This window comes from Kitasatospora fiedleri (genome assembly GCF_948472415.1).
GTDB classification, from domain to species: domain Bacteria; phylum Actinomycetota; class Actinomycetes; order Streptomycetales; family Streptomycetaceae; genus Kitasatospora; species Kitasatospora fiedleri.
On record NZ_OX419519.1, the window covers coordinates 6,626,685 to 6,684,080 of the forward strand.

Annotated in this window: 47 protein-coding genes and 5 pseudogenes (2 of these 52 running past the window's edge); 27 read left to right on the top strand and 25 right to left on the bottom strand. The window is 74.6% G+C overall.

From position 1 onward, the window contains the following. Positions 1-132, bottom strand: the 5' portion of a protein-coding gene (locus QMQ26_RS29905) for a FluC/FEX family fluoride channel (RefSeq protein WP_282203395.1). The gene continues 375 nt to the left of window position 1, outside the view; only the first 132 of its 507 coding nucleotides appear in the window; it begins with the start codon at positions 130-132; the stop codon falls past the left edge of the window. A gap of 170 nt (positions 133-302) precedes the next feature. On the opposite strand from QMQ26_RS29905, the gene QMQ26_RS29910 reads away from it, so the two are divergent. The 10 genes and pseudogenes from QMQ26_RS29910 (at position 303) to helR (ending at position 11,178) form a co-directional block, all read left to right on the top strand. Beyond that, positions 303-1,271, top strand: coding sequence for an urea transporter (locus QMQ26_RS29910; protein ID WP_282203396.1), 969 nt, complete (start codon positions 303-305; stop codon positions 1,269-1,271). Positions 1,272-1,353: 82 nt separating this feature from the next. Further along, complete coding sequence (locus tag QMQ26_RS29915) at positions 1,354-1,659, top strand: urease subunit gamma (protein ID WP_100839511.1); 306 nt, start codon at positions 1,354-1,356, stop codon at positions 1,657-1,659. A 2-nt stretch (positions 1,660-1,661) separates the two neighbouring features. Continuing rightward, entirely contained in the window at positions 1,662-2,573 is a 912-nt protein-coding gene (locus QMQ26_RS29920; RefSeq protein WP_282203397.1) for a sirohydrochlorin chelatase, read from the top strand. Continuing rightward, the gene (gene ureB, locus QMQ26_RS29925; RefSeq protein WP_282203398.1) at positions 2,570-3,076 is read left to right on the top strand and encodes an urease subunit beta; all 507 of its coding nucleotides are present in this window, start codon (positions 2,570-2,572) and stop codon (positions 3,074-3,076) included. Before QMQ26_RS29920 ends, ureB begins: the two co-directional genes overlap by 4 nt. Then, positions 3,076-4,800, top strand: a complete 1,725-nt coding sequence (gene ureC, locus QMQ26_RS29930; protein WP_100839509.1) for an urease subunit alpha — start codon at positions 3,076-3,078, stop codon at positions 4,798-4,800. The genes ureB and ureC overlap by 1 nt, the downstream gene beginning before the upstream one ends. Positions 4,801-4,803: 3 nt before the next feature. Next, positions 4,804-5,601 carry an urease accessory protein UreF gene (locus tag QMQ26_RS29935; protein ID WP_282203399.1) on the top strand — a complete coding sequence of 266 codons (798 nt, stop codon included), beginning with the start codon at positions 4,804-4,806 and terminating at the stop codon, positions 5,599-5,601. Positions 5,602-5,707: 106 nt separating this feature from the next. Continuing rightward, positions 5,708-6,328, top strand: a complete 621-nt coding sequence (gene ureG / locus QMQ26_RS29940) for an urease accessory protein UreG (RefSeq protein WP_282203400.1) — start codon at positions 5,708-5,710, stop codon at positions 6,326-6,328. 2 nt (positions 6,329-6,330) lie between these two features. Next, a pseudogene (locus tag QMQ26_RS29945) lies at positions 6,331-7,301 on the top strand (urease accessory protein UreD). A gap of 99 nt (positions 7,302-7,400) precedes the next feature. After that, positions 7,401-8,753, top strand: coding sequence for an ammonium transporter (locus QMQ26_RS29950; protein ID WP_282203401.1), 1,353 nt, complete (start codon positions 7,401-7,403; stop codon positions 8,751-8,753). 265 nt (positions 8,754-9,018) lie between these two features. After that, positions 9,019-11,178, top strand: coding sequence for an RNA polymerase recycling motor ATPase HelR (gene helR, locus QMQ26_RS29955; RefSeq protein WP_282203402.1), 2,160 nt, complete (start codon positions 9,019-9,021; stop codon positions 11,176-11,178). A gap of 86 nt (positions 11,179-11,264) precedes the next feature. Here helR and QMQ26_RS29960 read toward each other — a convergent pair whose 3' ends face one another. Next, on the bottom strand, positions 11,265-12,836 hold the full coding sequence (locus QMQ26_RS29960; RefSeq protein WP_282203403.1) for a Na+/H+ antiporter: 1,572 nt from the start codon (positions 12,834-12,836) through the stop codon (positions 11,265-11,267). Positions 12,837-13,038: 202 nt separating this feature from the next. Here QMQ26_RS29960 and QMQ26_RS29965 point away from each other — a divergent pair, with 202 nt between their 5' ends. Both QMQ26_RS29965 and QMQ26_RS29970 read left to right on the top strand, forming a co-directional pair. Beyond that, positions 13,039-13,527 (top strand): GNAT family N-acetyltransferase, encoded by a 489-nt coding sequence (locus QMQ26_RS29965; protein WP_282203404.1) that lies wholly within the window; start codon positions 13,039-13,041, stop codon positions 13,525-13,527. A 140-nt stretch (positions 13,528-13,667) separates the two neighbouring features. Continuing rightward, positions 13,668-14,663 carry an alpha/beta hydrolase gene (locus QMQ26_RS29970; RefSeq protein ID WP_282203405.1) on the top strand — a complete coding sequence of 332 codons (996 nt, stop codon included), beginning with the start codon at positions 13,668-13,670 and terminating at the stop codon, positions 14,661-14,663. Here the strand turns inward: QMQ26_RS29970 and QMQ26_RS38450 are convergent. Beyond that, positions 14,656-14,955, bottom strand: coding sequence for a pyridoxine 5'-phosphate oxidase C-terminal domain-containing protein (locus QMQ26_RS38450; RefSeq protein ID WP_404814223.1), 300 nt, complete (start codon positions 14,953-14,955; stop codon positions 14,656-14,658). The genes QMQ26_RS29970 and QMQ26_RS38450 overlap by 8 nt on opposite strands. Next, positions 14,877-15,458: pseudogene (locus QMQ26_RS37570) on the bottom strand (hypothetical protein); the annotation flags it as partial. The pseudogene QMQ26_RS37570 and the gene QMQ26_RS38450, both read right to left, overlap by 79 nt. Positions 15,459-15,652: 194 nt before the next feature. Between QMQ26_RS37570 and QMQ26_RS29980 the strand changes: the two are divergent. From QMQ26_RS29980 to QMQ26_RS30010, 8 genes are all read left to right on the top strand, one after another. Further along, positions 15,653-16,546: a metal-dependent hydrolase gene (locus tag QMQ26_RS29980; protein WP_282203406.1), complete on the top strand. Its 894-nt coding sequence runs from the start codon at positions 15,653-15,655 to the stop codon at positions 16,544-16,546. 126 nt (positions 16,547-16,672) lie between these two features. Next, positions 16,673-17,752 carry a PDR/VanB family oxidoreductase gene (locus QMQ26_RS29985; protein ID WP_282203407.1) on the top strand — a complete coding sequence of 360 codons (1,080 nt, stop codon included), beginning with the start codon at positions 16,673-16,675 and terminating at the stop codon, positions 17,750-17,752. 3 nt (positions 17,753-17,755) lie between these two features. Further along, positions 17,756-18,598, top strand: coding sequence for a M24 family metallopeptidase (locus QMQ26_RS29990; protein WP_282203408.1), 843 nt, complete (start codon positions 17,756-17,758; stop codon positions 18,596-18,598). Continuing rightward, positions 18,595-20,328 (top strand): SDR family oxidoreductase, encoded by a 1,734-nt coding sequence (locus QMQ26_RS29995; protein ID WP_282203409.1) that lies wholly within the window; start codon positions 18,595-18,597, stop codon positions 20,326-20,328. The genes QMQ26_RS29990 and QMQ26_RS29995 overlap by 4 nt, the downstream gene beginning before the upstream one ends. Positions 20,329-20,524: 196 nt before the next feature. Next, positions 20,525-21,364 carry a DUF3626 domain-containing protein gene (locus tag QMQ26_RS30000; protein WP_282203410.1) on the top strand — a complete coding sequence of 280 codons (840 nt, stop codon included), beginning with the start codon at positions 20,525-20,527 and terminating at the stop codon, positions 21,362-21,364. Between the two features lie 11 nt (positions 21,365-21,375). Then, on the top strand, positions 21,376-21,930 hold the full coding sequence (locus tag QMQ26_RS30005) for a LysE family translocator (protein ID WP_318552084.1): 555 nt from the start codon (positions 21,376-21,378) through the stop codon (positions 21,928-21,930). Then, positions 21,897-22,049, top strand: coding sequence for a LysE family transporter (locus QMQ26_RS37575; RefSeq protein ID WP_318552085.1), 153 nt, complete (start codon positions 21,897-21,899; stop codon positions 22,047-22,049). The genes QMQ26_RS30005 and QMQ26_RS37575 overlap by 34 nt, the downstream gene beginning before the upstream one ends. A gap of 232 nt (positions 22,050-22,281) precedes the next feature. Then, a complete protein-coding gene (locus QMQ26_RS30010; protein WP_282203411.1) occupies positions 22,282-22,590 on the top strand; it encodes a hypothetical protein in 309 nt (102 codons plus the stop codon). A 25-nt stretch (positions 22,591-22,615) separates the two neighbouring features. Here the strand turns inward: QMQ26_RS30010 and QMQ26_RS30015 are convergent, their stop codons facing one another. From QMQ26_RS30015 to QMQ26_RS30040, 6 genes and pseudogenes are all read right to left on the bottom strand, one after another. Further along, on the bottom strand, positions 22,616-23,092 hold the full coding sequence (locus QMQ26_RS30015) for a GNAT family N-acetyltransferase (protein WP_282203412.1): 477 nt from the start codon (positions 23,090-23,092) through the stop codon (positions 22,616-22,618). A 10-nt stretch (positions 23,093-23,102) separates the two neighbouring features. Continuing rightward, a complete protein-coding gene (locus QMQ26_RS30020) occupies positions 23,103-24,266 on the bottom strand; it encodes an XdhC family protein (RefSeq protein ID WP_282203413.1) in 1,164 nt (387 codons plus the stop codon). A 112-nt stretch (positions 24,267-24,378) separates the two neighbouring features. Further along, on the bottom strand, positions 24,379-25,839 hold the full coding sequence (locus tag QMQ26_RS30025) for an NCS2 family permease (RefSeq protein ID WP_282203414.1): 1,461 nt from the start codon (positions 25,837-25,839) through the stop codon (positions 24,379-24,381). Positions 25,840-26,024: 185 nt separating this feature from the next. After that, positions 26,025-28,369: pseudogene (gene pucD, locus QMQ26_RS30030) on the bottom strand (xanthine dehydrogenase subunit D). Positions 28,370-28,415: 46 nt separating this feature from the next. Further along, positions 28,416-28,874, bottom strand: a pseudogene (locus tag QMQ26_RS30035) ((2Fe-2S)-binding protein); the annotation flags it as partial. Then, on the bottom strand, positions 28,871-29,758 hold the full coding sequence (locus tag QMQ26_RS30040; protein ID WP_282203415.1) for an FAD binding domain-containing protein: 888 nt from the start codon (positions 29,756-29,758) through the stop codon (positions 28,871-28,873). The gene QMQ26_RS30040 and the pseudogene QMQ26_RS30035, both read right to left, overlap by 4 nt. Positions 29,759-30,058: 300 nt before the next feature. On the opposite strand from QMQ26_RS30040, the gene QMQ26_RS30045 reads away from it, so the two are divergent. Continuing rightward, positions 30,059-31,651, top strand: coding sequence for a PucR family transcriptional regulator (locus QMQ26_RS30045; protein WP_282203416.1), 1,593 nt, complete (start codon positions 30,059-30,061; stop codon positions 31,649-31,651). Between the two features lie 52 nt (positions 31,652-31,703). Here QMQ26_RS30045 and QMQ26_RS30050 read toward each other — a convergent pair whose 3' ends face one another. Beyond that, on the bottom strand, positions 31,704-33,011 hold the full coding sequence (locus QMQ26_RS30050; RefSeq protein ID WP_282203417.1) for an acyltransferase family protein: 1,308 nt from the start codon (positions 33,009-33,011) through the stop codon (positions 31,704-31,706). A 1-nt stretch (position 33,012) separates the two neighbouring features. Further along, a complete protein-coding gene (locus tag QMQ26_RS30055) occupies positions 33,013-35,100 on the bottom strand; it encodes a bifunctional polysaccharide deacetylase/glycosyltransferase family 2 protein (protein WP_404814224.1) in 2,088 nt (695 codons plus the stop codon). Between the two features lie 1,024 nt (positions 35,101-36,124). Here QMQ26_RS30055 and QMQ26_RS30060 point away from each other — a divergent pair. Continuing rightward, positions 36,125-37,093 (top strand): glycoside hydrolase family 16 protein, encoded by a 969-nt coding sequence (locus tag QMQ26_RS30060; protein ID WP_282203418.1) that lies wholly within the window; start codon positions 36,125-36,127, stop codon positions 37,091-37,093. A 49-nt stretch (positions 37,094-37,142) separates the two neighbouring features. On the opposite strand, the gene QMQ26_RS30065 is transcribed toward QMQ26_RS30060, so the two are convergent. Beyond that, positions 37,143-38,264, bottom strand: coding sequence for an alpha/beta hydrolase (locus tag QMQ26_RS30065; protein WP_282203419.1), 1,122 nt, complete (start codon positions 38,262-38,264; stop codon positions 37,143-37,145). 237 nt (positions 38,265-38,501) lie between these two features. Between QMQ26_RS30065 and QMQ26_RS30070 the strand changes: the two genes are divergently transcribed. Further along, a complete protein-coding gene (locus QMQ26_RS30070; protein WP_404813987.1) occupies positions 38,502-39,596 on the top strand; it encodes an ROK family glucokinase in 1,095 nt (364 codons plus the stop codon). 30 nt (positions 39,597-39,626) lie between these two features. On the opposite strand, the gene QMQ26_RS30075 is transcribed toward QMQ26_RS30070, so the two are convergent. The 6 genes and pseudogenes from QMQ26_RS30075 to QMQ26_RS30100 all read right to left on the bottom strand — a co-directional run bounded on the left by QMQ26_RS30075 (position 39,627) and on the right by QMQ26_RS30100 (position 47,625). Continuing rightward, positions 39,627-41,987: a family 43 glycosylhydrolase gene (locus tag QMQ26_RS30075; protein WP_282203420.1), complete on the bottom strand. Its 2,361-nt coding sequence runs from the start codon at positions 41,985-41,987 to the stop codon at positions 39,627-39,629. Further along, positions 41,984-43,495 carry a sulfatase-like hydrolase/transferase gene (locus tag QMQ26_RS30080; protein ID WP_100839478.1) on the bottom strand — a complete coding sequence of 504 codons (1,512 nt, stop codon included), beginning with the start codon at positions 43,493-43,495 and terminating at the stop codon, positions 41,984-41,986. Before QMQ26_RS30080 ends, QMQ26_RS30075 begins: the two co-directional genes overlap by 4 nt. After that, positions 43,492-44,499: an aliphatic sulfonate ABC transporter substrate-binding protein gene (locus tag QMQ26_RS30085; RefSeq protein WP_282203421.1), complete on the bottom strand. Its 1,008-nt coding sequence runs from the start codon at positions 44,497-44,499 to the stop codon at positions 43,492-43,494. The genes QMQ26_RS30080 and QMQ26_RS30085 overlap by 4 nt, the downstream gene beginning before the upstream one ends. 34 nt (positions 44,500-44,533) lie before the next feature. Then, positions 44,534-45,381, bottom strand: a pseudogene (locus tag QMQ26_RS30090) (ABC transporter ATP-binding protein). Continuing rightward, complete coding sequence (locus QMQ26_RS30095) at positions 45,378-46,208, bottom strand: ABC transporter permease (protein WP_282203422.1); 831 nt, start codon at positions 46,206-46,208, stop codon at positions 45,378-45,380. Before QMQ26_RS30095 ends, QMQ26_RS30090 begins: the two are co-directional and overlap by 4 nt. Before the next feature lie 112 nt (positions 46,209-46,320). Then, entirely contained in the window at positions 46,321-47,625 is a 1,305-nt protein-coding gene (locus QMQ26_RS30100; protein ID WP_282203423.1) for an ROK family protein, read from the bottom strand. Positions 47,626-47,917: 292 nt separating this feature from the next. Between QMQ26_RS30100 and ggt the strand changes: the two genes are divergently transcribed. Both ggt and QMQ26_RS30110 read left to right on the top strand, forming a co-directional pair. Then, positions 47,918-49,723 carry a gamma-glutamyltransferase gene (gene ggt, locus QMQ26_RS30105; protein WP_282203424.1) on the top strand — a complete coding sequence of 602 codons (1,806 nt, stop codon included), beginning with the start codon at positions 47,918-47,920 and terminating at the stop codon, positions 49,721-49,723. Between the two features lie 119 nt (positions 49,724-49,842). Continuing rightward, complete coding sequence (locus QMQ26_RS30110) at positions 49,843-50,646, top strand: exodeoxyribonuclease III (RefSeq protein ID WP_100839472.1); 804 nt, start codon at positions 49,843-49,845, stop codon at positions 50,644-50,646. 7 nt (positions 50,647-50,653) lie between these two features. Here QMQ26_RS30110 and QMQ26_RS30115 read toward each other — a convergent pair whose 3' ends face one another. Further along, complete coding sequence (locus tag QMQ26_RS30115; protein ID WP_282203425.1) at positions 50,654-51,181, bottom strand: hypothetical protein; 528 nt, start codon at positions 51,179-51,181, stop codon at positions 50,654-50,656. Positions 51,182-51,553: 372 nt separating this feature from the next. On the opposite strand from QMQ26_RS30115, the gene QMQ26_RS30120 reads away from it, so the two are divergent. Further along, positions 51,554-52,144, top strand: coding sequence for a hypothetical protein (locus QMQ26_RS30120; RefSeq protein ID WP_100839470.1), 591 nt, complete (start codon positions 51,554-51,556; stop codon positions 52,142-52,144). A gap of 106 nt (positions 52,145-52,250) precedes the next feature. On the opposite strand, the gene QMQ26_RS30125 is transcribed toward QMQ26_RS30120, so the two are convergent. Further along, positions 52,251-52,913: a lysoplasmalogenase gene (locus QMQ26_RS30125; RefSeq protein ID WP_100839469.1), complete on the bottom strand. Its 663-nt coding sequence runs from the start codon at positions 52,911-52,913 to the stop codon at positions 52,251-52,253. Next, positions 52,910-53,791, bottom strand: a complete 882-nt coding sequence (locus QMQ26_RS30130; RefSeq protein ID WP_100839468.1) for a sterol desaturase family protein — start codon at positions 53,789-53,791, stop codon at positions 52,910-52,912. The genes QMQ26_RS30125 and QMQ26_RS30130 overlap by 4 nt, the downstream gene beginning before the upstream one ends. 89 nt (positions 53,792-53,880) lie before the next feature. Between QMQ26_RS30130 and QMQ26_RS30135 the strand changes: the two genes are divergently transcribed. Then, entirely contained in the window at positions 53,881-55,341 is a 1,461-nt protein-coding gene (locus QMQ26_RS30135; protein WP_282203426.1) for a DUF2398 family protein, read from the top strand. A gap of 79 nt (positions 55,342-55,420) precedes the next feature. On the opposite strand, the gene QMQ26_RS30140 is transcribed toward QMQ26_RS30135, so the two are convergent. The 3 genes from QMQ26_RS30140 to QMQ26_RS30150 form a co-directional block, all read right to left on the bottom strand. After that, on the bottom strand, positions 55,421-55,636 hold the full coding sequence (locus tag QMQ26_RS30140; RefSeq protein ID WP_100839466.1) for a cold-shock protein: 216 nt from the start codon (positions 55,634-55,636) through the stop codon (positions 55,421-55,423). Positions 55,637-55,705: 69 nt separating this feature from the next. Next, positions 55,706-55,891 carry a hypothetical protein gene (locus QMQ26_RS30145; protein WP_100839465.1) on the bottom strand — a complete coding sequence of 62 codons (186 nt, stop codon included), beginning with the start codon at positions 55,889-55,891 and terminating at the stop codon, positions 55,706-55,708. A 382-nt stretch (positions 55,892-56,273) separates the two neighbouring features. Then, a protein-coding gene (locus QMQ26_RS30150; protein WP_282203427.1) for a BCCT family transporter crosses the window boundary here: on the bottom strand, positions 56,274-57,396 show its 3' portion. 521 nt of this gene lie beyond the right edge of the window; 1,123 of the gene's 1,644 nt are visible here — the last part of the coding sequence; its start codon lies beyond the right edge, outside the window; the stop codon is at positions 56,274-56,276.

The following is a 57,396-nucleotide window of genomic DNA, read 5'->3' on the forward strand; positions in this document are numbered from 1 at the left end:
GAACGCCCCGCCCACCGCCACCGCGCCGACCACCGGCAGTTGCCGGCCCGGGGCGTGCTCGGAGTGGGCGTGGCCCGGGGGCCGGGCCGGACGGCCCGGGCGGTCCTTCAGGTCGAGGTACGGGTTGGTCATCGGGCTCCTCCGAGGGACGCCGTGGGCCGATCGGGCGAAAAGCGCGAACACGTGGATGACCCGTCCGGCCGGTCGGACGGAACGGGATAAGAAGTGACAAGCGGTCATGTTCGGTACGAAACAGCGTATTTGACGCAGACCGCCGGTCCGCGGACATTCGGGAGCGAGACGTGACGCACGGAGCCGAGGAGCGTTCCCGCAGCTTCCTGGAGCGCGAGCCGCCGGCCTACCTGGCCGCCTCGCTGCGCGGCGTCGGGCAGGTCGACCTGCAACCGCAGCTGCTCACCGGGGCGTTCATCCTCGCCGGGCTCTGGGCGGCCGGTTGGAAGGTCGGCCTGTTCGCCACCCTCGGCACGCTGGTCTCCACCGCCGCCGCCCACGCGTTCGGCGTCGACCGCGGCTCCATCGCGCTCGGCCTCCAGGGCTACTCGGGCTGCCTCACCGGCATCGCCCTGATCACCTCGCTCGGCAACCACCCCGCCACGTACGTCCTCGCCGCGGTCGGCTGCGTGCTGTGCACCGTCCTGACCGCCGCGCTCACCACCCTGCTGCGGCCCTACGGACTGACCGCGCTGACCGCCCCGTTCTGCGTCGTCTCCGGGGTGATGGTGCTCGGGGCCCCCTCCTTCGCCCGGATCTGGCACGGCGCGCCCGCCCCCGTCGCCGACCCCACCAGCGGCGACACCGGCATCACCTTCTCCGACCTGTGGCACGCCTTCTTCGCCAACGTCTCGCAGGTCTTCCTGGTGGACAGCTGGTACGTCGGCCTGATCATGCTGGTCGGCCTGGCCTGCGCGGGCGTCCGGGTGCTGCTGGCCGCCGCGCTCGGCTCGGTCGCCGGCATCGTCACGGCCTGGGCGCTCGGCGCGCCCACCGCGCAGGTCTCCGCCGGCATCTACGGCTACAACGCCGTCCTGGTCGGCATCGCGCTCGGCGCGGTCTTCCTGGCCGCCACCCCGTGGAACGCGGGCTACGCGCTGTTCGGCGCGGCCCTGTCCACCGGCCTGACCGCCGCCGTCACCTCGCTCTTCAAACCCTTCAACGGCCACACCTTCACCTGGCCGTTCATCCTCACCACCTGGGTGCTGCTGGCCGCCGTCCCGCAGCTGCCCAGGCTGCGGGCCGCCGCCAGCGGCTGAGCACCCCGCCGCACCCCGTCCCTGCCGCACCCCGGCCCTGCCCCGTCCCGTCCCCGTCCCCGTCCGAGGAAGGCACCCACCGATGAACCTCGCGCCCCGCGAGATCGACAAGCTGGTCGTCTACGTGGTCGCGGACCTGGCCCGCAAGCGCCAGGGCCGCGGCCTCAAGCTGAACTACAGCGAAGCCGTCGCGCTGATCACCGAAGCCATCCTGGAAGCCGCCCGGGACGGCAGGTCCGTCGCCGACTGCATGGAACTCGGCCGGCACGTGATCGGCGCCGACGCCTGCATGGACGGGGTGCGACAGATGCTGCCGCTGCTCCAGGTCGAAGCCTCCTTCGTGGACGGCACCAAGCTGGTCTCCGTGCACGACCCCATCGGGGGCTGAGGGTGTCCGGCACCCGGGTCCACGTCCTCGCGGTCTGCGGGCACGAAGCCGGGCACGGCACCGCCCTGCGGCAGCTCGCCGGGCCGGACACCACCGTGGTCACCAGCGGCCGGGAGCTCTACCGGGCGCTCGCCGCCCGCCCGGCCCGGCAGGACACCGCGGTCGTCCCGATGACGCTCGGCCGCGACCCCGGGCTGATCGCCGACGCCGCCCGCACCGTCCGCGCCCTGCCGCCCGACCTGCGCCGCACCGTCGCCGTCGCCGACCCGTTCGGCGCCCCCGAGCACCTGGTCGGCTGGCTGCGGGCCGCCGCCTCCGCCGTCCCCGCCGAGGCCGCGCTGCTGCTCACCGCCCCCGGCGGCGACCCCCACCAGGACGCCGAACTGGACCGGGTCGCCCACCTGGTGCGGCGGTACGGGCGGCACCGGCTGGTGCAGACCGCGCTGCTGGGCGGCGACCCCGACCCGGCCGAGGGCGTGCGCCGCTGCGTGCTGCTCGGGGCCCGGCAGGTCGCGGTGCTGCCCGCGTCCTTCCTGCCCGCCGCCCCGCCGCCGGCCCCCGCCAAGGTGACCGTCCTGGACGCCGGACCGCTGCTCGGCCCCGCCGCGCTGGCCGCGGTGCTCTCCGCCCGGGCCGCCGCCGCCGTCCACCGCCTGCACGACAGCGGCGAGGACGGCCTCGCGGCCGCCCTGGCCGCCGCCGACCGGCACGGTCCCGCCCACAGCCACAGCCACAGCCACAGCCACGGGCCGGACGGCGGCCACTCCCACGGGCCGGACGGCGGCCACTCCCACGACCACCATCCGCACCACGGGCCCGGGGCGGGCCACTCCCACGACCACGCCCCGCCGCCCCCGAAGGCGCAGCAGCACCTCCACTCGTCCCCGCTGACGGCTGCAAGGAGTCACCAGTGAGTTTCGGCACGTACCTGTACGGCGACGGCGACATCGAGATCAACGCGGGCCGGCGCACCGTCAAGGTCGAGGTGGTCAACACCGGCGACCGGGCGATCCAGATCGGTTCGCACTACCACTTCTTCGAGGTCAACTCGGCACTGCGGTTCGACCGCGACCGGACGCTCGGCATGCACCTGAACATCCCGGCCGGCACCTCGGTGCGGATCGAGCCCGGCGGCACCCGCGAGGTCGAGCTGTGCGAGTACGGCGGCACCGGCCGGCTGGTCGGGTTCAGCGGCCTGCTCAACGGCAGCACGGTCTCCTCCCGGGCCCGGTTCGAAGCCTTCCACCGGGCCCTGGAACTCGGCTTCGAGGGCGCCGCCGAGACGCCCGCCGACAAGCCGGAGGACAAGCCGGAGGACAAGCCGAAGCCCGGGGGCAGGCCCGCCGCCAAGCCCGCCGGGAAGTCCGCCGACAAGGGCGCGGGCAAGGGCTCCGCCAAGAAGAAGGGCGCCAACTGATGCCGATCATGACCCGCCGGCAGTACACCGACATGTTCGGTCCCACCGTCGGCGACCGCTTCCAACTCGCCGACACCAACCTGGTCGTGGAGGTGGAGAAGGACTACAGCGAGGGCCTGTACGGCGACGAGATCGTCTACGGCGGCGGCAAGAGCATGCGCGACGGCATGGGCGCCGACCCGCAGGCCACCGCCGCGCAGGGCGCGCTGGACACCGTGATCACCAACGTGGTGGTGATCGACCCGGTGATCGGCATCGTCAAGTGCGACATCGGGATCAAGGACGGGTTCATCGCGGGGATCGGCAAGTCCGGCAACCCGCAGACCCAGAACGACGTCCACCCGAGCCTGGTGATCGGCCCCGGCACCGAGGCGATCTCCGGCGAGCACCTGATCGCCACCGCCGGGGCGATCGACACCCACGTCCACCTGATCTCCCCACAGCAGGCCCAGCAGGCGCTGACCAACGGCATCACCACCCTGATCGGCGGCGGCACCGGCCCCTCCGACGGCTCCAACGGCACCACCTGCACCCCCGGCCCGTTCAACATCGCCCGCCTGCTGGAGGCGTGCGAGGACGTGCCGGTCAACATCGGCCTGATGGGCAAGGGCAACGGCAGCCTGCCCGGCGCGCTGGACGAGCAGATCGAGGCCGGTGCCTGCGCGCTGAAGGTGCACGAGGACTGGGGCGCCACCCCGGCGGTGATCGACGCCGCGCTGTCCGCCGCCGACCGGCACGACGTGCAGGTGGCGATCCACACCGACAGCCTCAACGAGTCCGGCTACTTCGAGAGCACCCGCTCGGCGTTCGACGGCCGCACCATCCACACCTTCCACTCCGAGGGCGCGGGCGGCGGCCACGCCCCCGACATCCTGCGGGTCACCGGCGAGCCCAACGTGCTGCCCTCGTCCACCAACCCGACGCTGCCGTACACCAAGAACTCGGTGGACGAGCTGCTCGACATGGTGATGGTCTGCCACCACCTGAACCACGACATCCCCGAGGACGTGTCCTTCGCCGACTCCCGGGTGCGGGCCGAGACCATCGCCGCCGAGTCGGTGCTGCACGACCTCGGCGTGATCAGCATGGTCTCCTCCGACTCGCAGGCGATGGGCCGGGTCGGCGAGTCCGTCACCCGCACCTTCCAGATCGCGCACCACTGCAAGGACCAGCGCGGCCCGCTGGAGGGCGACAGCGCCCGCAACGACAACCAGCGGGTGCTGCGCTACCTGGCCAAGGTCACCATCAACCCGGCCATCGCCACCGGCATCGCCGACCACGTCGGCTCGCTGGAGACCGGCAAGCTCGCCGACATCGTGCTCTGGCCGATCCACTCCTTCGCCGCCAAGCCCAAGATGATCATCAAGGGCGGGATCATCTCCTGGGCCCAGATGGGCGACCCGAACGCCTCGCTGCCCACCCCCCAACCGGTGCTCTACCGGCCGATGTTCGGCCAGTTCGGCCGGGCCCAGCAGTCCACCCACGTCACCTTCATGTCGCAGGCGGGCATCGCCGCAGGCGTCCCCGAGCGGCTCGGCCTGCGGCGCAAGGTGCTGCCGGTGCGCGGCACCCGGGTGATCGGCAAGCACAACATGGTGCGCAACAACGCGCTGCCGAAGGTCGAGGTCGACCCGGAGACCTTCAAGGTCACCCTGGACGGCGAGGTCGCCACCATCGAGCCCGCCCAGTCGCTGCCGCTCAACCAGCTGTACTTCGTGGTGTAGCGGATGTTCCTCAGCCCGGACGACCGCCCGGACCACCCGTCCCCCGAGCAGCTGTCCCCCGAGCAGCCGCAGCCGCAGCCACGGCCGCAGTCGCAGTCGCAGCCGCCGCTGCTCGGGGGGCTGTCCGCGCTGCTGGTCAGCCTCCAGCTCGCCGACTCCGCGTTCCCCAGCGGCTTCTACACCCTCTCGCACAGCCTGGAGGGCTACGCCCAGGCCGGGGCCGTCACCTCCGACACACTGCCCGCGCTGCTCGCCGACCTGCTGCGGCACGCCGTCGGCCCGGGCGACGCCACCGCCCTCGCGCTGGCCCACCGGGCCACCACCGCGGGGGAGCCGGACACCGTCGCCCGGGTCGACCGGCGGCTGTACGCGGGCAAGTTGAGCCGCGAGATGCGGCAGGCCGCCACCCGCACCGGGCGGCAGCTGCTCGACCTGGCCGCGGAGGTCTTCGACCGCCCCCCGATCGCCGCCTACCTGCGGCTGGTCGAGGAGCGCCGGGCCCCCGGCTGCCAGGCCGTCGCGGCCGGCGTGGTGCAGGCCGCCGCCGGGGTGCCGGTCGGACAGGCCGTGGCGAGCGACCTGTTCGCGTTCAGCGCCAGCTTCGCCGGGGCGGCGCTGCGGCTGCGGCTGACCGACCACCGCAGGGCCCAGGTGCTGCTGCGCGGCGCCGCCCCCGTCATCGAGGAGACCGTCCGCGCGGCCCTCGCCCGTCCGGAGGCCGACCTCGGGTCGACCGCCTTCGCCTCCGACATCATGTCCGGCCGCCACGAGCGCGCCGAGGCGCGCCTGTTCGCCAGCTGAGCCACCGGCGGCGACCGCCGGAGGAAACCAGCAGCAACCACCAGCAGCAACCAGCAGCAACCACCAGAGAAAACCACCAGCAGCAACCACCAGAGAAGGAGTGCCCGTGGACGACAACGTCCTGCGGATCGGGATCGGCGGGCCGGTCGGCTCCGGCAAGACCGCGCTGATCGAGGCGCTGGTGCCGGTGCTGATCGCCCGGGGCCACCGCCCCGCCGTGATCACCAACGACATCTACACCCAGGAGGACGCCCAGCACGTGCGCCGCACCCTGGCCGGGGTCCTGGACCCCGAGCTGGTGGTCGGCGTGGAGACCGGCGCCTGCCCGCACACCGCCGTCCGCGACGACCCGACCATGAACCTGGCCGCGGGCGCCGAACTCCTGGAGCGCTTCCCGGAGGTGGACACCCTGCTCTACGAGTCCGGCGGCGACAACCTGACACTGACGTTCAGCCCGGTGCTGGCCGACGTGTTCGTGTTCGTGCTGGACACCGCCGAGGGCGAGAAGATGCCCCGCAAGCGCGGCCCGGGCATCACCGAGTCCGACCTGCTGGTCATCAACAAGATCGACATCGCCCAGTACGTGCGCACCGACATCGAGGTGATGGAGGCCGACGCGCACCAGGTCCGCGACGGCAAGCCGGTCATCCTCACCAACTCGCTCGACGGCACCGGCGTGGAGGAGCTCGCCGAGTTCCTCGGCAGCCGCCGCAAGGCGCTGATCTGACCATGGCCACCGCCCCGCCCCGGCCGACGGCGGCGACCGCCGCCGACCGGCTCGACGCGGCGTACTGGTCCGCCGGCCGCCTCCCCGCGGAGGTGGCCGGCTGGGCCGCGCGCCCCGACACCCTCGCCCCCGGCTCGCCCGCCAAGGTCGGCATCCTCGACCTGGCCTTCGCCGTCCGCGCCGGCCGCACCGAACTCGTCGAGCGGTACCAGAAGACCCCGCTCCAGATCATGCGCCCGCTGTGGATCGACCCCGCCCGGCCCGACGCCGCCCACGTCTACCTGATGGCCACCGGCGGCGGCGTCACCCAGGCCGACCGCTACCGGATCGACGTCCGCTGCGGCCCCGGCACCCGGGTCCACCTCACCACCCAGGCCGCCACCAAGGTGTTCCGGATGGAACAGGACTACGCCAGCCAGCTGGTCCACCTCGAAGCGGCCCCGGGCGCCTACCTGGAGTACCTGCCCGACCCGCTGATCCCGTTCCGCGACTCCCGGTTCTACCAGCGCACCACCGTCACCGCCGCCCCCGGCTCCACCGTGGTGCTCGGCGAGACGATCACCGCCGGACGGCTCGCCCGCGACGAGCGGCACGACTACCGGGTGCTCGCCACCGACCTGGAGATCGTCCGCCCCGACGGCACCCCGCTCGCCGTCGACACCCTGCGGCTCACCCCGGCGGCGACCGGCGCACCGTCACCGGCCCCGCCGTGTTCGCCGGGCACGACCACCTCGCCACCCTGTTCGTGGTCAGCGACCTGCGCCCCGCCGCCGAGATCGCCGACACCCTGCACCGCGCCCTCGACGGCCGCGGCCTGCGGTACGGCGTCTCCACCCTGCCCGAGGACGCCGGCGCCTGGCTGCGCCTGCTGGAGGACAGCCCCGTCCGCACCGCCGCCGCGCTCGCCGACGCCTGGCGGGCCGTCCGGCTGCTGCTCACCGGTACCCCCGCGCCCGCCCTGCGCAAGACCTGACCCGCCCGCCCGCCCGGCCGTCTGCCCGCCCGGCCGTCTGCCCGCTCACCCGGCCGTCTGCCCGGCCGCCCGCTCGCCCGCCCCAGGAGGTAGAACCCCGTGCTCTCCGCGCCCCCGCCGATGCCGCCGGCCTACAACGCCGGCGACACGGCCTGGCTGCTGGCCTCCACCGCCATGGTCCTGCTGATGACGCCCGGCCTGGCGTTCTTCTACGGCGGCATGGTCCGGCTCAAGCACATCCTGATGATGCTGAAGATGAGCTTCGCCGCGCTCGCCTTCGGCACCCTGGTCTGGTGGGCGCTCGGCTACACCCTGGCCTTCGGGCCGGACGCCGGCGGGGCCGGGGTGATCGGCACCCTGGACCTGGCGTTCTTCCGCGGCATCGAGATCAACACGCTCAGCGGCACCATCCCCACCTACATCTTCGCCACCTTCCAGATGGGCTTCGCGGTGGTCACCGTCGCCCTGATCAGCGGCTCGGTCGCCGACCGGGCCCGGATGCGCGGCTGGCTGGTGTTCGTCCCGCTGTGGCTGCTGGTCGTCTACGCGCCCGCCGCGCACTGGGTGTTCGACTCCCAGGGCTGGGTCCACGACCGGCTCGGCGCGCTCGACTTCGCCGGCGGCCTGCCCGTCGAGCTCAACTCCGGCGCCGCCGGGCTCGCCGTCGCCGTCGCCCTGCGCGGCCCGCGCGACTGGGCCCGGCGCGCGGAGCGGCCCAACAACATCCCGCTGGTGGTGATCGGCGTCGGGCTGCTCTGGTTCGGCTGGTTCGGCTTCAACTCCGGCTCCGCGCTCAACGACCAGGGCACCGCCGCCGCGGCCTTCCTCAACACCCAGCTCGGCGGCGCCGCCGCGATGGTCACCTGGCCGCTGGTCGAGAAGTGGCGCACCGGGCGGGTCAGCACCACCGGCGTGGTCTCCGCGGGCGTGGCCGGCATGGTCGCCATCACCCCCGCCTGCGGCGAGATCGACCCGCTCGGCGCGGTGGTCACCGGCCTGGTCGCCGGGCTGGTCTGCGCCTGGGCGGTCACCCTCAAGTACCGCTTCGGCGTGGACGACACGCTCGACGTGGTCGGCGTGCACGGCGTCGGCGGCATCACCGGCCTGGTCATGGTCGGCCTGTTCGCCACCGCCCGGATCAGCGGCCAGAAGGGCCTGTTCCACGGCGGCGGCTGGAGCCTGCTGGGCAAGCAGGTGCTCGCCGTGCTGGCGGTGGCCGCGTTCTCCTTCACCCTGACCTGGCTGCTGGCCAGGCTCGTCGACGCCGTGGTCGGCTTCCGGGCCGCCGCCGCGTACCAGCACGTCCCCGGCGAGGCCGCCGAGACCGCCTACGACACCCTCACCGCCGAGCGCCTCGGCACCCTGGTGGACTCCGGCGCCGTCCGCAGCGACAGCGAACTCGTCCGGAAGATCGCCGAGTTGATCAGGACCCGGCGCGAGGACGGGAGCTGACGGGAGGCCCGCAGGCAGGCCCGCCGACAGGGCCGCCGGGGGGCGGCCCGCGCGACGCCCCGGACGCACGAGAGGCAGGGAGCGCGCGCTCTCCTGCCGATATCAAACTTATACCGCAAGGGGGGCCTTGCGGCAAGGCCCCCCCGATGCCGCACAATCGCTGGTCTGAACCGGGAAACCCGCGCAAACAGCACGAACGGGGCAGACCGCGAACAGCACGCGGACGGAGCGCGGCCGACCCGGCAGCGGATCGGAGTCACCACCCATGAACCAGCCGACGACCAGCGCCTTCGACCTGCCCGCGCGGCTCGCCGCCAAGGCGGACCCGGCCCTGATCGCCGCCGACGACCGGCACTTCGCCGAGGTCGCCGACACCCTGCGGCGGGACGTCGCGGAGCTGACCGCGCGCCTGGAGGAGGTGCGCCGCAGCCCCGGCGGGGCCGGCCAGGCCGCGATGGACCGCGACAACGAGGTGCACCGGCTCTCCGCCCGGCTGCGCACCCTGGGCCGCTTCGGCCACGACCTGTGCCTGGGCCGGATCGTTCGGGCCGACGACCCCGAGCCGATCTACATCGGCCGCCTCGGCCTCGCCGACGCCGACGGCCGCCGCCTGCTGGTCGACTGGCGCTCGCCCGCCGCCGAGCCGTTCTTCGCCGCCACCCACGCCAACCCGATGGGCCTGGCCAGCCGCCGCCGCTACCGCTGGCAGCGCGGCCGGGTCGGCGACTACTGGGACGAGGTGTTCACCGCCGACGGCCTGGAGGGCCACGCCGCGCTGGACGACCAGTCCGCGTTCATCGCCAGCCTCGGCAGCTCCCGCTCCGAGCGGATGCGCGACGTGCTGGCCACCATCCAGGCCGACCAGGACGCCATCATCCGGGCCGGCTCGCGCGGCTCCCTGGTGGTCGACGGCGGCCCCGGCACCGGCAAGACCGTGGTCGCCCTGCACCGCACCGCCCACCTGCTGTACTCCGACCCGCGGCTGGGCCACCGCAAGGGCCGGGTGCTGTTCGTCGGCCCGCACCAGCCCTACCTGGCGTACGTCGCCGACGTGCTGCCCAGCCTCGGCGAGGAGGGCGTGCTGACCTGCACCCTGCGCGACCTGCTGCCCGAGGGCACCGCCGTCGCGCCCGAACCCGACCCCGAGGTGGCCCGGCTCAAGGCCGCCGCCGGGATGGTGCACGCGATCGAGAAGGCCGTCGCCGTCTACGAGGAGCCGCCCGCCGAGGGACGCAAGCTCTCCACCGAGTGGTACGAGCTGTGGATCGACCCCGAGGACTGGACCGAGGCGTTCGCCGCCCCCGGCCCCGGCACCCCGCACAACGAGGCCCGCCAGCAGATCCTGGACGAGCTGATCACCATCCTGCTGGACAAGAACGCCGACTCCTTCGACGACGAGGACGGCATCTCGCCCGAGGTGCTCCGCCGCGAACTGCGCCGCGACCCCGAACTGCTCGGCGCGCTGCGCCGCGCCTGGCCGATCCTGGAGCCCACCGACCTGGTCGGCGACCTGTGGACCGTCCCCGCCTACCTGCGGCTGTGCGCGCCCTGGCTGAGCCGCGAGGAGATCCGCGCCCTCCAGCGCCCCGACCCGGCCGCCTGGACGCTCGCCGACCTACCGCTGCTGGACGCCGCCCGCCGCCGCCTCGGCGACACCGACGCCGACCGCCGCCAGCGCGCCCAGCGGGCCCGGCTGGCCACCGAGCGCGAGCTGATGGACGGCGTGGTCGACCACCTGCTGACCTCCGACGACGACGGCGAGGGCGCGGTCGCCATGCTGCGCGGCGCCGACCTGCGCGAGGCGCTGATCGACCACGACGACCCCGAGCCGGTCCACCCCGACCTGCTGGCCGGGCCGTTCGCCCACATCGTGGTGGACGAGGCGCAGGAACTCACCGACGCCGAGTGGCAGATGCTGATCGCCCGCTGCCCGCCCCGCTCCTTCACCATCGTCGGCGACCGGGCCCAGGCCCGGCACGGCTTCACCGAGTCCTGGACCGAACGCCTGGAGCGGGCCGGCCTGGAGCGGATCACCCTCACCTCGCTGACCGTCAACTACCGCACGCCGGAAGAGGTGATGGCCGAGGCCGAGCCGGTGATCCGGGCCGCGCTCCCCGACGCCAACGTCCCCACCTCGATCCGGCGCAGCGGCCTGCCCGTGCACCACGGCGCCCGGGCCGAACGGGACGGGCTGCTGGCGGCCTGGCTGGCCGACCACCCCGAGGGCACCGCCTGCGTGATCGGCGACCCGTTCTTCCCCGGCCTGCCCCGGGTCCGCTCGCTCAGCCCCGAGCTGGTCAAGGGCCTGGAGTTCGACCTGGTGGTGCTGGTCGACCCGGACGCGTTCGGCGACGGCGTCGAGGGCGCCGTCGACCGCTACGTCGCGATGACCCGGGCCACCGGGCAGCTCGCCGTGCTGCGCTGAGCCCGGGCGTCGGGCAGCTCGCCGTGCTGCGCCGGGCCCGGACGCCGGACGCCGGACGCCGGGGGCCGGGGGCCGGGGGCCGGGGCTCAGTCCACCGCCTCGGGGTGGGTGAGCCGCAGCTCCTCGATGTCCAGCCGGGTCTCCAGCGTGACCAGCACGGTGTCGTCGATCCGGTGCTCGGCGCGCAGCCGCACCAGCGCGGCCCGCTTGCGGGCCAGCAGGGCCAGGTGCAGCGCGGTGTCCCGGGGGTCGCGTGCGAAGGCGTCCGGGGCGTCGGAGGAGGTCAGGTCGGCCAGCGCGGCCTCCAGTTCGCGCCGGTAGCGCTCGACCAGCTCCCCGTCCGCGCCGACCTCGGCCGCCGCCTCCGGCAGCGCCGTCAGGGCGGTCCGCAGCACCGTCTCGTGGGCGAGCCGCTCCTCCGCGCCGTCCGCCGAGGGGTCCGGCAGCCGGGCCCAGCGCACCACGCCCGGCAGCACCAGGCCGGGCAGCAGGGTCAGCACGATCACGCCGAAGGTGACGAAGACGATCAGGTCCCGGTCCGGGAACGGCTCCCCGGAGTCCAGCGCGGCCGGGACGGCCAGCGCCGCCGCCAGCGACACCGCGCCGCGGAACCCGGCCAGCCCGCTGACGATCCGGGCCCGGCCGCTGACCCGCCGGGCCCGCTGCTGCGGCCGCCGGTCCACCGCCCGGATCAGGTACGCGGAGGCGAACAGGAAGGCGATCCGGGTGCCGGTGAGCACCGCCGCCACCACGACCACCAGGGCCAGCGCCCGCGCCAGCGTGGTGGCGGTCAGCCCGCGCACCGCGCTCTGCGCCTCGATGCCGACCAGCACGAACAGCGCGCCGTTCAGCAGGAACGTCCCCAGCGACCAGGAGGCGACGATCTGCCGGCGGGCCGCGGCGCTGCCGGTGGTCGGCGAGGTCTGACTGATGATCAGCCCGGCGGTGACCACCGCCAGCACGCCCGAGGACCCGATCGACTCCGCCAGCAGGTAGCTCCCGAACGGGACCAGCAGGAAGACCAGGTTCGCGCTCAGCGGGTCCGAGACCCGGCGCCGCACCAGCACCCCCAGCCAGGCCACCAGCCCGCCCGCCGCCGCCCCGCCCACGTACGAGAGCGCGAACAGCCAGGACACGTGCAGCACCCCGAGCCGCTCCTCGCCCACCGTGACGCCCACCGCCAGGCCGTAGACCACCAGCGCCGTACCGTCGTTGACCAGGCTCTCGGCCTTCAGCACCATCAGGTTGCGGCGCGGCAGCAGCCGGGCCACCACCCCCACCGCCGTCGCGTCCGTCGGCGCCACCGCCCCGCCCAGCACCCAGGCCGGGCCCCACGGCACCCCCGTCGCGTGCGCCGCCGCGGCCACCGCGCCCGCCGTCAGCACCACCAGCGCGGTGCTCGCCAGCACGATGCCGCGCAGGTTGCGCCGGATCTCCTGCAACGAGGAGGTCATCGCCTCCCAGTACAGCAGCGCCGGCAGGAACAGCAGCAGCACCGCCTCCGGCGGCAGCTCCACCTCGCGCAGCGCGGGCAGGAACCCCAGCAGCACGCCCGCGCCCAACTGCAGCACCGGCGCGGCGATCCCCAGCCGCACCGAGGCCGCCCGGCACGCCAGCAGCGCGACGCCCAGCAGCACGACCAGTTCCAGCCCGACCATCAGGGACCGCCGCCTCCCGCGCCGCCCGCACGGCCCTCCCGGACGGGGCCGCGCGCCCTCGGACGCTACTGCGGCCCGGCCGCGCCCGCCCGCATTGACCGAGCGGCCGATCGGGTGCTCCCGGCGGGCCGGGGGCGGCCCGGTGGCGGGGGCGGGGAAAACCAGGGGACCGGACGGGCGCGCGCTGCTACGGTCGGGCCCCATGAGCTGGCTCCCCGACGACTTCGTCCACCCCGTCCTGGTACCGCTGCCGGGCGGTGGCCACCACCTGCGGCCGATCCGGGAGGCGGACACCCCGCTCGACTACCCGGCCGTGATGGGTTCGCGCGAGCGGTTGTGGACCGTCTTCGGCCCGGCCTGGGGCTGGCCCGCGGCCACCATGACCTACGAGGCCGACCGGGCCGACCTGCTGCGGCACGAGCAGGAGATCGCCGCGCACGAGTCCTTCAACTACGCGCTGTTCGACGCGGCGGAGACGGCCCTGCTCGGCTGCGTCTACATCGACCCGCCGGAGAAGGCCGGTGCGGACGCCGACATCTCCTGGTGGGTGGTGGACGAGCTGGTGGGCGGCGAGGTCGAGCAGGCCCTCGACGCGCTGGTGCCGCAGTGGATCGCCGCCGACTGGCCGTTCGAGCGGCCGCGCTTCCCCGGCCGCGGGATCTCCTGGTCGGACTGGCTCGCCCTGCCGTAGGGCCTGTCCCCGGACCCCCGGCGCCTGAGCGGCCGTCCGCCCCGGCGGGACCGCGGGGACTCCCCTCCCGCGCCGAGCCGCACCACGCCCGAGCAGCGGAAACCGACGGATCGCGCCCGGTGGGGTACAACTCCGGAAGCATGACGCAGAAGCCTTACCTGGACCGGGAGATGGCCGCCGCACTGGCCGCCCGCGGCGGGGTGCCCGCGCCGCTGACGCCCGAGGCGCTGGGGGAGTGGCAGCGGCGGGACGCGGAGCGGCGGCCCCGGCCGACGCTGCGGCAACTCGCCGATGGCGGGCGGTTCGAGACCGCCGAGCACGACGCGGACGGCGTCCCCGTGGTCGCCGCCCGCCCGGCCGGGACGGCCGGGCCGCTGCCCGTGCTGCTCTACCTGCACGGGGGCGGGCTGATCGGCGGCAACGCGTACGCCGTCCTGCCGCGCGTGCTGCGGGAGTTGGCCGAACCGCTCGGGCTGGCCGTGCTCTCCGTCGAGTACCCGCTCGCGCCCGCCGCCCGCTACCCGGCCCCGCTGCACGCCTGCCGGACGGCGCTGCGCTGGACGGCCGCGCACGCCGGGCGGCTGCGGATCGACCCCGGGCGGATCGTGCTCGCCGGCAAGAGCGCCGGGGGCGGGCTGGCCGCCGCGCTCGCCCTGCTGCTGCGCGACGAGCGTGACGGACGCGCTGAACGCGGTGAAAGCGGTGAAAGCGGTGAAATCCCTTCCCCGGCCGGGCAGTTGCTGCTCAGCCCGATGCTGGACGACCGCGGCGGCACCGCCTCCGCCCGGCAGGCCGCCGGGCACGACACCTGGGACGCCGTCTCCAACGCCACCGCCTGGCGCGCCGCGCTCGGCCCGCTGCACGGCGCCCCCGACCTCCCGCCGTACGCCGCGCCCGCCCGGGCCCGCGACCTGTCCGGCCTGCCGCCCGCCTACCTGGAGGTCGGCTCCGCCGAGACCTTCCGCGACGAGGTCACCGCCTACGCCGACGCCCTGTGGCGGACCGGCGGCCACGCCGAACTGCACGTCTGGCCCGGCGCCCCGCACGGCTTCGACACCCTCGCCCCGCGGGCCGCGACCAGCCGGGCGGCGGTCGCGGCCCGGGCGGGCTGGCTGCGGCGGCTGCTGTTCAGTTAGCGGGCAGTCGGGTGTCGGTCCAGCCGGTGTCCGTCCAGCCGTCGGCGGTGCGGGTGTGGCGGCGGCGCAGGTGTCGCTGTTCCGGGCCCGCCTGCCAGAACTCGGCCTCCGCCGCGTGCAGGGCGTAGCAGTGCAGGGCGGGCGAGGGCGTGGAGCAGCCGGGGAGGGGCGGACCGGGCCGCGCAGGCGGACCTGGCGGCCCTGGCCCGGCCAGTAGACGGTGAGTGCCGCGTCCGGGCGGGCGGCGAGCTGGTGGGCCTTGGCGGAGTCGGGCTCGGTCCAGAAGTGCCAGGCGGCGGCGGACGCGTCGACGTCCCGCAGCACCAGCACCCGGGCGTCCGGCCGCCCCGCGGCGTCCACCGTGGAGAGCGTCACCACCTGGGCGTCCGGGCCGCCCGCCGCGAGGGCGTCCAGCAGCCAGGCGGTGAACAGCGCGGCGGGGCCGGTGGCCGTCCGGTCCGGCGGCGGGTAGGCGGGCGCGGCCAGCACCGGGTGGGCGATCAGGGCGCGGACGAGGGGGGTGCGGTCGTCGGTCACGGGGCTTCCTGGTCGGGGGGGCGGGGCACCGGGTGGCATCAGCACGCTGACCCGGTAGGTCGTCGGGTGGACGAGCCGTCCGCAGAGCGTGTCCACCCGCAGGTGCGACGCGTCGTACGGGCAGGAGCGGAGGTACGTCCGGAGCGCGTCGGCGTCCTGCGTCGAGTGGAGCGGGTGCCACTGCCGGCCCGTGTGTTCCTCGGCGTGGCGGCGGCGTTCCCCGTCCTGTCGGTTTTTGCGCTTCCGTTGACCCGGCATGGGGCACACACTGGCGGTTCGCGGGGGCGGGGGCAAGCGGGTCGGCGGCGGCGGGTCACTCGATCGGGTCTTATTAGACTCGATGTTGATAAGAGTGGTCGAACCCCTTGTCCGGCCCGCTACCCGCGAGTAGTTTGCCGGTGTGCCCACCCGGGGCCGCTCCCCCCGTCCGCCGCGCGTCAGGAGGCACCTCCATGCCCCGCCCCATCCCGCCCGTCAGCGTGCACGACAGCCTGGTGCTCGAACCGCGCGACGTGCGCTTCGACTGGTCCCGGCTGCCGCTGCACTGGATTCCCGACGAGCCGATGGCCACCCACACCATCAACGTGCTGCACCTGCTGCTGCCCGAGGGCGAGCGGTGGTTCGTCAAGGTGTTCAAGGAGGCGCTACCGCTGATCCGCGACGAACAGCTGCGCGAGGAGGTGCTCGGCTTCATCGGGCAGGAGGCGATCCACGCGGAGGCCCACCAGGAAGTCCTCGACCACCTGCTCGGCCAGGGCCTCGACCCGCGCCCCTACGTCCGGCAGATCAGCTGGCTGTTCCGCCGCGTCCTGGGCGACAAGCCCGGCCTGACCGCCCGCCAGCGCCGCGAGAACGTCATCGAGCGCGTCGCCTTCGTCGCCGCCATCGAGCACTTCACCGCCTTCCTCGGCAACTGGGCCCTCAACTCGCCCGGCCTCGACCGCGCCAAGGCCGACCCCACCATGCTCGACCTGCTGCGCTGGCACGGCGCCGAGGAGGTCGAACACCGCAGCGTCGCCTACGACCTGATGCGCCACCTCGACCCCGGCTACCTGCGGCGCGTCCGCGGCATGTTCGTCTCCGGCCCGCTGCTGATCCACCTGTGGGTCCGCGGCGCCCGCTTCATGCTCGCCGCCGACCCCACCCTGGAGGGCCGGATCGTCCCCACCTGGCGCGAGGCCCGGCGCGCCGCCCGGCGCGGCCTGCTGCCCGAACCCGCCCGCTTCCTGCGCTCCGCCGCGCGCTACTTCGGCCCCGGCTACCACCCCACCCGCGAGGGCAGCTCCTCGCAGGCCCTCGCCTACCTGGCGAAGTCGCCGGCGGCCAAGGCCGCCGCCACCCACTGAACCGGGCGCGCACCCGAACGGGACGCCCGGCTGAACCGGGCGCGCGACTGAACCGGACGCGCGACCAGGGACGCGAACACCGATGGCCCCCGGCGGGGCGTGAACACCTCTTGGAGCCGTACCCCCATGGATCTCGAAACGCCACCCCCCGACCTGTACGGACGCCCCCGGGCCGACCGCTTCTTCGCCCGGCTGACCGCCTTCGGCGACTGGTACAGCCCCGCGCTGGGCCGCCCCGGGCTGCGCCGCAGCCCGCGCCGGCCGGAGGCCCGGCCGGTGCCGCCGCTGCACCTGGTGGTGGTCTCGCACCGGGTGGTCGCCGAGGACGTGGCGGAACTGCGGCTGGCCGACCCGTCCGGCGGGATGCTGCCGCCCTGGCAGCCCGGCGCGCGGATCGTGCTGACCCTGCCGTCCGGCCGCGCACGCCACTACTCGCTCTGCGGCGACCCGGCCGACCGGCACGCCTACCGGATCGCGGTGCGCCGGATCGCGGACGGCGGCGGCGGCTCCGTCGAGGTCCACGACGACCTGCACGTCGGGGTCCGCCTGCGGGTGCGCCGCCCGCGCAACGGCTTCGCGTTCTGCGGCGAGGAGAAGGTGCTGTTCCTGGCCGGCGGCATCGGCGTCACCCCGCTGCTCCCGATGGCCCGGGCCGCCCAGCACGCCGGCCTCGACTGGCGGCTCGTCCACACCGGCCGCACCGCCGCCGCCCTCCCGTTCACCGACGAACTGCGCGCCCTCGACCCGGCCCGGGTGACCGTCCGCACCGACGACGAGCACGGCCTGCCCGACGCCGCCGAGCTGCTCGCGCACGCCCCCCGCGGCGCCGCCGTCTACGTCTGCGGCCCCGCGCCGATGCTGCTCGCCGTCCAGCGCGCCCTGCCCCGATCGCCCGCCACCGCGCTGCACTTCGAACGGTTCGGGGCCGCGCCGATCCGCGACGGGCACCCGTTCGGCATCCGGATCGACGGCCGGACGCTCACCGTCCCCGCCAACCGCTCCGCGCTGGACGTCGCCCGCGAGGTCAGGCCCGACCTGCCCTACTCCTGCCGACAGGGCTTCTGCGGCACCTGCGTGCTCAAGGCCACCGGCGGCACCCCCGAGCACCGCGACCGCCGGCTCACCGCCGAACAGCGGGCCGCCGGCCTGATCCTGCCCTGCGTCACCCGGGCCGCCGAGGGCGAGACCCTCGTCCTGGAGGTGTGAGAGATGAAGCAACCGCCCCGATTCCCTTACGGCGAACGGGACCTGGCGAAGTTCCGGGAGGTCCAGCAGCTCTCCTACCACTGCGCCGAACAGGTCGCCGCCTGGATCGAACCCGGCGTCACCGAACGCCAGGCCACCGCCGAACTGCGCCGCTGCCTGGTCCGGGCCGGCGTGCAGGACTTCTTCCACGTCCCGTTCGCCTGGTTCGGCGACCGCACCGCCTTCCGGCACTTCCACACCCCGCTCCAGTTCTTCGCCGGCTCCCGGGTGCTCACCGAGGGCATGCCGTACGTCCTGGACTGCGCGCCCGTGGTGGACGGCTACACCGCCGACATCGGCTACGGCGGCAAGGTCGGCGACAACCCCGTCTGGGACCTGCTCGCCAAGGACCTCGAGGTCTACCGCGACCTGATCCTGCGCGAGGTCAGGGCCCGCCGCACCCTCGCCGAGGTGTACGCCGCCGTCGACGCCCAACTCGCCGCCCACGGCTACGACAACCGCCACCAGGTCTACCCCGGCCGGGTCATCGGCCACCAGGTCACCCGGAACACCGCCCGCGGCCCGGCCGGCGTCAACCTGTTCGGCTTCGGCGTCCGCACCCTCCAGACCCTCGGCCGCGAACTCGTCAAGGAACGCCTGGAGGGCCGCTCCCCGCTCTGGGCCGGCGGCCGCGCCTCCCAGCACGCCCCCACCCCCGGCCTCTGGGCGGTCGAACCGCACATCGGCTTCCGCGACGTGGGCATCAAGTTCGAGGAACTCCTCGTCGTCACCGAGGACGACGCGTACTGGCTCGACGACGACCTGCCGCACGTGCGGCGCTGGACACTCCAGGAGGCACGCGCATGACCGGCCGCAGCAACGGGACCCGCCGGCGCACCGTCGACTCCGGCGGGCTCGCCCTCGCCGTGTACGAGCAGGGCGACCCGGCCGACCCGACGGTGATCCTGGTGCACGGCTACCCCGACGACCACTCGGTCTGGGACGACGTCGCCGCGGACCTCGCCGTCGACCACCACGTGGTGCGCTACGACACCCGCGGCTCCGGGGCCTCCGGGGTGCCCGCCGCCCGGGAGGACTACCGGCTGGAACTGCTCGGCGCGGACCTGTTCAACGTCGCCGACGCCGTCAGCCCCGACCGGCCGGTGCACGTCGTCGCGCACGACTGGGGGAGCGTGCAGTCCTGGGAGGCCGTCACCGCGCCCGGGGCGTACCGGCGGATCGCCAGCTACACCACGATGTCCGGCCCGTGCCTGGACCACATGGGCCACTGGATACGGCACCGGCTGCGCCGCCCCACCCCGCGCCACCTGTCCCAACTGCTGCGGCAGGGCGCGCACTCCTGGTACATCGCGCTGTTCCACCTGCCCGTGCTCGCCCCCGCCGCCTGGAGGCTCGGCCTGGCCCGGCTGTGGCCCCGGGTGCTGCGCGACCTGGAGGCCGTCCGCCCCCGGCCCGGCCACCCGCAGGCCACCCTCGCGCGGGACGCCGTGCACGGCATCGAGCTGTACCGGGCCAACATGCGCCCCACCGTGCGCCGGCCGCGCGAACGGCACACCGAGGTGCCGGTGCAGCTGATCACCCTGCAACGCGACCACTACGTCTCCGACTTCCTCTCCGAGGGCCTGGAACGCTGGGTGCCCCGGCTCACCCGGCGCACCCTGAACGCCACCCACTGGTCCGCGCTGCTGGAGAAGGGCCCCGCGGTGGCCGGCCTGGTCCGCGAGTTCACCGCCCGCGACCACGGCGCCCTCCGCCAGGAACCCTCCGCGGCGGGCGAGTTGGTCGTCGTCACCGGCGGCGGCAGCGGCATCGGCCGGGCCACCGCGCTGGCCTTCGCCGAGCAGGGCGCCCGGATCGTGGTCGGCGACCGCGACCTGCCCGCCGCGCAGCGCACCGCCGAACTCTGCGCCCTCTCCGGCGTCAAGGCCGCCGCGTACCGGGTCGACGTGAGCGACGGCCCGGCCGTCGACGCGTTCGCCCGGCAGGTCGCCGCCGAGCACGGGGTGCCCGACGTGGTCGTCAACAACGCGGGGATCGGCCACTCCGGCACCTTCCTGCAGACCACCGAGGAGGAGTGGCGGCGCGTCCTGGACGTCAACCTGTGGGGCGTCATCCACGGCTGCCGCGCCTTCGGACAGCTGATGGTCGACCGCGGCGAGGGCGGCCACCTCGTCAACCTCGCCTCCGCCGCCGCCTACCTGCCCTCCAAGGTGCTCGCCGCGTACGCCACCTCCAAGTCCGCGGTCTTCATGCTCTCCGACTGCCTGCGCGCCGAACTCGCCCCGCACCGGATCGGCGTCTCCACCATCTGCCCCGGCATCGTCAACACCAACATCACCCGCACCAGCACCTTCTCCGGCCTCGGCGACGGCGAACTCGCCGCCAAGCAGGCCAAGGTCTCCAAGATGTACGCCCGCCGGGGCTTCCCGCCGGAGAAGGTCGCCGCCGAGATCGTCCGCGCCGTCCGCACCCGCAAGGCCGTCGTCCCCGTCACGGTCGAGGCCAAGGCCGCCCGCCTGCTCGGCCGGCTCAGCCCCGCGCTGCTGCGCCGGGCGGCCCGGATCAACGCGGGCTGAAACGTCCCCGCCGGGGGCGCGCACCACCCCGCCCCGCCCCCGGCCGCGCGGTCCGTCGCGCGGTCCGTCGCGCGGTCCGTCGCACGGTCCACCGCGCGATCCGTCGTGCGGTCCACCACGTGGTCCGTCGCGCCGCCCGGCGGGCGGCGCGGAAAACCGGCTGCGCCCGCGACCCGGCCCGGGCAGACTGCGCGCCATGGAACAGACGCCCGAAGCCCGCGCCGCCCTCCGGCACGTCGCGGCCCGGACCAGCGGCGACCCGCTGCCCGCCGGGCTCGACGTCACGCTCAACTTCCACCCGGACCGGACCGGCCCCGACGGCCTGCCCGTCCTGGCGGCGATGGCCCGCGACGGCGTCTACCGCTCCCAGTTCAGCACCGGGACCAGCAACGGCGGCCTCACCGCCCACCCCGGCGGCGACCGCTGGAAGTGGGAGAGCCGGATCTTCGGCGGCGCCTACGACGAGGCCCCGGCCGAGCGCCGCCCCGTCTACGGCGCGCTCAACCGCCACCGCAGCCCCTACGGCGGCGCGCCCCGGTTCGGCTCCGCGCACGTCCGGCTGGTGCCCGCCGCCCTGCACCGGGCCACCTTCTGCTACCCCGACAGCTTCCTCGAACCCGAGGACTTCGGCACCGTCGACGCCATGCCGCTGCTCGCGCTCGCCGAGGCCGACGGACAGGACGCCCTGGACGACTACGTCGAGGCCCACCTGCACGGCCCCGTCCGGTTCGACACCCACGTCGCCGCGCTCGTCCTCGACCCCAGCCACCGCGGCACCGAGGTCGAGGCCGCCGCCCGCGCCCTGCCCTGCCCCGTCGAGTGGCACCCGGGCTACCGCCTCCCCGCCGCCGAACTGCCCCGCCACGCCGACTACCGGGGCCCGCACATCACCGCCCTCGGCGCGGCGATCGCCCGCGAGGGCCTGCTCGACCCCGCCGCGATCGGCGCCGCGGCGCGCGGCGGACGGCACGACCCGCAGGACCTGAAGAAGGTCTGGCACTGCCTCGCCCGCTTCGGCCGCCCGGCCACCCCGTAGGCTGGCCGTCCGTGGACCTGACGACGATGGCCGGACCGCTCGCCTCCTTCGCCCTGGTGGTGGGCCTGCTCACCCTCACTCCCGGGCTCGACACCGCGCTGATCCTGCGCACCGCCGTCCTCGGGCGGCGACGGCAGGCGTGGGGCGTGGTCCTCGGCATCCAGACCGGCACCCTGGTCTGGGGCACCGCCTCCGCGGCCGGGATCAGCGTGCTGCTCACCGCCTCCCGCCTCGCCTACGAGACGCTGCGCTGGGCCGGCGTCTGCTACCTGCTGTGGACGGGCGTGCGGATGCTGCGCGAACGGCACCCGCAGCGGGACGGGGCGGGTGGCGGCAGCGGCGACAGTGACGGCGGCGGCAGCGACGACGACGGGGCCGGCCGGGCCGGCGGGTGGTGGGCCGGGTGGCGGCGCGGGACGCTCACCAACCTGCTCAACCCCAAGGTCGGCGTCTTCTACGTCGCCGTCCTCCCCCCGTTCATCCCGCCGGGGCCCCGCACCTCGCGGCCGGCGTCCTGCTCACCTCGGTCCACGTGGCCGAGGGCCTGCTCTGGTCCGCCGCCCTGATCGCCTTCGCCCACACCCTGCGCGCCCGCCTGCGCCGCCCCGCCGTCCGCCGCCTGCTCGACCGGGCCACGGGCGTCGCCGTGCTCGGCTTCGGCGCGAAACTCGCCCTCGGCGACTGACCCCGCCGGTCGCCCGACCCCGCCGACCCCGCCCTCTTCACCCGCGTCCGGACCCGCCTCGCCGAACGCGACGCGCTCACCCCGTTCCTGACGCCCACCGCCTCGGCGGTGGGCTGGGTCCTCCCGGGCGTCCGGGAGGGCGGCACGCTGGGGGACGGCCTGTGAGCGCCGGCCGGGGCGGGTACGGCCGAGTGTTGACACGGGGTGCGCGGCCCCCCGATCATCACCTGCCATGATCATTGCTGAGGATGTCGCAGAGCCCGGGATACCCGTGGCCGGATTCGTGGCGGGCTGGTTGTTCGCGGTCGCGATCATCGTCCACGGGCTGGTGCTGGTCACCGATTTCCGGGGCATCCGGACCCGCCTCGCCGACCGCTGGACCGCGCTGCTCGAACGCTCCCGGCTCACCGGCAACCCGACCCCGCTCCTGGCCCCGCTCTTCGCCCGGCACGGGATCGCCTACGGGGTGGCCTCGCTGGTCGCCGGCGCCGTCATGGTGCTCTTCCTGGTGCTGATGGCGCTCCACCCCGTCGTGGAGTGACGTCCCGGGAACGGTGCTCCGGACGTCACGGCCCCGGGGCGACGGGCTGTTCGAGGAGTTCGGCCGGGGGTGCGAAGCCGTGGCGGCGGTAGAGCGGGGCGCTGCGTTCGGAGGGCCAGACGACCAGGGTGTCCAGCGGCCGGGCGCGGGCGTGGCGGTTCAGCTCCTCCAGCAGGGCCCGGCCCAGGCCGCGGCCGCGCCGTTCCGGGGTGACGTAGAAGTTCGTCACGTAGCCGAGGGCGTCGGCGGACGGGTAGGGGCTGGGCACCTTCTCCACCAGGCAGAGGAACACGTGCCCGCAGACCCGCCCGTCCGCCTCCGCCACCCAGGCCAGCCACGGCCCGGCCAGCCGGGTGCGCAGCCACCGCTCGCACTCGGCGAGGAACTCCGCCGCCGACCCCGGCGGTTCGCCGCCCTCGTCCTCCCGCTTGAACCGCAGGCGCAGCGCGGCCAGCGCGGCCGCGTCGTCGACTCCGGCCCGGCGGACGGTCACTCCGTTCATGGGGCCCACTCTAGGCCGCGTGCGAGGAACTGCCGCCCGGGGCACGGGTGTCGGTGAGGTCGTGGTGGATCGGGCCGCCGGTGGCGGAGAGCGGGAGGCAGGAGCCGCCGCGGGTGAGGGAGACGAGTTGGGCGGCGATGGAGACGGCGGTCTCCTCGGGGGTGCGGGCGCCGAGGTCGAGGCCGATGGGGGAGTGCAGGCGGGAGAGTTCGGTCTCGGTGAGGCCGGCTTCGCGCAGGCGGGCCTCGCGGTCGCGGTGGGTGCGGCGGGAGCCCATCGCGCCGACGTAGCCGACGGGCAGGCGCAGGGCGCGTTCGAGGAGCGGGATGTCGAACTTGGCGTCGTGGGTGAGGACGCACAGCACGCTGCGGCCGTCGAGCCGGTCGAGCTGGGTGTCGAGGTAGCGGTGCGGCCAGTCGACGACGAGTTCGTCGGCCTCGGGGAAGCGCCGCGCGGTGGCGAAGACCGGCCGGGCGTCGCAGACGGTGACGTGGTAGCCGAGGAACTTGCCGATCCGGACCACCGCCGAGGCGAAGTCGATCGCGCCGAAGACCAGCATCCGCGGCGGCGGCACGTACGCCTCGACGAAGACGGTGACGGTGTGCTCCGCGGACGGGTCGCAGGGCCGCCCGTCCAGCCCGAGGACCAGGCGTCCGGTGCGCCCGGCGGAGAGCATCGCGCGGGCCTCGGCGACGGTGGCGCGCTCCAGCCGGAAGGAGGCGAAGGAGCCGTGGTGGGCGTCGGCGGTGACGGCGACGGTGCCGCCGAGCAGGGCGGGCGGGCCGTCGACGATCCGGGCCACCGCGACGGGGGTGCCGGAGGCGGTGTAGGCGACGGCGGCGTCCAGGCCGGGGTCGGTGCCGGGGACGACCGGCTGGACGAAGACGTCGAGCAGGCCGCCGCAGGTCAGGCCGACGGCGAAGGCGTCCTCGTCGCTGTAGCCGAAGCGTTCCAGGGCGGGCGTGCCGGTGTGCAGCGCCTCCCGGCACAGCTCGTACACCGCGCCCTCCACGCAGCCGCCGGAGACCGAGCCGACCGCCTCGCCGTCCGCGTCGACGGCCAGGGCCGCGCCGGGGTCGCGCGGCGCGGAGCCGGAGACGCCGACCACGGTGGCCACCGCGAAGGGGCGTCCGGCGGCGTGCCAGGTGTGCAACTGGGCGGCGATGTCGTGCACGGGGTTGCTCCTCACGGACTCACAGGCTCACGGGCTCACGGGTTGACGGGTTCACGGACGGCGGGTGCCGCCCCGCCGGAGGGTGCGGCGGGGCGGCGGGGAGGGCCGGGCGCTAGTGCACGCCCAGCCAGGATTTGATCGGGACGATCGCGAAGTACACGACGAACACGCCGGTCAGCACCCACATCAGCGGGCCGGGCTCGCGCCACTTGCCGGTGCCGGCCTTGATCGCGGTGTACGAGACGACGCCGGCCGCGACGCCCGCGGTGATGCTGTAGGTGAAGGGCATGACCACGCAGGTGAGGAACGCCGGGATGGCGGTCTCGCGGTCCGACCAGTCGATGTGCCGGGCCTGGCTCATCATCATCGAGCCGATCACCACCAGCGCGGCGGAGGCGACCTGCACCGGCACCACGGCGGCCACCGGGGAGAAGAACAGCATCAGCGCGAACACGCCGCCGGTGACGGTGGAGGCCAGGCCGGTGCGGGCGCCGTCGCCGACGCCGGTGGCCGACTCGACGAACACGGTCTGCCCGGACGCCCCGGCCAGGCCGCCGATCGCGCCGCCCGCGCCGTCGATGAACAGCGCCTTGGACAGGCCGGGCATCCGGCCCCTGTCGTCGGCCAGCCCGGCCTCGGTGCCGACGCCGATGATGGTGGCCATGGCGTCGAAGAACCCGGCGAGGACGAGGGTGAACACGGCGACCGAGGCGCTGATCGCGCCCAGCCCGTGCGGGCCGAACGCGCCGAACAGGTCGACGTGCCCGAACAGCCCGAAGTCGGGCGCGGAGACCGGCGAGCCGGGCCAGGTCGGCGCCGAGCCGCCCCAGTCCTTCGCGCTCAGCCCGGCCGCCTTGTTCACCACCAGGGCGACCGCGGTGCCCGCCGCGATGCCGATCAGGATCGCGCCCCGCACGCCCCGGGCCAGCAGCACGAAGACGGTGAGCAGGGTGAGCGCGAAGAGCAGGACGGGCCAGCCCTGGAGCTCGCCGAACGGGCCGAGCGAGAGCGGGGTGGGGCCGCCGGTGTGCACGAAGCCGGCCTTGTAGAAGCCGATGATCGCGACGAACAGGCCGATGCCGATGGTGATGGCGTGCTTGAGCGGCAGCGGGATGCCGTTCATGATCTTCTCGCGCAGCCCGGAGACCACCAGCAGCACGATCAGCAGGCCGTAGATCACGCACAGGCCCATCGCCTGCGCCCAGGTGGTGTGCGGCGCGACCAGCGCCGATATCGCGCCGGAGACGGACAGTCCGGCCGCGACCGCCAGCGGCACGTTGCCGACCACGCCCATCAGGACCGTGGTGACGGCGGCGGCCAGCGCGGTGGCGGTGGTCAGCTGGGCGTGGTCCAGCTTGGCGCCGGTGACGTCCGCGCCGCTCAGGATGATCGGGTTGAGCAGGACGATGTAGGCCATCGCCATGAAGGTGGTGAGCCCGCCGCGGATCTCGTTGCCCAGGGTGGAGCCGCGCGCGGAGATCTTGAAGTAGGCGTCGAGGGCGCTGCGCGGGGGTGTGTCGGGCGCGGTGGGGGCCGCGTCGGTGGGGCCGGGCTCCGTGGAGGTCCGGTTCATGTCCACTCCCAAGGTTCATAGGGGGTTGGGGTGGGCGAGCCGACCTGAATGCCCGTCAGGGGGGTACGCAGGGGGACTGGTTCGACTCACGGGTGGGGTGCTGCGGGGCCCGGCGAGACTCCGGCAGCGCCCCGGGGCGGGGGGAAGACTCGGAACCCGCCCCGGGGACGTTCTCGAACGGGCCGTCAGAGCGTGTCGGTCAGGTGCTCCGGCCGCACCGGGATGCGGGTGAGCGCCTTGCCGGTGGCCTGGCGGATGGCCGCGACGATCGACGGGGTGGCGGAGACGGTGGGGGCCTCGCCGACGCCGCGCAGCCCGTACGGGGCGTGCGGGTCGGGCAGTTCGAGGATCTGCACCGGGATCGGCGGGGTGTCCAGGATGGTGGGGATCAGGTAGTCGGTGAAGGAGGCGTTGCGCACCTTGCCGTCCTTGACCACGATCTCCTCCATCACGGCCAGGCCCAGCGCCTGGGTGCAGCCGCCCTGGATCTGGCCGACCACCGAGAGCGGGTTGAGCGCCTTGCCGACGTCCTGCACGGCCGTCAGCTCGACCACCTTGACCAGGCCCAGCTCCACGTCCACGTCCACCACCGCGCGGTTGGCGCAGAAGGTGTACTGGACGTGCCCGAAGCCCTGCCCGGTCTCCTTGTCGAACGGGACGGTGGGCCGGTGGTGGTGCTCCCGGGTCTGCTCGATGGCGTCGTCCCGAGCAGGTCGACCATCGAGATCAGCACGCCCGCCGAGGCCGAGACCACCTTGCCGCCGGCCAGCGACAGGTCGGTCTGCCGCCAGCCGTAGCGGTGGCGGCCCCGCTCCAGCAGCTCGTGCCGCACCGCCTCGGCGGCGAGCTTCACCGCGCCGCCGGTCATGTACGTCTGCCGGGAGGCGGAGGTGGAACCGGCCGAGCCGACCTCGGTGTTGGCCGGGTGGATGGTGACCTGCTCGACGCCCAGCTCGGTGCGGGCGATCTGGGCGTGCACGGTGACGCCGCCCTGGCCGACCTCGGCCATCGCGGTGTGCACCATGGCCACCGGCTCGCCGCCGATCACCTCCAGCCGGACCCGGGCGGTCGAGTAGTCGTCGAAGCCCTCGGAGAAGCCGACGTTCTTGATGCCCACCGAGTAGCCCACGCCGCGCACGATGCCCTCGCCGTGCGAGGTGTTGGACAGCGCGCCCGGCAGGGTGCGGACGTCCAGGTGCTCCAGGTCCAGCGGCGGCGGCAGCGGCATGTCCTTGACGCGCTGGAGCAGTTCGGCGACCGGCGCGGGCGCGTCGATCTCCTGCCCGGTCGGCATCCGGTCGCCCTGGGTGACGGCGTTCAGCTGCCGCAGCTCCACCGGGTCCATGCCGAGCGCCTCGGCCAGCTTGTCCATCTGCGACTCGTAGCCGAACGCGGCCTGCACCGCGCCGAAGCCGCGCATCGCCCCGCAGGACGGGTTGTTGGAGTACAGCGCGATCGCGTGCATCCGCACGTTCGGGATGACGTACGGGCCGTGGCCCAGCGAGGCGGCGTTGCCGACCACCGCGGGGGAGGCGGAGGCGTACGCGCCGCCGTCCAGCACGATCCGGCAGTCGGCGAAGACCAGTTTCCCGTCGCGGGTCGCGCCGTGCTCGTAGCGCATCCGGGCCGGGTGGCGGTGCACGTGCCCGAAGAAGGACTCGTCCCGGGCGTAGACGATCTTGACCGGCTTGCCGGTGTGCAGCGCCAACAGGCAGGCGTGGATCTGCATCGACAGGTCCTCGCGCCCGCCGAACGCCCCGCCCACCCCGGCCAGCGTCAGCCGGACCTTCTCCTGCGGCAGGTCGAGGACGGGCGCCATCTGCTGGCGGTCCACGTGCAGCCACTGGGTGGCGACGTACAGGTCGACGCCGCCGTCCTCGGCGGGCACCGCCAGGCCGGACTCCGGGCCCAGGAACGCCTGGTCCTGCATGCCGACCTCGTACTCGCCGGACACGACCACGTCCGCCAGCGCCCGCACCTCGTCGGTCACGCCCAGGCCGGAGACCAGCCGCTGCTCGTGGCAGACGTTGCCGTACGCGTGCGACTTGTACTCGTGCGGCTCGTGCACGTAGCCGTGCGTCTCCGGGTCCAGGCACTGCTCCTCGGTGGTGATCGGGGTCAGCACCTCGTACTCGACCACGATCTTCTTCACCGCGCGGCGGGCCGTCTCCGGGTGGTCGGCGGCGACCAGGGCGATCGCCTCGCCGTGGTAGCGGACCTTGTCGATCGCCAGGGCCGGCTGGTCGGCGATCTCCAGGCCGTAGTGCTTCTCGCCCGGGATGTCCTCGTGGGTGAGCACCGCGTACACCCCGGGCACCTTGAGCGCCTCCGAGACGTCGACGCCCAGGATGTTCGCCCGCGGGTGCGGGGAGCGCAGCGCCGTCCCCCAGAGCATGTCCTCGTGCCACAGGTCGGAGGAGTAGGCGAACTCGCCCTTCACCTTCAGCGTGCCGTCCGGGCGCAGCGGGGAGCCGCCGATGCCGTCCTTGGACGCCTGGTTGATCTTCTGCAGGTTCTTCTCGCCCCGGATCGTCCGCTCGCTCACTTCCCCGCCCCTCGGCCGAGGCGGCGCACGTGCGGGCCGAGGCCAGCCGCACCGCGTCCATGATCTTCTCGTAGCCGGTGCACCGGCACAGGTTGCCCGACAGCGCCTCGCGGATGTCCGTGTCGGACGGCTGCGGGTCCGCGGCCAGCAGCGCGTCGGTCTGCACCAGCAGCCCCGGGGTGCAGAAGCCGCACTGCACGGCGCCCGCGTCCACGAACGCCTGCTGCACCACGCCCAGTTCGCCGTCCGGGCCGGCCAGGCCCTCCACGGTGCGCACCTCGCGGCCCTGCACCTGGCCCGCCGCCACCAGGCAGGAGCACACCGGCACCCCGTCCAGGTAGACCGTGCACGAGCCGCACTCGCCCTGCTCGCAGGCGTTCTTCGAACCCGGCAGGCCGACCCGCTCGCGCAGGACGTACAGCAGGGACTCGCCCTCCCACACGTCGTCGGCCTCCACCGGCTTGCCGTTCGCGCTGAACGTGACCCTCATGCCGCGCTCCTGATCTGCTTGCGATAGTCGTTCCAACACCACGTCAGGGTGCGCCGGGCCATCACGGCCAGCGCGTGCCGCCGGTAGTCGGCGGTGCCCCGGACGTCGTCGATCGGGGCGGCCGCGCCCTTCACCAGCTCGCCGAAGCGCTGCACCACCTCCGGGCCCAGCAGCCCGCCCGACTCCCACAGGCCGCGCCCGGCCAGCACCCCGGCCAGGTACTCCTCGGCCGCCACCGCCCGGCGCGGCGTCGGCGCGGCCGAGCCGATGCCGGTGCCGACCGTGCCGTCCTTCGGGTGCAGCGCGAAGCCGAACGCGCAGACCGCGATCACCATCGCGTTGCGGGTGCCGATCTTCGAGAACTGCTGCGGTCCGTCCGCGACCGGAATCCGCACCGCGCGGATCAGCTCGTCCGGCTCCAGGCTGTTGCGCTTCACCCCGAGGTAGAAGTCGTCGATCGGGATCAGCCGCACCCCGCGCACCGAGTGCGCCTCGACCAGGACGTCCCGGCCGGCCGCCAGCAGCGCCGGGTGCGAGTCGCCGGCCGGCGAGGCCGCGCCCAGGTTGCCGCCGACGCTGCCCCGGTTGCGGATCTGCGGCGAGCCGACGGTGTGCGCGGCCAGCGCCAGGCCCGGCAGCGGACCGGACAGCTCCTCGATGATCCGGGCGTACGGCACCGCCGCGCCCAGCCGGACGGTGGCGCCGTCGCCGCTCCACTCGGTGAGCTCGGTGATGCGGTTCAGGTCGAGGATCGCGGGTGGCCGGTGCACGTCGAAGTTCATCTCGACCATGACGTCCGTGCCGCCCGAGATGGGCAGCGCGGTGGGGTGCTCGGCCTTCGCCGCGAGTGCCTCGTCCCAGCTGGCGGGCCGAAGGAACTCCATGCGGGTAACTCCTCAAGTCGTCGCCGGCGGACGCGGGCACTGCGCCCTTGCCGGTGCCGGCGGGGCCCGCGGGCCCGACCGGCACCGCGGTGCAGCCCGGCGGCGTGTTGGCAAGTGAACCGCTGTGACGGGGGCCACTGGCAGTCACCGATGGCATGAGGCCCGGCGGTGACCCGCAGCACCGTCCTGTACGTTCCTCTAAGGTGCACGATCCCCCCGCTCACCTCGTGCACACTGGGCCGTTCCGGCCCACCGCTCCCACCCTCACAGACCAACTCCCAGACCGAGAAGGGCCCGCCCATGCGCGTCCGTGACCTGCTCGCCCCCGGCGCCCCCCGACTGCGCCTGCTCGCCGGCGAGGACGAGCTCGACCGGCAGGTCACCGGAGTCATGACCACCGACCTCCAGGACCCGGGCCGCTACCTGCACGGCGGCGAACTCGTCCTGACCGGCATGCTCTGGCGCGCCGCCCCCGCCGACTCCGAGCGCTTCGTGCGCACCATCGTCGCGGCCGGCGCCGCCGCCCTCGGCGCCGGCGAGGTCGAGGTCGGCCCCGTCCCCGACGACCTCGCCGACGCCTGCCGCCGCCACCGGCTGCCGCTGCTCGCCGTCCCCGACGACGTGGCCTTCGGCGCCGTCACCGAGTACGTCGGCCGCCAGGTCTCCGCCGACCGGGCCGCCGACCTCGCCGCCCTGGTCGACCGGCACCGCCTGCTGGTCTCCGCCGCCGGGGCGGGCGGCCTGGACGCCGTCCTCGACCTGCTCGGCGGCGACCTCGACCTCGACTGCTGGGTGCTCACCCCCACCGGCCGCGTCGTCGCCGGGCCCGCCGACCGCCTGCCGCCCGCCGACCGCGACCAGCTCGCCCGCGCCCACCTCGCCGCCCAGCGCCAGCGCCGCCGCCCCCCGCACCGGGCCCGCCTCGCCACCGGCACCTACTCGCTGCTGCCCGCCGCCGCCGACCAGGACACCGGCACCCCGCTCGCCGACTGGATACTCGCCGTCGCCGGCGACGTCACCGAGTGGACGCCCAAGCGCCAGCAGCTCGCCGAGAACCTGGCCCGCCTGGTCGCCGCCGAACGCACCCGCCGCGACGAGGGCCGCCGACTGCGCCGCCGGATCGCCGACGAGGTCCTCGCCCTGCTCCGGCGCGACGCCGACCCGGCCGAGATCGGCCGCGCCCTCCAGGCGTCCACCACCATGGCCACCCGCTACGAGGGCTCCACCGAGACCTCCGGCGACCAGCCGCAGTGGCTGGTGCTCTCCGCCGACGCCACCGGACTGCCCGACGGCGCGCTGCGCCCGATCCTGGAGGAGGCGCTGGCCGCCGCCACCGACCGGGCCCTGATCGCCGCCACCGGCCCGACCGGCGCCGTCGTCGTGCTGCCCGCCCTGGACACCGCCGTCCCGGCCGACGCCGTCCGCGCCCTGCTCGCCCCGCTGGAGGCCGGCCTCGGCTCCGAGGGCCGGATCACCGTCGGCGTGTGCGCCCCCGCCGCCGAGTCCGGCGGCCTGCGCGGCGCCCTGGAGGAGGCCCGGCACGCCCGCCGGATCGCCGCCGCCCGGGTCGGCCGGGTCTGCGTCGCGGGCCCCGAGGAACTCGCCTCGCACGTCCTGCTGCTGGCCGCCGTCCCCGACGAGGTCCGCCGGGCCTTCCGCAGCCGCCTGCTCGACCGGGTCATCGCCTACGACCTGGAGCACCAGGCCGACCTGGTCCGCACCCTGGAGGTCTTCCTGCGCTCCGACGGCTCCTGGACCCGCTGCGCCGCCCAGCTGCACGTCCACGTCAACACGCTGCGCTACCGGATCGGCCGGATCGAGGAGCTCACCGGCCGCGACCTGTCCCGGCTGGAGGACCGGGTCGACTTCTACCTCGCCCTGGAACTCTCCTGAGACGCGGCCGGGGGCCCGCCGTCCGGCGGGCCCCCGGGGTGGGACCTCCGCGTCACACGGTGCCGCGGCGCTTGCCCCGCTGCCGGCGCGGGTACGGGAACAGCCGCGGCGAGCGCTTGGCGGCCACGTCCTCGACCCAGCCGAAGACCAGCACCAGCAGGCCCAGCAGCGGGACGCCCACCAGCAGGGTGAGCCACTGACTGGTCAGCAGCCACCGCATGTGCGCGTAGAAGAAGTCGACGTCCCACAGGTGGTCGATCAGCGGGACGGCCAGCACCAGCGCGGTCACGTGCCACAGGTAGACGCTGACGGCCCGCGAGTTGAGCAGGCTGACCAGGCCGTTCCAGCGCTCCAGCGGGGCGGGCCAGCGCTCCCAGGACGGGCTGAGGTGCAGCAGCATGGCGACGAAGCCGAAGGACCACACCGCCTGGGCGATCGGCCAGGCCTCGATGTCGGTGGGCTGGCTCGGGTCGACCGGCCGGGTCTGCAGGTACCAGAACCCGGCCACCATCACCAGCGGCGCGAGCGACGGCAGGACGTACTGCGGCAGCCGCTTGAGCAGCCCCTCCTGGTGCGCCATGCCGAGGATCCAGCAGGAGCCGAAGGTGGCGAAGTCGTTGACCGTCTCCCAGACCCGCTGGTAGACGAAGTCGTGCTCGAAGGCGAACCCGTTCATGGCGATCACCAGCGCCAGCGGGGCGCACAGCGTCAGCACCGGGAAGCGCCGCAGCATCCGCAGCATCAGCGGCGAGAGCAGCACGTACCAGAGGTAGGCCCGCAGGTACCACAGCGGCACCACGAGCTGGGTGGCCCAGCTGGACTCCAGGTGCAAGTGCAGGCCGTGCAGCCCGTCCTCCGCGTACGGGGGCGTGCTCAGCGGCAGCAGCCAGAACGCCAGCTTGCCCCACCACCAGCCGGGGTGGCCGTCCGCGTCGGGGCCGCCGCCGTCGACCACCTGGAGGGTGACCACGATCGCGCCGAACAGCCACATCGGCGGCAGCAGGCGGCGCAGCCGGCCGCGGATCACGCCGAGCGCGGGGCGGCCCAGCGAACGGGCCATCAGCGAGCCCGCCAGCGCGAACATCACGCCCATCGACGGGAACAGCAGCGGCAGCCAGAACCAGCCGAAGTTGTGGTAGAGCACCACGCGGACCAGGGCCAGCGCGCGCAGCAGGTCGAGGTAGCGGTCCCGGCCGCCCTTGCGGACCGGCGGCGCGGGCTCCTCGTGCTCCTCCAGCTGGCGGCGCATCTGCTCGGGGATGCGCAGCGCCATGGTGTCGTCGTGGCGGACGAAGTCGGCGGGGACGCGCAGCGCGATGGTGTCCTCGTGGCGTCCGCGCCGTTCGGCGGGGGAAGTCATGTCAGCCCTCCACCGGTGCCGCGGCGACCTCGCCGGTGCGCCGGAGCTTCTGCCAGCGCAGCCGGCCACCGGTGAACGCGGTGATCGTGGACTGCAACAGGACGATGTACATCAACTGCCGGTAGACCACCTGCTGGAGCGGCAGGCTGATCAGGTGCCAGGGCTTCTCCCGGTCGAGCCGGAAGGCGTACCAGGACAGCGCCGCCTGGAGCAGGATGAAGCCGCCCCAGCTGGCCAGGGTGATCGGGGCGTCGGTGAACAGGATGCCGTACAGCAGGAACAGGTCGACCAGCGGGGCCAGCAGCGGGGCGACCACGCCGAACAGCACGACCAGCGGCAGGCCGATCCGGCCGAACCGGCCGGCCGGGCCGCGGGCGGTCACCGCCCGGCGGTGCTTCCACATCGCCTGCATGGAGCCGTAGCTCCAGCGGTAGCGCTGCGACCAGAGCTGCTGGAGGCTGGCGGGGGCCTCGGTCCAGGCGCGGGCGCGCTCGGCGTAGACGATCCGCCAGCCCGCGGAGAGCACCGCCATGGTGATGTCGGTGTCCTCGGCGAGGGTGTCGTCGCTCATCCCGCCGACCGCCCGCAGGGCCTCCTTGCGGAAGGCGCCGACCGCGCCGGGGATGGTCGGGATGACGTTGAGCACGTCGTACATCCGGCGGTCCAGGTTGTGGCCCAGGACGTACTCGATGTGCTGCCAGGCGCCGATCAGGCTGTCCCGGTTGCCGACCTTGGCGTTGCCCGCCACCGCGCCGATCCGCGGGTCGGCGAAGGGCTGCACCAGCTCGCGCACGGTGGACGGCTCGAAGACGGTGTCGCCGTCCATCATCACGACGATGTCGTGGGAGGCGGCCGCGACCCCGGCGTTCAGCGCGCTGGGCTTTCCGCCGTTGACCTTGCGGATCAGCCGGACGAACGGCAGGGCCATCTCCTCGACGATGTCCGCGGTGCCGTCGGTGGAGCCGTCGTCGATGACGATCACTTCGATCGGGTAGTCGCTGGCGGCGAGCGAGTTGAGCGTGTTGGCGATGCACTCGCGCTCGTTGTACGCCGGGACGAGGACGGTGACCGGTTCGGTGACCGGCTCGCCCCAGGCGCCCTGCCGCTTGGAGCGGCGGGCGTGCACCGGCGCCAGGACGATCATCAGCGCGAACCGGCCGAAGTTCAGGAAGCCGACCAGGGCGAGCAGCCCGACCAGCACCGGCAGGGTGACCACGGCGAACTGGCTGGCCCAGATGAACACCTTGCCCGCCCACAGCTGGTAGCCGTGCACCGGCACCATGGCGGCGGGCGCGCCGAGCGCGTCGGAGATGGTGGTGAAGCGGTAGCCCTCGCCCTGGAGCTTGACGATGATCTGCTCCAGCGCCTCGACGGTCTCCGAGCGGTCGCCGCCCGCGTCGTGCAGCAGGACCAGCTCGCCCGCGCCGGGCTTGGCGGGCATCGCGGCCTTGACGATCTCCTCGACGCCGGGGCGCTTCCAGTCGTCGGTGTCGCGGTCGATGAACGCGGTCAGGTAGCCGTGCGCGCCCACGTACTTGATGACCGGGTAGTTCCAGTCGTCCATCGCGGAGGCGTCGGAGGAGTACGGCGGCCGGAACAGCGAGCTGTGCACGCCCGCGACGCCGGCCAGCGCGAGCTGGGTCTGCGCCAGCTCCCAGCTGATCCGGGCGTGCGACTGGAAGGCCAGGTCGGGGTGGGTGAAGGTGTGCAGGCCGATCTCGTGGCCGTCCGCGACGATCCGCCGGATCAGGTCGGGGTTGCGGGTGGTCATCGAGCCGGTGACGAAGAAGTCGGCCCGGACGCCGTGGTCCTCCAGCACCTTGAGGATCTTCGGGGTCCACTCCGGGGAGGGGCCGTCGTCGAAGCTCAGCACCACGGTCTTGTCCGGGATGCGGTAGCTGACCGGCTCCGCCTTCTTGTCGCGCGCGTCGATGACCGGGCCGCCGGTGAGCAGGTCCGCGGGCACGGTGGTCTTGTCGACCGACTGCGCGATCCGGGTGTCGTGGAACACCTCGTTGGTGGCCAGGCCGCGCAGCACGAGGAGCGCGAGCAGGCACGCCAGCAGGGACAGCGGCATGAAGAACCGCAGCGGCGGCGCGGCCAGTCGGCGCGGCCTCAGCAAGGACTGCCGGCGGCGCTGGTGGCGGGACAAGGGCGCTCCTGGAGATGGGCGGTGCGGAGGATCAGGGCTGCTTGGACGGGGAGGTGCCCGTCGGCGTCGAACCGTGCTGCCCGGAGGTGGAATTCGTCCCGGCGGAGGTGGCGGCCGTGCCCGCGGGGGCGGACCTGGTGCCGGTCGGGGTGGACTTCGTGCCGGTGGGGGAGGACTTCGTCCCGGTGGCGGCGCCCTTGGACGGGGTGGTGCCGGGCTTGGCGGTGCTCCGGGCCGACGAGGACGCCGAGGGGGAGGGCGAGGCGCTGGGGAGGGCGACACCGGGGCCGTCGCGGCCGGGGCCTGCGCGGGCTGCGGGGGGATCTCCAGCGCCGGGGCGTCGGCCTGCATGCCGATCAGGCTGCCGCCCATGGTGATCGCCAGGATCGCGCCGACCAGCGAGACCGGCCAGCCCAGCCCGCGCAGCAGCCGGCCGCGCAGGCCCGACTGGTCGACGAACACCGGTTCGGGCGGCAGTTCCTCGAACTCGTCGGTCTCGTCGGTCTCGTCGAACTCCTCGAACGCGTCAGGCCCGTCGAACTCCTCGAAGTCGTCGTCGGGGGCGGCGGATCGTGCCGGATGCGCCGGTCCGGGACCGGAGGGAGTCATGGCAGGGCGCACCTTGCGGGGCCCCTTTCAGTGCAGGGTGACGGGATACGCGGGAGCGTAGGCCGAACGCTAGTCCACCGGTCCGAACCGAATCTGCACCGATGTCCGGATTTGGTGCGTTCTGGCGCGGTGTTGTAATCGGATCGAGATCACCGGGGAGGTGTACTCGTGCGTACAGGTGTGCGGGCCGTGGACCTTGGCTCATGTCCGTCAGGAGCCGGTCCCCGCCCGGCCGGGTGCCCTTGCGGGCCTCGTTAGGATGACCGCCTCATATGATCGGCCGTTCGACCCCCGTGCTGCGCAGCCGCCGGACGTTCTGCCGCCGGACCGCCGCCACGCCCAAGGAGCCCGTGTGAGCCAGCCCCGCCGCGTCCCCCGTTCCCGCGCGTGGAGGGTGCTCGCGCTGCCGGCCCTGGTGTGCGTGCTCGCCGCCTGCTCCAGCACCCCCGCGCCCGGCGGCGGCGGGACGGCCGCCGGCCCCGGGGCGTCCGCTTCCGGCGCCGCGCCGTCCCCGACGCCGACCGGCCCGCCCGGCACCCTGTTCGACACCTTCCACTACACCGGGGCCGACGACCCGGCGCTGGCCGCGCACGGCTGGGAGGTCCGGGACGGCGCGGGCGGCCCCGGCATCAAGGACACCTGGTCCACCGCCGGCGCCGCCTTCCCCGAGGACGCCGACGCCCAAGGCGGCCGGGTGCTGCGGCTGCGCTCGACCACCGACGGCACCAAGCAGGGCACCGGGCAGGTCGAGGTCTACAGCACCGGGAACAACCTCTTCAACGGCACCTTCGCCGCCCGGGTCTACCTCGCCGACAAGCCCGGCACCGGCCGCACCGGCGACCACGTCGTGCAGACCTTCTTCCCGATCTCCGCCGAGGACTCCTCGGCGAACTACAGCGAACTCGACTACGAGTACCTGCCCAACGGCGGCTGGGGCGCGGTCGGCCCGAAGCTGGACACCACCAGCTGGTTCAAGGCCGACCCGCCGGACCGGGTCACCCACGCGCTCAAGAAGAGCCTCGGCGGCTGGCACCTGATGATGATCACCGCCCTGGACGGCAAGGTCACCTACTCGCTGGACGGCAAGGAGCTGTTCACCAGCTCCGGCAAGTACGTCCCGCGCGAGAAGATGGACATCCACTTCAGCAACTGGTTCATCGACCTGCTGCCCTCCGTCGCCGGACCGCGCAGCTGGGACATGAAGGTCAACTGGTTCTACTACAAGGCCGACCAGGCGCTCTCCCAGGCCGACGTGCAGCAGGCCGTCGACGGCTTCTACGCCGCGGGCACCGACTACGTCAACACCGTCCCGAAGTCCTGACCCGCGGCCGGACCGCGGGGGCGCGGGCCGACCCGCGCCCCCGGCGGCGTCAGTGCCCGGCGGCCGGGATGACCGAGGTCAGCCAGGTGAACACGCCCGGGACCATCGGCTTCCAGACGTCGCTGCTGTGCGCGCCGGCGGTCTCCTGCACGGTGACCGTGGTCGGGGCCTTGGCCGCGGCCTTCAGCGCCTCGCCCGCCTCCAGGCCGTCCCCCTTGTTGCCGCTGACGTACAGCGCGGTCTTCGGCGGGGTCTTGGCGGACTTCAGGATGTTCAGCGGATTGGAGACCTCGCGCAGGTGCGGGTCCTTGGCGGTCAGCGACTTGTCCTCGGTGCCCGGGTCGTTGTACCCGGACAGGCTGACCCCGGCCCGGTAGCGGTCCGGGTGCTCCAGGGCGAGCTTGGCGGCGCAGTGCGCGCCCGCCGAGTAGCCCGCCACCGCCCAGCGGTCGGCGGCCGGGTCGGCGCGGAAGTTGTCCAGCACCATCTGCGGCACGTCCCGGGCCAGCCAGGTGTCCGCGTTGACCTTGCCCGGGACGTCGGCGCAGCCGGTGTCGGTGTTGTCGCCCAGCAGGTTGGTGCGCGGCGAGACCAGGATGAACGGGGCGACCTGCCCGCTCAGCATCATCGGCTTCAACTGCTCGGACACCCGCAGGGTGCCGAACCAGGTCTTCGAGGAGCCCGGCCAGCCCGGCAGCAGCTCCACCACCGGGAAGGTCCGGTCCTTGTACGCCGGGTCGTCGTACTGCGGCGGCAGCCAGACCAGCACCTCGCCGTCCACCCCGGAGACCTGCCCCTTGAGGTCGGTGGTCCGCACGTCGTCCGGCACCTTCGCGTCGCCGACCGGCTTGAACTGCTGGAGCACCTTGGGGCGCTGGGCGTCGTTGCCCGGCCCGCCGTCGGTCTGCGCCTGCACGTTCGGCACCGCGCGGACGTGGTTGCCGGTGCCCAGCAGGTCGTCCCAGCTGCCGTAGATCAGGTTGGCGTTGTTCACCATGACGAACACCATCAGGACGGCTGTGAGCTGACAGAACAGCAGCATCACGATCCTGGACAGCGCCTGGAAGGGCTTCGGGCCGCGCACCCGGCCCCACAGCAGCAGGGCCACCGCGATCGAGACCGGCACCAGGACGATCGTGAGGAGGAGGAACGGGGTGCCTGTCAGCTGCATCGGGGTCTCTCGAATCGGGTCGTCCGGCCGTCCGGGGCACGGTCCCCCGGTACACGCATCACACTTGTCAGACTGCGTCATACGCGCGGTCAGTTGCCGTCGACACTCGCGAAAACCTGAGAGGAACATCACGTTTTCGTGAGAATCCGCTGTGTGATCCGGCCCCAGTCTGCCAGTTCGCCCACAGCCTTCCGCCATCGGACCGCAACCTTTACCCGATCAAGGAGCATTCGTTCCGTGACCCGTACCCACGGCCCCGCCCGCCCCGTCCTGCCCAGCCTGCTGGGCCTCGGCCCGCGCGCCGAGCGCCGCCGCCGCACCCTGCCCGCCGGGGTGCTCAGGCTCCCCACCATCGGGGTGGACATCGGCGGCACCAAAGTGGTCGCGGGCGTCGTCGACGGCGAGGGGAACGTCGTGGACCGGCTGCGCACCGAGACCCCCGACAAGAGCAAGAGCCCCAAGGTGGTCGAGGACGTCATCGTCGACCTGGTCCTCCAGCTCGCCGACAAGCACGACGTGCACGCGGTGGGCGTCGGCGCGGCCGGCTGGGTGGACGCCGAGCGCTCCACCGTGCTGTTCGCCCCGCACCTGAACTGGCGCGGCGAACCGCTCCAGCAGGCGCTCAGCTCCCGGCTGCGCTTCCCGGTGGTGGTGGAGAACGACGCCAACGCCGCCGCCTGGGCCGAGTGGCGCTTCGGCGCCGGGCGCGACGAGGACCACATGGTGATGATCACCCTCGGCACCGGGATCGGCGGCGCGGTCGTCCGCGACGGCCGGGTCGACCGGGGCAAGTACGGCCTGGCCGGCGAGTTCGGCCACATGCAGGTGGTGCCCGGCGGCCACCGCTGCCCGTGCGGCAACCGCGGCTGCTGGGAGCAGTACTCCTCCGGCAACGCGCTGGTCCGCGAGGCCCGCGGGCTCGTGGTCGAGGAGTCCCCGGTGGTCCAGCCGCTGCTGGCCCGGGCCGGTGGCACCCCGCTGGGCATCACCGGCCCGCTGGTCACCGAGGCCGCCCGGGACGGCGACCCGGTCGCCGTCGAACTGCTCTACGAGGTCGGCCGCTGGCTCGGCGTCGGCATCGCCAACCTGGCCGCCGCGCTCGACCCCGGGCGCTTCGTCGTCGGCGGCGGCGTCAGCGAGGCCGGCGACCTGCTGCTCGGCCCCGCCCGGGACGCCTTCCGCCGCACCCTCACCGGCCGTGGCTTCCGCCCCGAGGCGGGCATCGTGCACGCCGCCCTCGGCAACGAGGCGGGCCTGGTCGGCGCCGCCGACCTGGCCCGCCAGGTGGCCCGCCGCTTCCGCACCGTCAAGCGCCGCCGGGTGGACGGCTGAGGACGGGGCGGGAGCGGCGGGGGGTGGTGCTCAGCCCGCGTAGGTGCGGACGTAGTCGAAGCGCGCCGTCGCCCCCGACCTGTTCATCGACACCAGGCCGATCTTCAGCGGGCCCTTCACCGGCAGCGTCCACACCCCGGCGTACGTCCAGGTCACGCCGTCGCGGCTGGTGACGGCCCGCACCTCGTGCTCGCCGTGCGCCGCGTCCAGGTGGTGCACCAGGCGCAGCCACATCGTGTCGGCCGTCGGGCCGCCGAACATCGGGGCGTTGGCCACCGCGGTCGGCGGGGTGGTGGTCGGCCGCTCGCCCTCCTTGCCGAACTCGCTGACCTGGAGCACCGCCCCGCCGCCGTTGTTCAGCGCCAGCACCGAGTGCACCAGCTTGAACCACCGGTCGTCGTTCTCGTACAGCACCAGGCCGGCCTGCTGCGAGGTCTGGCCCGGCGCGAAGGCCAGCTTCGTCTCCACCGTGAAGTCCCCGTCCGGGGCCGGGCGCTGGAGCACCGAGGCGCTGTTGTCGCCCAGGTACAGCTCCGCGTTCTGGGTCGGCCAGGAGAGCGAGCCGCCGCCCGCCGTCACCCCGGCGGCGGGACCGCGCACCCAGCTCCACGGCGAGCCGGCGGTGGTGCCCGGCACCGCCGCCGCGTCGAACTCGTCGCTGTAGCCGGGCAGCAGCGCGCCCGGCGCCGGGTCCGCCACCCGGGCGGTCACCGGGGTGTACAGCGCGGTGGCGCTCACGTTGTCGCCCGCCGTGCCCGGGCCCCGGGCGGCCAGCGCGACCGCGCCGGAGCGGGCCGCCCCGGCGGGGACGGTGCGCTGCTGCACGGCCACCGGGTCGTGCAGCCGGTCGTGGCTGACCTCCACCGTCAGCGCGGTGCCGCGCAGTTCGGCGGTGACGGCGTGCCAGGTGTTCCAGGTGAACCCGGCGGGCAGCGCGGTCAGCTGCTCCCCGGCGGAGACCCCGCCGACCACCGCCTCGGTGACCAGGGCGTTCCGGCTCCGGTCCAGCCAGGCGGTGATCCGGTCGCCCGGCCCGGCGTAGGCCAGCGCCAGCCCGGCCCGGCCGCCCGCCGCGGTGACCCGCAGGTCGGCCTCGGCGCGGACGTTCGCCGGGGCGGTGCCCGCGCCGACCGCGAACGCGGGCGCGTCCCCGCTGTCGGCGTGCGCCGCGTACCCGCCGGAGTCGGTCTCCACCGGCGCCGACCAGCCGCCGGTGCCGGCGCCCTCGGTGCGCCAGCCGGTCAGCGTCCCGCCGTCGAACGCGCCGCCGGCCGCCGGGGCGGTGACGGGTGCGGCCTGCGCGGTGTCGGACGGGCCCGCCCCGGCGCGCAGCACCGGCCAGCCGTCGATCCAGTCCAGCCGGTCGATCAGCAGCGGGCGGCGGGTCAGGTTCAGGGTGCCCCCGGCGGCGGGCGCCAGGTCGGGCGCCTCGGCCGGGATGCCGTGGTAGACCAGCCAGTCCTGCCCGGACAGGTCGGTCTGCACCGCGTTGTGGCCCGGCCCGATCCAGCGGTTCCCGTTCGCCCCGGCCACGATCCCGGCCTTGCTGGTGAGCGCCGTCAGGTCGGTGCCCAGCTCGTCGCGGAACGGCCCGGTCGGGCTGGTGGCCCGGCCGACCTTGACCTGGTAGCCGCTGAACGCCCCCGAGCAGCAGCCGCCGTCCGAGTAGAACAGGTAGTAGTAAGCGTCCCGGTGCACCACGAAGCCGCCCTCGACCCGCCGCCCCTTGGCGACCTGGGTCACCGCGCCCTGGGTGCGGGTGCGGTCCGGGGTCAGCTGGGCGACGCAGATGGTGTCGTAGCTGCCCCAGTACAGGTACGCCTGGCCGCCGGTGTCGGTGAACTGGGCCTGGTCGATGTTGCCGCTCGGGCAGCCGCTGGGGGAGGGCAGCACCGAACCCCGGTCGGTCCACGGGCCGGTGGGGGTGGGCGCGGTGGCCAGCGCGACGGTGCCCGCGCCCGGCACCGAGTAGTACAGGCTGTAGTGGCCGTCGAAGTAGCGGATGTCCGGCGCCCACAGCCGGGAGCCGTTCTCCCAGGCGGGCTGGGTGGCGGGCGTGAACACCTGGCCCGCGTACGTCCAGTGCACCAGGTCCGCCGAGCGCAGGATCGGCAGGATGCGCTCGCCGTCCTCGCCCTGGCTCTGGAAGACCGGGTTCTGGGTGCCGTAGGCGTACCAGAGGCCGTCCTTGCCGCGGATCGTCGACGGGTCGGGGAAGGTGTCCACCACCCCGGCGGAGACCGGGTTGGTGTAGGTCGCCGCCTGCGCGTCGGCGGCCTGCGCGCCGTCCGCGGTCGCGGCCGGCGGAACGGCCAGCAGCCCCCAGGCGAGCGCGCAGGCGGCCAGCAGGCGCGGGAGCAGTCTTCGGTGGCGCGGGGTGCGGAGGGTCATGCCGTCTCCCTGCTCGGGGTGGTGCCGGCGGTCGGCGCGGCGGGTGCCGTGCCGTCGGGTTCGAAGGCGCTGAGGGTGGAGTCCTCCAGGTGGGTGCCGATGTCGTACATCGGCGCCATCCAGTGGTGGAAGTTGTCGCCGCGCTCGCGCAGCAGGTCGTACAGCCGCCGGGTCAGCCGGGCCCGGACGTCCGCGTACGCCGCCTCGCCGTGCCGGTTGACCAGCTCGTGCGGGTCCTCGACCAGGTCGTACAGCTCGTTGACGGACTCCGGGTTGACCACCAGCTTGTACCGGTCGTCGCGGATCATCCGCTGCGGGTACGGGAAGTGGTGGCCGTGGAACTCGGCGACCAACTCCTGCGGCCAGTCCGGCCGTTCGCCGCGCACCAGGGGCAGCAGGCTGCGGCTGTCGACCGCCGGGGCCGGGTCGGCGCCGGCCAGTTCGAGGATCGTCGCGGTGCAGTCGGTGAGCGAGACCAGCTCCTCGCGCACCTGCGGCGGCGCGCCCGGCACCCGGACGATGCCGGGGATGCGGTAGATGTCCTCGTACATCGCCGGGCCCTTGTCGTGCAGCCGGTGCGCGCCGGTGAACTCGCCGTGGTCGGCGGTGAAGAACACCGAGGTGGCGTCGGTCAGGCCGAGTTCGTCGAGCCGGGTGAGGATGCGGCCGATCTGTTCGTCGATCAGGGTGACGTACCCCCAGTAGACGGCGATCAGCTTGCGGCTCACCTCGGCGGGCATCGTGTCGAACGCCCAGTGGTCGCAGTAGTTGCGCTGGACGGGCGGCTTGCCCTCGAAGGTCTCGGCCACCGAGGGCGGCAGCTCGACCAGCGCCGGGTCGTAGCGGTCGTAGTAGGCGTCGGGCAGCAGGTAGGGCAGGTGCGGCCCGAAGAAGTGCGCGGCCAGGAAGAACGGCCGCCCGTCCGCCGCGTACCGCTCCAACTGCTCGATCGTCCGGGTGGCCAGGTAGTGCTCGAAGGTGGCCTCCACCGGCTGCTGGAGCCGGGCCGCCAGCAGGTTGCCCGGGTTGCCGTTGGGCGAGGTGCCGCGCACCGGATCGGTGATCCGGTACGGCGGCAGGCCGCGTTCGGCCAGGTAGGCCAGGTAGTCGGGGTGGTCGACGGGGTTGTGCCAGCCCGGCAGGTCGGGCCCCTCGAAGCCGTACGAGGCGGCGTTGCGCTCGGTGCCGCCGTGCCACTTGCCGACCAGGCCCAGCCGGTAGCCCTGCTCCCGGAGCGCCTGCGGGAAGGTGAAGACGTCCGGCCGCAGGTCCTCCAGGTAGCCGACGTTGCGCTCCTGGTTGGCCAGCAGCCGGTGCCGGAACGGGTTCTGACCGGTCAGCAGGCTGGCCCGGGCCGGGGTGCAGATCGCCGTCGGGGTGTAGAACCGGTCGAAGCGGGTGCCGGACGCGGCCAGCCGGTCCAGGTGCGGGGTCGCCACGTGCGGGTTGCCGTACGCGCCGAGGGTGTCCACCCGGTGCTGGTCGGTCATCAGGAACAGCAGGTTCACTTCCCGTACGCCTTCGCGTAGGCGTCGCCCGCGTAGTACTCGGACGGGGCCGGGGAGTTCTTCAACTGGCCGGTGGAGACGAAGAAGTCGCCCAGGCCCTTCAGCCAGCCGTCCACCGTGCCGTCCTTGGTCTTGGCCACCAGGTCCGCGGTGGTCAGGGTCTGCACGTTGGCGGCGTCCGCCTTGACCTTGGCCGGGTCGAGCTTGAGCAGCGCGGCGGCCGCGGTGACCGACTCGTCCGGGTGCGCGGCCCGCCAGTCGTTGGCCGCCTGGAGCACCTTGACCACCTTCTCGGACAGCCCCGCGTCGGTCTTCGGCCCGGAGACGAACGCGGTCGGGAAGGCCCGGCCGGTGAAGTCCCGCGTCCCGGCGATCTCCACCAGGTCCGGCTTCTTCGCCTTGATGCTGTCGATCAGCGGGTACCAGATCCCGGCCGCGTCGATCTGCCCGCCCACGAACGCGGACACCACCGTCGCCGGGTCCATCGGCACCTTCTGCACGTCGCTGGGCGACAGCCCGGCCTGCTGGAGCGCCAGGTTGAGCACCATCTCGCCGGAGGTGCCGGCCGGCACGCCGACCTTCTTGCCCTTCAGGTCCTTGACCGAGGTGATGCCCGGCTGGGCGATCACGTGGTCGGCGTAGGTCAGGGTGTCGATCGCGACCACCTTGGCCTTGCCGGAGGCGGGCAGCCAGAGCGCGCCGGGGCCGATGTAGCCGAAGTCCAGGTCGCCCGCGCCGAGCGCCTGCACCTGGAGCGGGCCGTTGGTGAACACCTTCAGCTCCGGGTCGAGGCCCTGCTGCTTCCACAGGCCCTGCTGGTCGGCGATGGCCAGCAGGCTGGCGCCGTTGTAGTCGCTGATGTAGCCGAACCGGACCTTCACCGTCTTGCCGGCGGAGGCGGACGAGCCCGACGGGGCGGAGGAGGTGGACGAGCAGGCGGTGGCGGAGAGCGACAGGACGGTCACGGCGGAGACGGCGAAGAGGGCGCGACGGAGTATGCGCATGGCGATGCGGTCCTTGGGGAGAAGTGACGGAACGTCAGGAAGAAGGGGGGGCCTGGTGGTAGACGGCGTGCCAGACCTCGTTGCGGAGGCGGGCGAACTCGGGGAGAGCCGGATCTCCTCGGTGCGCGGGTAGGGCAGATCGACCTCCACCACCCGGTGGATACGGCCCGGGCGGGAGGCCATCACGACCACCCGGCGGGCCAGGTAGACCGCCTCGTCCACGTCGTGGGTGACGAACAGCACGGTGCGCCGCTCCCGGCTCCAGGTGTCCAGCAGCTGGTCCTGGAGCTGGATGCGGGTCAGGGCGTCCAGCGCCCCGAACGGCTCGTCCATCAGCAGCACCCGCGGGTCCACCGCGTACGCCCGGGCGATCGCGCAGCGCTGCCGCATCCCGCCGGAGAGCGTCTTGGGCAGCGCGTCGGCGAAGTCGCCCAGACCCACCAGCTCGATCGCGTGCTCGGCCCGGCGGCGGCGCTCGGCGGCCGGCACCTTGGCCAGCCGCAGCCCGAACTCGACGTTGCGGCGCACCGTCAGCCACGGGAACAGCGCGTACTGCTGGAAGATCACGCCCCGGTCGGGGCCCGGCCCGGTGACCGGCTCCCCGTCCACCAGCACCTCCCCGCCGGTCGGGGCGACCAGCCCGGCGGCCATCCCCAGCAGGGTGCTCTTGCCGCAGCCGGACGGGCCGACCACGGTGACGAACTCGTTGTCGGCGACATCGAGCGAGACGCCGTCCAGGGCGGTGAACCGGCCGCCCTTCACCGGGTAGCTGCGCGAGACGGCGCGGAAGGAGATCTTGCTGGTCGTCCCGTCGGCCGGGACGGGCTGCGGCTGGCCAAGGTGCCGGCCGCCGAGCGGGGAGGAGGGCTTACTGCTGGTCATCGGCGTTCCTGCCATCGGGTGAGGCGGCGCTCGGCGAGCTGGAGCAGCCGGTCCATGACCAGGCCCAGCACGCCGATGGTGATCAGCCCCACGAAGATCGTCGGGAGGTCGTAGTAGAGCTCGGCCTGCTGCATCCGGAAGCCCAGGCCCTCCTGGGCGGCGATCAGCTCGGCGGCGACCAGGGTGCCCCAGGCCGAGCCCAGGCCGATCCGCATGCCGACCAGGATGAACGGCGCCGCCGCGGGCACCACCACCCGCAGGAAGATCGCCCGGTCGTTCGCCCCCAGCACCCGGGCGGCGTTCACCAGCGTCGCGTCCACGTCCAGCACGCCCTGGAAGGCCGCCACCACGCTGGACAGGAAGGCCGCCAGGAAGATCACCACGACCTTCGGCACCTCGCCGATGCCCAGCAGCACCACCGCCAGCGGGATCAGCGCCAGCGGCGGGATGGTCCGGAAGAACTGCACGTACGGTTCCAGCAGGGCCCGGGCCGTCGGGTACCAGCCCATCAGGAAGCCGACCGGCACGGCCGCCAGGGTGCCGAGGGCGAAGCCGAGCAGCACCCGGCGCAGGCTGGCCAGCGCGTCGTCCAGCAGGGTGCCGTCGGCGATCAACTCGCCCGCCCGGTCGGCGACCTCGCCGGGGCCGGGCAGGCCCTGGACGCCCGCCGCGGCCAGCAGCGACCAGGCGGTCAGGCCGACGGCGACCGCCAGCAGGTTCAGGGCGAGGGTGCGGGCCGCCCGGCGGACGCCCGAACGGGACGCCGCCGCGGCGGGCCCGGTGACGGGCCCGGCGGGGGACTCGGTGGGGGGAGCGGTCACGGCCATGGCGTGACCGGTCTGCGACTGCCGTGCACGGGGACGTCCTCGGGGATGCGGGTACGGGTACGGGTACGGGTACGGGGGTGGAGGCGGAGCGTGAACGGAGGCGGTGCGGGGGTCACGGGGCCTCCTCGGGGTCCGGCCGCCGGTAGTGCGAGAGCAGCGGGGTGGTCTGGAGCACCAGGGCGATGCCGCCCAGCGCGCCGCCGTACTCGCCGAGCGCGGCCCGGCGCAGGTCCAGCCGGCTGCGGGCCAGCGGCAGCACGTGCGCGGCCAGCGCCTCCTGCACCGGGTCGAGCAGCAGCGGCCCGGCCCCGGCCAGTTCGCCGCCGACCACGACCACGCCCGGCCCGACCGCGTTGCACACGGCGGCCAGCACCGTGCCGACGTGGCCGCCGACCGTGCGCAGCACGCCGAGCGCGGCCGGCTCGCCTCCGGTGGCCGCGGCCAGGAACTCCGCGAGGTCCGCGGACCGGCCGCCCGCCTCCCGGTGCGCGTCCAGCACCGCGCCGACGGAGGCCACCGTCTCCAGGCAGCCCCGGCCGCCGCAGTCGCAGGGCGGGCCCGCCGGGTCGACCGTGATGTGGCCGAGCTCGCCGGACAGCCCGTACGCCCCGGCGTGCAGGGCGCCCCGGATCACCAGGCCGCCGCCGACGCCGTGCGACAGGCGCAGGTACAGCACGTCGCGCGAGCCGGTCGCCGAGCCCCACACCGACTCGGCGAGCGCCGCCAGCCGGGTGTTGTTGTCCACCAGCACCGGCACGCCGAACGCCGCGCCGAGCAGCTCGCGCACCGCCCCCGCGCCGTCCGGCCGGTCGCCCGGTGCGGCCGACCGTGTGGCTGATCCTGCGTCGGACGGCGGGTCGGACGGCTGGTCCGACGCCGGGTCGGACGGCTGGTCCGACGGCGGGTCAGCCGGTGCGTCGACCGCTCCGACCGGCCCGACCACGCCCACCCCGATGCCGGTGACCGAGCCCAGGCCGAGCGCGCCGTCCGCGAGGCCGTCCACCAACTGCCGGGCGAGGGCGATCCGCTCCGGCCACGGCAGGCCCGCCGGGTGCGCCCGGCTGGCCGAACCGACCACCTCGTGCGCCACGTTGACCGCCGCGACGTGCACCGCGCGCCGGGCGAAGTCGATCCCGACGGCCTGCCCGGCCGCCGGGTTCAGGCTCAGCGTCTCCACCGGCCGCCCGCGCCGCCCGGTGCCCGCCGCGGGTGCCGACGCCACCACCGCGCCGGCCGTGACCAGGCCGCCGACGATGTCGTACAGCGTGGTCCGGGACAGCCCGGTGTGGCTGCCGAGCCCGGCCCGGCTGAGCGGGCCGTGCCGCCGCAGCAGGTCCAGGACCAGCTTCTCGTGGCCCCGGCGCAGGCGGGCCAGCGGTCCGTCGTGGGGGTGCGGGGAGTGCATGGCCCCCAGCATGGAGAGCGGCCCTGATTTACGTCAATGAGCCGGATTAAATGTCATGCCGCCGCAACGCGCGGCAACACTGCGGCCCGCCGCGGCACCCGGACGGGTGGTCGGCGGGCCCCGCCCCGCCCGCCCCGCCGGGCCGGTGGCCCGGCCCGGAAAGGCCCGAACGGGCCTGTTGTTACGGCGACTTGGCGCCCTGTCACGTATTCGACTTGTTTTCGGCCCAGCCCGGGGCGGCGCCTTGTCGCGTGCGCGACGGGTGTGGGAGAACGGGGGACCGACGCCGACCCAGGGAGGCCGCATGCGCGCCCGCGCCCGTCTCGTCCCCGCCCTCGCGCTCCTCACCGCCACCGGCCTGCTGGGCGCCGCCGCCCCCGCGCAGGCCGAGCAGACCGGGCAGGCCCCGCCGGGCAAGCAGCCGGTCGCGGTCGGCTGGGGCGGGGCGGTGGCCAGCGTGGACGCCGACGCCACCGCCGCCGGGCTGGAGGTGCTGCGGCGCGGCGGCAACGCGGTGGACGCCGCCGTCGCGACCGCCGCCGCGCTCGGCGTCACCGAGCCCTACTCGGCCGGGATCGGCGGCGGCGGGTACTTCGTCCACTACGACGCCCGCACCGGCAAGGTGGAGACGATCGACGGCCGGGAGACCGCCTCCCGGCACGCCGACAGCTCGCTGTTCCTGGAGAACGGCACCCCGCTGCCCTTCGACGACGCCGTCACCAGCGGCCTGTCCATCGGCGTGCCCGGCACCGCCGCGACCTGGGAGCAGGCGCTGCGCCGCTGGGGCAGCCGGAGCCTGGGCCAGGTGCTGGAGCCCGCCGAGCGGATCGCCGACCGCGGCTTCACCGTCGACCAGACCTTCCAGGACCAGACCGCCGCCAACCGGGCCAGGTTCCAGGACTTCCCGGCCAGCCGCGCGCTGTTCCTGCCGCACGGGCAGCTCCCGGCGGTCGGCTCCACCCTGCGCAACCCCGACCTGGCCGCCACCTACCGGGAACTGGGCCGCCGGGGCACCGACGCGCTCTACCGGGGCCCGATCGGCGCCGACATCGTCCGCACCCTCCAGCACCCGCCGGTCGACCCCGCCTCCGGCCGCAACGCCCGCCCCGGCCGGGTCGACGCCGCCGACCTGGCCGCCTACCGGGTCCGCGCCCAGGACCCGACCCACGTGACCTACCGGGGCCTGGACGTGTACGGCATCGCGCCGTCCTCCTCCGGCGGGACGACCGTCGGCGAGGCGCTCAACATCCTGTCCGGCAGCAGCCCGGCCGACCTCGCCGACCCGGTCCGGTACGACCACCGCTACCTGGAGGCCAGCCGGATCGCCTTCGCCGACCGCAACCGCTGGGTCGGCGACCCGAGCGCCGTGCAGGTGCCGACCCGGCAGCTGCTCTCCCCGTCCTACGCCGCCGCCCGGGCCTGCCTGATCCGCCCGGACCGCGCGCTGACCAGCCCGCTCGCCCCCGGCGACCCGTACCACCCGGCGGCCTGCGGCAGCAGCGGGCAGCCGGCCGCCGAACCGTACGAGGGGCAGAGCACCACCCACCTGACGGTCGCCGACCGCTGGGGGAACGTGGTCTCGTACACGCTGACCATCGAGCAGACCGGCGGCAGCGGCATCACCGTGCCCGGCCGCGGCTTCCTGCTCAACAACGAGCTGACCGACTTCAACTTCGCGCCGCTCACCCCGGGCGTCCCCGACCCCAACTTGCCCGGCCCGGGCAAGCGGCCGCGCTCCTCGATCTCGCCGACCATCGTGCTCAAGGGCGGCGAGCCGTACCTGGCGCTCGGCTCGCCCGGCGGCGCGACCATCATCACCACCGTGCTCCAGGTCCTCACCGGCCGGGTCGACCGCGGGCTGACGCTGGAACAGGCCATCGCCGCGCCCCGGGCCAGCCAGCGCAACACCGCCGCCACCCAGGCCGAACCGGCCTTCCTGGCCTCGCCCGAGGCGGCGCGGCTCCAGGCGCTGGGCCACGTGTTCAGCTCCACCCCGGAGATCGGCGCGGCCACCGGCGTCGAACGGCTCCCGGACGGCCGCTGGCTGGCCGCCGCCGAACCGGTCCGGCGCGGCGGCGGCGCGGCGGGGGTGGTGCGGCCCGCGCGCTGAGCCGCCGTCAGCCTCCGCCGGCTGCCGGACGCCGTCGGCGGCGGACGGTATGTTCGGACGGGGTGCCCGGCCCGCGCGCCGGGGGCCCCGTCCGTCCGCACCGCCGAGGGAAGGCCGCCGTGACCGTCCGCATCGCCACCTGGAACATCAACTCCGTCACCGCCCGGCTGCCCAAGCTGCTGGAGTGGCTGGAGTCCGCCGCGCCGGACGTGCTCTGCCTGCAGGAGCTCAAGTGCGCCACCGACGCGTTCCCCGCCGAGGCGGTCGCCGAGCTGGGCTACGCCTCCGCCGCGCACGGCGACGGCCGGTGGAACGGCGTGGCCCTGCTGTCGCGGATCGGCCTGGAGGACGTGGTCCGCGACCTGCCCGGCCAGCCCGGCTACCTTGCCGAGGACGCGCCGCTCCCGGTGGTCGAGCCGCGCGCCGTCGCCGCGACCTGCGGCCCGGTCCGGGTCTGGTCGGTGTACGTGCCCAACGGCCGCGAGGTCGACCACGCGCACTACCGCTACAAGCTGGAGTGGCTGGCCGCGCTGCGCGACGCCGTCCGCGAGGACGCCGCGGGCGGGCGCCCGTTCGCCGTGCTCGGCGACTTCAACGTCGCCCCCACCGACGAGGACGTCTTCGACGTCGCCGTCTTCGAGGGCCTCACCCACGTCACCGCCCCCGAGCGCGCCGCCCTCACCGCCCTCCAGGAGACCGGCCTGCGGGACGTCGTCCCGCGCCCGCTCAAGTACGACCGCCCGTACACCTTCTGGGACTACCGGGCGCTGGCCTTCCCGAAGAACCGCGGCATGCGGATCGACCTGACGTACGCCAACAAGCCCTTCGCGGACGCCGTCACCGACACCTACGTCGACCGCGAGGCCCGCAAGGGCAAGGGCACCTCGGACCACGCGCCGGTGGTGGTCGACCTCGACCTCTGAGCCCGGGTCAGGAGAGCAGCCCGCCGAGGACGGCCGGGAGCAGGTTGCGCAGCACCGGATTGGCGTTCGCGCGGTCCAGGTTCGCCCAGGTGTACACCGCCAGCGCGAGCACCCGCAGCGGGTCGGCCTCCTCCTGCTCCCACCCCCGGAGGGAACTGCGGGCCACCGCCCGCCCGTCCTCCAGCAGTTCGGCGCGGGCCAGCCCCCGGCGGACGAAGCACAGGGTCCGCCCGCCGCTGTGAAACTCCACCCGGCGGCGGGAGCGCCGGAGGCCGCCGCGCACGGTGATCCGCAGCTCGGCGCCCTCGAAACCCCCGGCCGCGCCCCGGCGCAGCTTGGCGCCCCGCGCCGCGTGCAGCTCGAACGCGGGCAGTTCGGCCAGCGGGCGGTCGGCCAGGCTCAGCGACCACTCCTCCGGGCCGTTGATCGCCGGCAGGCCGAAGGCGTCCTTCTTCAGCCGCCGCCGGTGCAGCCGCAGTTCGCCGAGCGGTGTGTCCGCCCTCGTCCCGGAGAATTCCAGCGGTCCGATCCGCATCGCGCCCCCTCGTCGGTGGAACCCAGGGCGGAGGCCGGTGGACGATCCGTCCGCCGGCCTCCCCGGGTGCGTGAAAGCGGATTGTATGTGCGGCGTCCGCTCCGGCCACGAGCGGTGCCACCCACCCCGCCCGGGTTCCTCGCGCGCGAGCCCGGCCACGGCCGCGGCCTCGCGCATGCACGCACCGCAGCCCGCCTCGACGCCCTCCCTCCGGCGGGAACCCGCCCCGCGGGCCCGTGGTGGACGGGGACGGACTCGAACGGCTGCACGGGTTCGCCGGGGCGGGTGGCACTGCCTAGCGTGGGCGGCAACTAGGAGTAGCGGGACGAACACGTGCCCGCTGCCCCCACTCCGACCCCCTGGAGGTACGGCATGCGCCCGACGCGCACCGCCGCCGCCGCACTGCTCGGCACCACCGTCCTGCTCGGCCTGGCCGGCACCGCTCCCGCGTCCGCGAAGGGCGGCGAACCCGCCTGGGTCAGCCCGGCGCAGGCCCAGCCCGGGCAGTCGGTCTCGGTCAGTGTCACGTGCGCGAGCAGCACGGAGAAGACCGTCACCGCGACCTCGCTGGCCTTCGCCGGCGGTTCCACCACGCTCAGCGTCGGCCCCGACGGCAAGTACTCGGGCAGCGCCACCGTCATCTCCGAACAGGAGATGGCCGCGGCCGCCGCCAAGCGCACCACCACCGACTCGTCCTGGGGCATCGACGGCAAGTGCCCCAACGGCGACGGCTTCGCCGGCGCGGTGGCCATCGCGGCCGCCGCCGCCAGCAGCGGCTCGGCCGCCGGGGCCGGGGTCTGGGAGGGCGCCCGGCTCCCGCACGGCGGGGTGGAGACCGGCCTGGGCGGCTCGGTCGGCGTGGACGGCACCCGGCTGGCCGTCGGCGCGGGCCTGGTGGCCTCCGGCATCGGCGGGTTCTGGCTGCTGCGCCGCCGCGGCGCGGCCTCCGGCCGGGCCTCCTGAGCGGCCGTCCGGTACGAGCCCACCGTACCCGGCAGGCCGCGCGTCCCCCGCGGCCGACGGCACGGGGAAGGGCGGCACCCGCTGCGGGTGCCGCCCTTCCGCGCGTTCAGTCCGTCCGGGTGGTGCGCTCCAGCGTCCCGAGGGTCAGCAGGTACTGGCCGACCAGGTAGGTCAGCATGATCAGGAAGCCGTGCGCGGGCAGGTGCCGCCAGCCCGCCAGGTCGGTGGCGATCAGGGTGTCGGAGAACAGGAACAGCGCCCCGCCCAGCCCCGCCCGCACGTTGACCTGCGAGGCGGTCACCGCGGTGGCGGCCAGCAGCAGGCTGTAGCACGCCACCGGGACGCGCATCCCGGCGTCCAGGCCGGGCCAGAGCAGCACGATCAGCGCAGCCCAGACCACCGCGTAGCAGCCCGCCACGATCAGCGCCCGGCGGCGGTCGGCCAGCGCGCCGAGCTTCACGAACATCGTCACGTAGCAGACGTGGCCGGCCGCGAACGAGCCCATCCCGGCCAGGAACGCCACCGTCCCGCCGATCTCCAGCAGGATGTCGCCGCCCGCACCGAACAGCAGCGCCGGCACCAGCAGCCGCGGCGTGCCGGGCTTCGCGGCGGCCCACACCCAGCCCGCCAGCAGCGGCATCAGCAGCGGCTTGGTGGCGTACTGCAGGGGCGGCAGGTGGACGGCGATCGCCAGCAGGTGCGCCACCGAGACGGCGGCGAAGGCGAACAGCAGGGCCCGCGCGGTGCGCGGGTCACGGGCGGGGGTCATGCGGTGGCACTCTCCGGTCCGGCGGCGGTGGCGGGGGGTTCGGTGCGCGGCCCGGGCTGCCAGCCCGGGCCCTTGGCCAGGTGGCGCAGCCGGTCGCCCCAGGTGGTCGCGGCGCGGACGTCCCGGGCGATCGAGGCGTACTCGTGGGTGGCGACCCGCAGCGGGTTGAAGGTGCCGATGTTCTTGGTCAGACCGAACACCGGGCGCTCGGCCTCCGCCGCGAAGGAGCCGAACAGCCGGTCGAAGACGATCAGGATGCCGCCGAAGTTGCGGTCCAGGTAACCGCCCTGCGAGGCGTGGTGCACCCGGTGGTGCGAGGGGGTGTTGAAGACGTACTCGACCGGGCGGGGCAGCTTCCCGATCCGCTCGGTGTGGATCCAGAACTGGTACACCAGGTTCGCCGAGGAGCAGAACGCCAGCGCCGCCGGGTGCACGCCCGCCAGCACCATCGGGACGAAGAACACCCAGCTGGTGGCCGAGGTCCAGGGCTGGCGCAGCGCGGTGGACAGGTTGTAGTGCCGGCTGGAGTGGTGCACCACGTGGCAGGCCCACAGCACCCGGATCACGTGGTGGCCCCGGTGCGACCAGTAGTAGAAGAAGTCCTGGGCGAGCAGCATCAGCGGCACCGTCCACCACAGCACCGGCACCCGCAGCGGCGTCCACTCGTAGAGGAACGAGTAGATCGCCACGATCGGGATCTTCCACCCCGCGTCGAACAGCAGCGAGCCCAGACCCATGGTCAGACTCGTCGCGGTGTCCTTCACGGCGTAGCCCCGCTCGTCCTCGTCCGGATGGAACCGGTACGAGACGATCTCCAGGACCGTGAGCAGCACGAAGGCCGGTATCGACCAGAGCACGACATCGGGCAGGTGTGGCATGCCCGGAACCCTAGGCGACGGCGGCGGCCGGCGGAAGAGGTTGTTACCGGCGCGTAGCGAGCGGTGCGGCGTCTAGGCTTGGCACCGACATGGAGCGGCACGAAGCAGCCGCCGGCCTCGCCACGGCGACCGGCGGGACGGGGACGCGGCGCACGGGCGGGGCAGGGCGGCTCGCCACCCAGGCGCGCCCCGGGGCGGTCGTGGCCGTCCCGGTGCAGGCCGGGTCGGACGGTCGGCGGGCCGGCCGGTCGGCCGTCGAACCCGCCGCCGCGGCTGAGGAGTTGGCCGCCCGGTTCGCCGCCGCCGGGCCCGCCGAGGCCGACCTGCTGGCCACCGCCGTGTTCGGCGCGTACGGGGCCCGGCACCTGGGCGGCGCACCCCAGCAGGCCGAACCCGCACCCGGCACCAGCTGGTGGCACGGCCCCACCGTCCACCACAGCACCTCGCCGCTGTTCCGGCCGCCCGGCTACCGCCGGATACGCCGCGAGGCGCCCGCCCAGGCCGGCACCCGCCCCACCGGCGGCGGCCGGCACCGCAAACCCGAACGCCCCGCCGCCGGCGCCCTCGCCGCCACCGCCGAACTGCGCACCGCCGCCCGGCTGCTGATGGCCCACCCGCTGGTCACCGCCGACGGGCCGCACGGCGCCGCGCTCCCGCTGATCCGGCGTCACGCCGAGGCGCTCGCCGAACACTTCCACGCCCTGCTCGGCTACCGGCTCACCCTCGGTCCCGCCCACGCCCGCCTGCACAAGGCCCCGCTGCCCGGCCGCACCCTGGCCGGACTCGACCCCGCCGGGTACGCCGCCCTCGCCCGCGCCCTGGCCGGCGGCCCCGCCGCCTCCGCCCTCGCCCCGGTCCGGGCCCTGCTCGACGCGTGGTGCCCGCCCGCCGAACTCGCCGCCGACCTGCTCACCGCGCCCCCGCTGCCCGCCGCCGGACCCGAGGTGACCGTCCGCCGCCTGCTCGCCGAGACCCCCGTCGTCCGCTACGACGGACTCGCCCCCGCCGAACGCGCCCACCTGCTCGCCGCGGCCCCCGCCGAGACGGAACGATTCGCCGACTTCCTGGGCCTCACCGCCGAGATCCGCGCCGAGGGCGTCGCCCTGCTCGACCCCGCCGACGAACTCACCGACCTCGCCCTCCCGGGCCCCGGCACCCTCGCCCAGGCCGCCCTGCTGCTCGCCGAACGCCTGGTCGAGGAGCTCCGCCCGGCCGCCACCGAGAACGCCCCGCCCGCCGTCCTCGTCCCCGACGCCCTGATCGACGGCACCCTCGGCGACATCACCGACGACTACGGCATGAGCGCCGGCTGGGACGCGGGCTACCTCGCCGACCTCGCCGCCTTCCGCCGCGACGCACTCGACCTGCTCCACCGGATGGGCCTCGCCGCCCCGGCCGGCCGCACCTGGCTGCTGCTCGCCCCCGCCGCCCGCTACGCGCCCCGCGCCGAACCCGAGCCCCCCGCCGGCACCGGCCGCCACTCCCGCCCGGCGACCACCCCGGCCACCGCCCCGGCGGCCGGGCGGGGGCGGGACCGGCAGGCGGCGTGAGGAAGCCCCGGCCGGTCGGCGGGGTCGGTGCCGGGCCGGTGGGTGATCGGTGGGTGACCGGTGGGCGGTCGGTGGGCGATCAGTAGGTGAGCGGGCGGACGTGCTCGGCGACGGCGCGGGGCTCCTCCCGCATCATGTCGTACCGGACGCGCTGGCCCTGGTGCAGGAAGCGGTGCGCGTCGGTGTCGGCGATCACCGAGTCGTAGTAGACCGTGACGTCGGGGCCGCCCGCGTCCGGGGTGATGTAGCCGTAGCCGTGCTCGATGCCGAACCACCGTACGGTGCCGGTCTCCATGGTGGACTCCCTTCCGGCCGGGTCAGTCCCAGTATCGGTTCCGGGCGCCGGGTCCACCACTCGTCCGGCTCAACGGCCGGCCGGGGCCGCCTGCGCGGTCGGGGCCTGCTGCCGGACGGTCTCCACGGTGGCGCCGACGCCGAGCGAGCCCAGCGCCACCGAGGCCGCGACGGCGGCGCAGGCGAGCAGGCGGCGGTGGCGGCGGGGCAGCGGGAAGCGCGGGTCCTGGGCCGGGGGGACGGTGCGGGCGTTCATGGTGGAGAGCCTGGCAGCCGGGTGTTACGCGGTCGCGAAACGCGGGTGAAGTCTGGAAGGGGTCTCGGCGTCGGAACCCCCGCTCCCGCATCCGCGCAGGTCGAACGCCTGACCGTGGACGTGCGCGGTGCGGCGGGCGGCACGCGGGCGGTGGGGGTGGCGGGGGTGGCGGTACGCGCGGCGGGGGTGGCGGTGGCGGGCGCGGGCGGATGACGGCCGCCCGGCCCGCCGTTCGGCGTGGGTCCGACGCGGACCAGGGTGCCACCGTCGCCGGGCGGCGGTGACCAGGGCGAACTCTTGCCGGAGGTCCGGGAGTCGGCCGCCCGGCCGGGCGCCGCACGGGGTGCCGGGCCGGCCGGGGGCCGCGGGCCCGGCGGCGGGTTCACTCCTGCGGGTGAGACCGGTCGGGGCACTCCGTCCCGACGCTGGTGCCGACCGCGTCGCGCAGGCCGTGCGCGGGACGCGGGTGGGGCGCACCCGCCGCCGGGTCGGTGCGCAGCTCGCGCACCAGGGCCACGCACAGCCCCAGCATGACCAGCACGAACGGCAGCGCGACCAGGACGGTGGCGTTCTGCAGCGCGGTCAGCCCGCCCGCCAGCAGCAGGGCGGCGGCCACGCCCGCCATCAGCACGCCCCAGGCCACCACCAGCCAGGTGCGCGGGTGCAGGGCGCCGCCGGCGGAGAGCGAGCCGAGCACCAGGGCGGCCGAGTCGGCGGAGGTGATGAAGTACAGCATCACCAGCAGCACCGCGACCACGCTGGTGACCGCGCCCAGCGGCAGCGCCTCCAGCATCTCGAACAGCCCGGCGTCCGCGCCCCGCGGGATGGTGGCCACCAGGTCGGCCGCGCCGGTCGCCTGCAGCCGGATCGCCGAGCCGCCCATCACCACGAACCACACCGCGGTCGCCCCGCTGGGCACCAGCAGCACCCCGACCAGGAACTGGCGCACCGTCCGGCCCCGGGAGATCCGGGCGATGAAGGTGCCGACGAACGGGGCCCAGGACAGCCACCACGCCCAGTAGAAGACCGTCCAGGTGCCCAGCCAGTCCTCGTCCGTGAACGCCCCGGTCTGGGTGGCCAGCACCACCAGGTCGGAGAGGTAGCCGCCGACCGTCGAGGGCAGCGCGTCCAGCACGAAGACGGTCGGGCCGACCACGAACACGAACACCATCAGCAGGGCGGCCAGCACCACGCTGATGGTCGACAGCCACTTCACGCCGCGGTGCACGCCCGACATCGCGGACAGCACGAACGCGCTGCCCAGGGCCGCGATCACCACCAGCTCGACGCCCTCGGTGGCCCGGACGTCGGTGACGTAGCCCAGGCCGCCCGCCACCTGGATCGCGCCCAGGCCCAGGCTGGTCGCCGAGCCGAACACGGTGGCGAACACCGACAGCAGGTCGATCAACCGGCCCGGCCAGCCGTTCGCCCCGCGCTCGCCGATCAGCGGCACGAACGCCGCCGACATCCGGTTGCCCCGGCCCTTGCGGAAGGTCGTGTAGGCC

Bases quoted from the DNA above. Each gene is read 5' to 3' on its own strand.
- QMQ26_RS29915 (WP_100839511.1), top strand. From the start codon at position 1,354: ATGAACCTCGCGCCCCGCGAGATCGACAAGCTGGTCGTCTACGTGGTC.
- ureC (WP_100839509.1), top strand. From the start codon at position 3,076: ATGCCGATCATGACCCGCCGGCAGTACACCGACATGTTCGGTCCCACC.
- QMQ26_RS29935 (WP_282203399.1), top strand. From the start codon at position 4,804: ATGTTCCTCAGCCCGGACGACCGCCCGGACCACCCGTCCCCCGAGCAG.
- helR (WP_282203402.1), top strand. From the start codon at position 9,019: ATGAACCAGCCGACGACCAGCGCCTTCGACCTGCCCGCGCGGCTCGCC.
- QMQ26_RS29960 (WP_282203403.1), bottom strand. From the start codon at position 12,836: ATGGTCGGGCTGGAACTGGTCGTGCTGCTGGGCGTCGCGCTGCTGGCG.
- QMQ26_RS29965 (WP_282203404.1), top strand. From the start codon at position 13,039: ATGAGCTGGCTCCCCGACGACTTCGTCCACCCCGTCCTGGTACCGCTG.
- QMQ26_RS29970 (WP_282203405.1), top strand. From the start codon at position 13,668: ATGACGCAGAAGCCTTACCTGGACCGGGAGATGGCCGCCGCACTGGCC.
- QMQ26_RS29980 (WP_282203406.1), top strand. From the start codon at position 15,653: ATGCCCCGCCCCATCCCGCCCGTCAGCGTGCACGACAGCCTGGTGCTC.
- QMQ26_RS29985 (WP_282203407.1), top strand. From the start codon at position 16,673: ATGGATCTCGAAACGCCACCCCCCGACCTGTACGGACGCCCCCGGGCC.
- QMQ26_RS29990 (WP_282203408.1), top strand. From the start codon at position 17,756: ATGAAGCAACCGCCCCGATTCCCTTACGGCGAACGGGACCTGGCGAAG.
- QMQ26_RS29995 (WP_282203409.1), top strand. From the start codon at position 18,595: ATGACCGGCCGCAGCAACGGGACCCGCCGGCGCACCGTCGACTCCGGC.
- QMQ26_RS30000 (WP_282203410.1), top strand. From the start codon at position 20,525: ATGGAACAGACGCCCGAAGCCCGCGCCGCCCTCCGGCACGTCGCGGCC.
- QMQ26_RS30010 (WP_282203411.1), top strand. From the start codon at position 22,282: ATGATCATTGCTGAGGATGTCGCAGAGCCCGGGATACCCGTGGCCGGA.
- QMQ26_RS30015 (WP_282203412.1), bottom strand. From the start codon at position 23,092: ATGAACGGAGTGACCGTCCGCCGGGCCGGAGTCGACGACGCGGCCGCG.
- QMQ26_RS30025 (WP_282203414.1), bottom strand. From the start codon at position 25,839: ATGAACCGGACCTCCACGGAGCCCGGCCCCACCGACGCGGCCCCCACC.
- QMQ26_RS30040 (WP_282203415.1), bottom strand. From the start codon at position 29,758: ATGGAGTTCCTTCGGCCCGCCAGCTGGGACGAGGCACTCGCGGCGAAG.
- QMQ26_RS30045 (WP_282203416.1), top strand. From the start codon at position 30,059: ATGCGCGTCCGTGACCTGCTCGCCCCCGGCGCCCCCCGACTGCGCCTG.
- QMQ26_RS30050 (WP_282203417.1), bottom strand. From the start codon at position 33,011: ATGACTTCCCCCGCCGAACGGCGCGGACGCCACGAGGACACCATCGCG.
- QMQ26_RS30065 (WP_282203419.1), bottom strand. From the start codon at position 38,264: ATGCAGCTGACAGGCACCCCGTTCCTCCTCCTCACGATCGTCCTGGTG.
- QMQ26_RS30075 (WP_282203420.1), bottom strand. From the start codon at position 41,987: ATGACCCTCCGCACCCCGCGCCACCGAAGACTGCTCCCGCGCCTGCTG.
- QMQ26_RS30085 (WP_282203421.1), bottom strand. From the start codon at position 44,499: ATGCGCATACTCCGTCGCGCCCTCTTCGCCGTCTCCGCCGTGACCGTC.
- QMQ26_RS30095 (WP_282203422.1), bottom strand. From the start codon at position 46,208: ATGGCCGTGACCGCTCCCCCCACCGAGTCCCCCGCCGGGCCCGTCACC.
- QMQ26_RS30100 (WP_282203423.1), bottom strand. From the start codon at position 47,625: ATGCTGGGGGCCATGCACTCCCCGCACCCCCACGACGGACCGCTGGCC.
- ggt (WP_282203424.1), top strand. From the start codon at position 47,918: ATGCGCGCCCGCGCCCGTCTCGTCCCCGCCCTCGCGCTCCTCACCGCC.
- QMQ26_RS30115 (WP_282203425.1), bottom strand. From the start codon at position 51,181: ATGCGGATCGGACCGCTGGAATTCTCCGGGACGAGGGCGGACACACCG.
- QMQ26_RS30120 (WP_100839470.1), top strand. From the start codon at position 51,554: ATGCGCCCGACGCGCACCGCCGCCGCCGCACTGCTCGGCACCACCGTC.
- QMQ26_RS30125 (WP_100839469.1), bottom strand. From the start codon at position 52,913: ATGACCCCCGCCCGTGACCCGCGCACCGCGCGGGCCCTGCTGTTCGCC.
- QMQ26_RS30130 (WP_100839468.1), bottom strand. From the start codon at position 53,791: ATGCCACACCTGCCCGATGTCGTGCTCTGGTCGATACCGGCCTTCGTG.
- QMQ26_RS30135 (WP_282203426.1), top strand. From the start codon at position 53,881: ATGGAGCGGCACGAAGCAGCCGCCGGCCTCGCCACGGCGACCGGCGGG.
- QMQ26_RS30140 (WP_100839466.1), bottom strand. From the start codon at position 55,636: ATGGAGACCGGCACCGTACGGTGGTTCGGCATCGAGCACGGCTACGGC.
- QMQ26_RS30145 (WP_100839465.1), bottom strand. From the start codon at position 55,891: ATGAACGCCCGCACCGTCCCCCCGGCCCAGGACCCGCGCTTCCCGCTG.